Here is a 56,882-nt window from a genome sequence, read left to right on the forward strand (position 1 = left end):
CACCACCATCTTCGGCCGCAAGATCAACATCCCCGACATCGGCGGCAAGTCGGTGGCCCACCGGCAGTTCGCCGAGCGGGCGGCGATCAACGCGCCGATCCAGGGCGCGGCCGCCGACGTCATGCGCCGGGCCATGGTGCGCATGCCAGGCGCGCTGAAGGCGGCGGGGCTGTCCAGCAAGATGCTGCTGCAGGTGCACGACGAACTGGTCTTCGAGGCCCCGGAAGCCGAGGCCGAGGCCACCATCGCGGTGGCGCGCGAGATCATGCAGGGCGCGGCCGAACCGGCGGTGGCCATCTCGGTGCCGCTGACGGTCGAGGCCCGGGCCGCGGCCAACTGGGACGAGGCCCACTAGGAAAAGTCGCGCGTCCGGCGAGATTTTTCGTCGGACGCCCGTGCGCCACTTGAGGTGGTTTTCCGCCAAGGGCGGCTCCGCGTCCTTTGGCGGATACAATCTTGGATAAGAGTTATTTCGGTGAACGCAGTTATTATCGAGGAATAGAATATGTAGCTGCGACGTTGCGCCACAGTACAGTTAATGTCGTGGAAACCTTGGCGCTCCAGTGATGGGTCGAGTGACGCGTGCTTCAAGGCTGCTGCTAAATACCCGTGGTCCATGAAGTTTTGCGTCGCGACCTCAATGGAGCGTGGCTATGAACTTCGGCGACCTGAAAATTCCGCACAAGCTGCTGGCTGTGTTCGCCGTAATGCTCACCACGATCGTGGCGATGGGCGTCACGCTCTTCATCAACCAGATGGAATACGAGGGCTCGGTCGCGCGCACCGAACGGGCCTACGAGTCCCTGCGGGCCGCCGACACCGCCGCCTTCCGCCTGACCCGCCAGGAGAACTCGCTGCGCGGCTTCCTGCTGTCGGGCGACGAATACTACGTCAAGCGCCTGGAGGAGGCCCACAAGCCGAAGTTCCTGGCCGCCCTGGGCGACCTGCGCAAGCTGGCCGACGGCGACCAGGCCGACCTGACCCGCGTGGCCGCCGTCGAGGCCGCCTACGCCAACTACCGCACCCAGGCCATCGAGCCGGGCGAGAGCCTGGGCCGCGACCCGCTGACCCGTCCGCAGGCGGTCGAGCTGGTCAAGCACGACGGCGTCGCCGACAAGGCCGTCGAGCCGGTCGAGAACGCCATCGAGGACATCACCAAGGACGCCGAGGCCGTGCTGGCCACCGAGGCCGCCGCCCAGAAGAAGGCCTCGCTGGAGACCACCCTGGCCCTGGTCATCGGCATCGGCGTGACCATCGCCATGGCCGTGGCGGGCGGCCTGCTGCTGACCGGCGGCATCGCCGGACCGGTGGCGGCCATGACCGCCGCCATGCGCCGCCTGGCCTCGGGCGATAACAGCGTGGTCATCCCGGCCGCCGGCCGCAAGGACGAGATCGGCCAGATGGCCGCCGCCGTCGAGACCTTCAAGCAGGCCGCGCTGGAGAAGATCCGCCTGGAGGGCGCCGCCGCCGATCAGCGCGCCGCCACCGAGGCCGAGCGCGCCGCCGTGGCCGACGAGAAGGCCGAGGTCGAGCGCAGCGACGCGGTCAATATCGGCGCCCTGAACGAAGCCCTGGACCGCCTGGCCGGCGGCGACCTGACCCACCGGATCACCATTCCGTTCTCGCCCAAGGCCGAGAGCCTGAAGTCCAACTTCAACGCCGCCGCCCAGCGCATGCAGGAGGCGATGCAGGCCATCTCGGTCGCCACCGGCGGCGTCAACAGCGGCTCGGACGAGATCGCCTCGGCCTCGGACGACCTGTCGCGCCGCACCGAGCAGCAGGCCGCCTCGCTGGAAGAGACCGCCGCCGCCCTGGACGAGATCACCGCCACGGTCCGCAAGACCGCCGCCGGCGCCAAGGAGGCCTCGTCGGTGGTCGCCGTCGCCCGCGGCGACGCCGAGAAGTCCGGCCAGATCGTCAGCCAGGCGGTCAGCGCCATGACCGAGATCGAGGCCTCGTCCAACCAGGTCAGCCAGATCATCGGCGTCATCGACGAGATCGCCTTCCAGACCAACCTGCTGGCCCTGAACGCCGGCGTCGAGGCGGCCCGGGCCGGCGACGCGGGCAAGGGCTTCGCGGTGGTCGCCCAGGAAGTCCGGGCCCTGGCCCAGCGCTCGGCCGAGGCCGCCAAGGAGATCAAGACCCTGATCTCCACCTCGACCCAGCAGGTCGAGGCCGGCGTCAGCCTGGTCGGCCAGACCGGCGAGGCCCTGCAGCGCATCGTCGACCAGGTGGCCGCCATCGACACCCTGGTCACCGAGATCTCGGCCTCGGCCACCGAACAGGCCACGGGCCTGAACCAGGTCAACAGCGCCGTGAACCAGATGGACCAGGTCGTCCAGCAGAACGCCGCCATGGTCGAGGAAGCCACCGCCGCCACCCACTCGCTGAAGGGCGAGGCGGGCGAGCTCTCGGCCCTGGTCGGCCGCTTCAAGCTGGGCGCCGCGGCCATGGCCGCGCCCGCCCGTTCCAGCGCTCCGGCCCGTCCCGCCACCGCCGTCCGCCCGGGCCGCGCCTCGGCGCCGGTCTCGCGCGGGAACACCGCCCTCGCCACCAAGGTCGAGGACTGGGAAGAGTTCTGATCGAGGTCCCCTCGTCGATCGGATAGGAGAGGCTCCCTGGATTTGTCCCCCGGGGAGCCTTTTTCTTTTGGCCTAGTACCAGCCCGCCTTGCGCAGCATCCGCGCATACGCCCGGCTGACCGGGGCCTCGACGCCGCTGGTCAGGGTCAGGGTGGCGCGGCCGTCGCCGCGCCTGGCGTCGCGCACCGCCGCCTTGGCCACCCACCAGGAGCGGTGGGTCTGGGCGCCCTCGATCCCCTCCAGCTCGGCCACGGCGTCGCACAGCCGCAGTAGGATCAGGTCCTGGCCCTTGGAGGTGTGCAGGCGCAGATAGTGGTCCTCGGCCTCGACGGCGTAGATCTCGCTTCCGCGCAGGCGCGGCGGCAGGCGCTCGAGGAAGCGCGGCGGCGGGGCCTCGGGCGGGGCGGCGTGGGTCTGGATCGTCGGACGCGTGGCCAGGGTCATCAGGGCGGTCATGCCGGCGGTCATCACCAGGGTGATCCCGAAATAGGTCGCCGCGACCTGGAGCGTCAGCGGCGTCCGGCCGCCGGCCACCCAGACCAGGACCGTGAACAGCGGCGTCAGCACCGTCACGATCGCCAGGGCCCGCCACCAGGTGGAGTCCAGCCCCGGCCACAGCCGGTCGACCGTCAGGGCCACGGTGGTGCCCAGCACCGCGCCCAGGCTCGACAGGCCGATCCAGTAGACCAGGCGCGAGACCAGCGGGGAGTCGCCCGTGCCCAGGGCGCCGATCAGGGCCAGGAAGGCGCCGGCGATCACCGCCACCACCAGCGGCCGCAGATAGCTCTTCAGGACGGTGGTCGTTGGCGCTTCGCCAATGGCGGGCGCCCGCCGTTCACGAACTGCCGACGCTTTCTCACGCACCTTCGGATGACCCCTGCCGCCGTCGATCCTAAGCCGGACCCGACCCGATCGCCCCAGCTCCGGCGCGATCGCTTCGGGGAGAAACAAGATGTCCGACGCCAGCCTGTCAATCGGTCCACGCCGCTTTCTGCGCACCCTGCTCATCGGGGTGGCGGTCACCGTGGCCCTGATCCTGGCCGTGGGCGCCGCCCAGGGCCGCGGACCCGCCCCCGTGCTGGCGGGCTTCCTGCACCTGAAGGGCCACCTGCACGCGCCGGACCTGGGGCCGCTGGCGGCGGCGTCGGTCCAGATCAAGGTCCACGTGGCGGCGGTCTCCACCGCCCTGGCGATCGGGATCGTCCTGATGCTGGGCCTGAAGGGGACGACCGTCCACCGCACCCTGGGCTGGATCTGGGTGGTCGCCATGGCGACGGCGGCGATCTCGTCGCTGTTCATCCACCGCGCCAACGCCGGGAGCTTCAGCTTCCTGCACCTGTTCGCCGGCTGGACCCTGATCGCGCTGCCGATGGGCGTGTTCGCCGCCCGCAAGCACAATGTCCGCCTGCACGGCCGGACGATGACGGGCCTGTTCGTCGGCGGCCTGCTGATCGCCGGGGCCTTCGCCTTCATGCCCGGCCGGTTGATGTGGCAGGTGGTGTTCGGCTGACCCCGGGAACGCGTCGCGCTTGCCAGGGCCGCGCCGGGAGGCCTACGAACGGTCAAGCAACGCGCGGACCACGGAAGATGACGTCGCAAGTTCGAGCCCCTCGCGTCCAGCCGGCCGCCCCGAAGTCAGCGACGGGGGCCAAGCCGGCGGGGCGGGGACGTCCGTCCAAGGCCACGGGGCGGGACCTGAAGGAGACCATCCTCGACGCCGCCGAGGGCCTGTTCGCGCGCCACGGCTTCCACGGCGTGACCATCCGCCAGGTCGCCGCCGAGGCCGGCGTCGACACCGCCCTGATCCACTACTACTTCGGCGCCAAGCGCGAGCTGTTCGACTCGGTGTTCCTGCGCCGGGCCGAGATCCTCAACAGCGCCCGCGTCCTGTCGATGGACGCCTACGAGAAGAGCCACCCCGGGACCATGACCGTCGAAGGGGTGATCGAGGCCTTCATCGAACCCCTGCTGCGCATCTCCCAGGACGGCGGCCAGGGGTGGAAGAGCTACTTCGCCCTGGTGGCCCAGGTGAACAACACCCCGGCCTGGGGCGGCGAGACCATGGCGCGGTTCTTCGACCCCGTCGTCCACCGCCTGGTCGACACCCTGAAGGTGGTCCGTCCGGACGCCCAGGACCGCGACCTCTACTGGAGCTACCAGTTCCTGACCGGCTCGATGATGCTGGCCTTGTCCGAGACCGGACGCATCGACTCCCTGTCGGGCGGCGAGTGCCATTCCAGCGACCTGGGAGCGGTGCGCGCGCGCCTCTTCGCCTATTGCGCCGCCGGCTTCGAGGCGGTGATCGCCCGCGCTCCGCAGGGCTGATTCCCCAATCTTGTCAGTAGGCTGACCAGTCGTCAGACCTTCATTTCATCACTTGGTGAAAAAAGGCTGGCGCAAAGCTTCCGTCTGGGTGACAGTGTTATCCAATTCGCGGGCCGATGAATTCGCGAAAGCCGGGAAATGCGTCCGTTGAACGGGGCTGTCCGGCACGGGACGGAACGCATAAGGGGAGGGGAAACCCAATGAAGACGATGCTCAAGCTCGCCTTGATGGCGGGCGCCGCCTGGTCGGCGACGGCCGTGACCGCCATCGCCCAGGAGGCCGCGCCGGCGCCCGGCGCCAACGCCGCGCCGATGGTCGAGGAATTGATTGTCACCGCCCGCCGCCGCGAGGAGACCCTCAAGGACGTGCCGGTGGCCGTCTCGGCCTACGGCGCCGAGAAGCTGGAGCGCATCGGCGCCGGCGACATCACCACCCTGCAGCAGACCACCCCCAACCTGACCCTGCAGATCGCCCGCGGCTCGAACTCGACCGTGATCGCCTTCATCCGCGGCGTCGGCCAGCAGGACCCGCTGTGGGGCTTCGAGCCGGGCGTGGGCCTCTATGTCGACGACGTCTACATCGCCCGTCCGCAAGGCGCGGTGCTGGACGTCTACGACGTCGACCGCATCGAAGTGCTGCGCGGCCCGCAGGGCACGCTCTACGGCCGCAACACCATCGGCGGCGCCATCAAGTACGTGACCCGCAAGATCACCGGCGAGCCGGAGTTCAACATCAAGGGCACGATCGGCTCGTACAACGAACACAACGAGATCGCCTCGGTGAAGGGCAAGCTGAGCGACCAGCTGGGCCTGTCGCTGGCCTTCGCCAAGTACGATCACGACGGCTATGGCAAGAACCTCAACACCGGCGCCGAGCACTACGACAAAGACGTCCTGTCCAGCCGCGCGACCCTGGAGTTCACGCCGACCGACCAGCTGTTCTTCCGCCTGTCGGGCGACTACCTGAAGGACAACTCCAACCCCCGCCACGGCCACCGCGAAACGCCCGCCATCGCCTTCGGCGGCGCGCTGATCCCCGGCGGTAGCCCGCCGGCGGACGTCTATGACACCAACGCCGGTTCGGGCGACTACAACCAGGTCATCACCAAGGGCGTGTCGCTGCTGGGCGAATGGACCCTCAACGACGCCCTGACCTTCAAGTCGATCAGCGCCTATCGCAGCGGCTCGACCAACGGCACCATCGACTTCGACGAACTGCCCGGCGCCTATCTCGACGTGCCGGCGCACTACAACGACCATCAGTTCAGCCAGGAATTCCAGCTGGTCTATTCGTCGGACCGCATGCAGGGCGTGGCCGGCGTCTACTACATGAGCGCCACGGCGGCCGGGGCCTTCGACACCGTGGTCTCGCAGGCCAACACCACCACCGCGACCTCGGGCTGGGTCGACACCGAGAGCTGGGCGGCGTTCGCCGACGTCAGCTACGACCTGACCGAGAAGCTCTCGCTGTCGGTGGGCGGCCGCTACACCAAGGACGACAAGACCGGTCACGTCTACCGCCAGAACTTCACCGGCATCCGCAGCCCCCTGTTCGGCAACAGCGTCGCCGTGCCGGGCCTGCTGCGCTCGAACTTCACCAATTCCAAGGACTTCGAGAAGTTCACCCCGCGCGTCAGCCTGCGCTACAAGTTCGACGACGAGCGGACAGGCTATGTCTCCTACAGCCAGGGATTCAAGTCCGGCGGCTTCGACATGCGCGGCGACGTCGTCCTGACCCCCGACACCGTCAACGGCTACGAGCCCGAGACGGTCGACACCGTCGAAGGCGGCCTGAAGGGCACGTTCTTCGACCGTCGCCTCAGCCTGAACTCGGCGATCTTCTACTCCAAGTACAAGGACCAGCAGGTCACCCTGCAGACCCCGGTCGGCGCGTCGATCGCCAGCCAGGTGATGAACGTCGGCAGGTCGCACATGTACGGCCTGGAACTGGAAGGCGTTGCCGTCCTGACCCACGCCCTCAGCGCCAACTTCTCGCTGGGCTACGTCAAGGCGAAGTACGACGAATACCTGGCCCTGGACCTGACCCAGGTCCCGCCGGTCAAGCGTGACTTCGCCGACTCCCGCGTGTTCCAGAACACGCCGGAATGGGTGGGCAACGTCGGCCTGAACTGGACCACCGACCTGGGCGACCGCGGCAGCGTGACGGTGACGCCGATGGCTTCGTATCGCGGCGACTTCAGCATGTTCGAGGCGCCCAGCGTCCTGGATCAGAAGGCCTACTGGCTGTACGACGCCAACATCACCTGGGCCTCGCCGGACGGCGGGCTGAAGGTGATCCTGCAGGGCAAGAACCTGTCGGACGAACGCTACCGCGTCGGCGGCTACAACTTCCCCAACGGCGCGACGGGCGTCTTCGCCAACTCGGTCAGCGCCTTCTACGGCCCGCCGCGCACCTACAGCGTGACGGTGGCCGCCAAGTTCTAGGTCTCCCCCTCGACCTCGACTATCCGGCGGCGGCTTGCTGAAACGGGCCGCCGCCGTTTCTTTGTCCACCTCACGAATCGCGGCGGGATCAGATGAGCGACGCACAGAAGCAGACCACCGGCGGCTCGCGCTATCGCTACGTCGTGCTGGCCATGCTGATCCTGGTCTACACGCTCAACTTCCTGGACCGGCAGATCCTCGGGATCCTGGCCAAGCCCATCAAGGAGGAGTTCGGCCTGACCGACGGCCAGTTCGGCCTGATGAGCGGCCTGGCCTTCGCCCTGCTCTACACCACCCTGGCCATCCCGATCGCCTGGCTGGCCGACCGTTTCAGCCGGGTGTGGATCATGACCGCCGCCCTGACCCTGTGGAGCGGGTTCACCGCCCTTTGCGGGTTCGCCGGCGGCTTTTCCCAGCTGTTCCTGGCGCGGATGGGCGTGGGCATCGGCGAGGCGGGCGGGGTGGCGCCGGCCTATTCGATGATCGCCGACTACTTCCCCAAGTCGCAGCGGGCCCGGGCCCTGGCGGCCTACGCCTTCGGCATCCCGCTGGGCACGGCGGCCGGCGCCCTGGTGGGCGGCCTGCTGGCCGTGCACTTCGGCTGGCGCACCGCCTTCATCGTGGTCGGGATCATCGGCGTCGCCCTGGCGCCGGTCTTCCGCTTCGTCGTGCGCGATCCGCGTCGGGGCGGGGCCGACATGGCGGCCGGCGACACCACCACCGTCCAGGCCCCCGCCGCGCCGCTGGGCGAGGTGGTCGGGGTGCTGGCGAAGAAGCCCAGCTTCTGGCTCCTCTCGTTCGGCGCGGCCTCGTCGTCGGTCTGCGGCTACGGCGTGGCCCTGTGGCTGCCGTCGTTCTTCATGCGCAGCCTGGGCCTGACCCTGCGCGAGACGGCCTGGTACTATTCCGGCATCGCCTTCTTCGGCGGCCTGCTGGGCATCTGGCTGGGCGGCGCCGTGGCCGATCGACTGGGGGCCAAGTCCAAGGCCGGCTATCCGCTGACCCCGGCCGTGGCCTTCCTGATCTCTGTGCCCTGCTTCCTGCTGGCCATGAACAGCGGGTCGCTGGTCGGCGGGATGGGCGGGAGCGCGGCCCTGGCCCTGGCCTTCGCGATCTTCCTGATCCCGACCGGGCTGAACCTGGCCTGGCTGGGACCCATCACCGCCGCCGTCCAGCACCTGGCCCCGGCCCCGATGCGCACCACGGCCTCCGCCCTGTTCCTGCTGATCAACAACCTTTTGGGGATCGCGGTCGGCACCTACTATTTCGGCCTGGTCTCGGATCTGCTTAAGCCCACGTTCGGGGCTGAATCCCTGCGCTGGTCGATCTATACCGGCATGGGGTTCTACCTGGTCGCGGCCCTGCTGTTCTTCCTGGCCTCGCGACGGCTGGCCAAGGACTGGGTCGACTAGGCTGAGACGTTTGGGCGCAGCGGCGAAAACGCCACCGTTCCGACACGTTCAGGTTACAAGAGCCCGCTGACGAACGCGGGACCGCGACCATGGGCAGTGACGACCGGCATATCTTCCATGACCCCACCGGGCGGCGGGACCGGAGGATGCGGCTGATCCTGGGGATCGTGCTGTCGGCCCTGGCGGCGATCGTCGCCGCCTTCCTGGCCACCCTGGCCTTCGCCCCGCGCCTGCCCTCGGTGACGCTCAAGGACCCGCACGTCCTGTCGTCGCTGCACAAGGAATCGGCCCACCGGCTGAAGCCGAACCTGGACTGGCGCAAGGTGCCCCGGCCCACGGCCACCGCCACCCAAGGGGGAGAAGGGGGCTCGGCCCAGTCGCGGCCGATCAGCGTCGGCTTCTATGTCAGCTGGGACGAGGACTCCCGCGAGTCCCTGCGCCGCAACATCGACAAGCTGGACGTGGTCTCGCCGCAGTGGGTGGCGCTGAAGGGCCCCGGCGGCGACATCGCCGTGGACGACGACCCGCAGGGCGTGGCCCGGATCGCCGCCGCCCCGAACCATCCGGCCGTGCTGCCCCTGGTCCACAACTCGGCCAACGCCGCCTTCAACGGACCGCTGGGCGACGCCCTGCTGGCCAATCCCCAGGCGCGGGCCAAGCTGATCGCCGGCCTGGCCGACCTGGCCGTCCGGCGCGGCTACGGCGGCTATGTCTTCGACCTGGAGAACCTGTCGCCCAAGGGGCTGGCCAACTATCCCAAGCTGCTGGACGAGGCCCGGGCGGTGCTCAAGCCCCAGGGCCGCGAGGTCTGGGTCACCGCGCCGTTCGACGAGCAGGGCTGGCCGCTGAAGGCGCTGCAGGACTCGTCCGACACCCTGGTGCTGATGGCCTACGACCAGCACTACGCCGGCGGCGATCCCGGGCCGAACGCCGGCCAGGACTGGTACGAGAGCGAACTGGCCAAGCGGTTCGCCAAGCTGGACCCGGGCCGCACGATCCTGGCCCTGGGCGCCTACGGCTACGACTGGACGCTGAAGAAGGACGGGACCCCCGCCTCGGGCGCGCCGGCCACCTTCCACGAGGCCATCCGCAACGCCCAGGACGCCGACGCGACCATCGACATGGACGACGACGCCCTGAACCCGACCTACACCTACACCGACGACAACGGCGACGGCCACGTGGTCTGGTTCCTGGACGCCGCCACCCTGTTCAACGAGGTCAAGGTCACCGACGCCTGGAAGCCGCGCGGCTACGGTCTGTGGCGGATGGGCATGGAGGACCCGGGCGTCTGGAGCGTGCTGGGCAAGCCCTACGGCCAGGCCTCGGCCCAGGCCCTGACCAGCATCCCCGCCGGCCAGAGCGTGGACTTCGACGGCGGCGGCGAGGTCCTGCGTGTGACCAACCTGCCCACCCCCGGCAAGCGGTCGCTGGAGTTCGACCCCGACACCGGCCTGATCGCCGACCAGACCTACGACGTCCTGCCCAGCTCGTACGTGATCCAGCGCTACGGCCAGAAGCCCGGCCTGGTGGCCCTGACCTTCGACGACGGCCCCGACCCGCGCTGGACGCCCAAGATCCTCGACATCCTCAAGGAAAAGAACGCCCCGGCCACGTTCTTCGTGATCGGCGAGAACATGCAGAACCGGCCCGACCTGGTGAAGCGCGAGGTCGCCGAGGGCCATGACGTGGGCAGCCACACCTGGACCCACCCCAACATCGGCGAAATCCCCGTCGCCCAGACCGACGTCGAGCTGAACGCCACCCAGCGGCTGTTCGAGGTGATCACCGGCCGCTCGATGCGCCTGTTCCGCCCGCCGTTCTTCGGCGACGCCGAGCCGTCGACCCCGCACGAGGTCACGCCCCTGCTATCGGCCCAGACCCTGGGCTATCTGGCGGTCGGCCTGCGGATCGACACCGACGACTGGCAGAAGCCGCCGCCCCAGACGATCATCGACCGCACGCTGGAGCGCCTGGACCACCCCGGCGACCGGCCCGGCCAGGTGGTGCTGCTGCACGACGCCGGCGGCAACCGCGCCAACACCGTCAAGGCCCTGCCCGAGCTGATCGACCAGATCCGCGCGCGCGGCTACCGCCTGGTGACGGTCGGCGAGCTGGCGGGCATGACGCCCGAGCAGGCCATGCCCAAGAGCGACCGCGACCCCATCGCCCTGGCGCTGGACCGGCTGGGCTTCGGCCTGTTCCGGGGACTGAAGGTGCTGCTGACCACCCTGTTCCTGACCGCCATCGCCCTGGGCCTGGCGCGGCTGGTGTTCCTGGCCTGCCTGGCCCTGGTCCACCGCTGGACGCACGAGAGCCCCGAGAACCTGGACCCCGCGACCGGCCCGCTGGTCAGCGTGCTGATCCCCTGCTTCAACGAGGAGAAGGTGATCGCCGCCTCGGTGTCGCGGATCCTGGAGTCCGAATGGAAGAATATCGAGGTCCTGGTCCTCGACGACGGCTCCAAGGACAACACGGCCGAGGAGGTGCGCCGCGCCCACGGCGACAATCCGCGCGTGACGCTGCTGAGCTTCGAGAACGGCGGCAAGGCCCGGGCGGTCAACCGCGGCCTGGCCGTGGCCAAGGGCGACTATGTCGTGGCCCTGGACGCCGACACGCTCTTCCCGCCGAAGACCATTGGACGCCTCGTCCGCTGGTTCCAGGACCCCCGGATCGGGGCGGTGGCCGGCAACGCCATCGTCGGCAACCGCCTGAACATCGTCACCCGCTGGCAGGCCCTGGAATACGTCACCGCCCAGAACCTGGAGCGCCGCGCCCTGGCCGCCCTCGGCGCGGTGACCGTGGTGCCCGGCGCGGTCGGGGCCTGGCGCAAGAGCGTGCTGGACGACCTGGGCGGCTATCCGGCCGACACCCTGGCCGAGGACCAGGACCTGACCATCGCCTGCCAGCGCGCCGGCTGGAAGGTGGCCTTCGACCCCTCGGCCCAGGCCTTCACCGAGGCCCCCGACACCGTCAGCGGCCTGCTGAAGCAGCGCTTCCGCTGGTCGTTCGGCACCCTGCAGTGCGTCTGGAAGCACCGCGCGGCGCTGTTCAATCCCAAGACGCCCGCCCTGGGCTTCGTGGCCCTGCCGCAGATCTGGCTGTTCCAGATCCTGCTGGCCGTGGCCGCGCCCCTGGTCGACCTGGCGGTGGTCTGGAGCCTGATCTCGGGTCTCTACGGCGCGATCGCCCACCCCGTGGAGTGGTCGCCCGACGACACGATTCGGGGGCTGCTCTACTGGGCGGTGTTCATCCTGGTCGACCTGTCGGCCGGCGCCCTGGGCATGGCCCTGGAGAAGCGCGCGCCCTGGGCCGACCTGCCGTACCTGCCCGTCCAGCGCTTCGGCTACCGCCAGCTGATGTACTACGTGGTGGTCAAGTCGGTGCTGACGGCGGCGCGCGGCGGGCGTGTGGGCTGGGGAAAACTCGAGCGTCGGGCGACCGCGACGGTCAAGTGACCGGCAACCCAGGGGGTATGACAAGGCTGTCATTCGCTCCTGCGAGTGGTAGCGGTACCTTTTTTGTGGACAGGATGAGGGCGGCTTGACCCTTGGGAAGCCGATGTTCGGTGAAAAAGTCCAAGCGGTTCCGGGCTTGCGCGACAGAACCCCACTTTTTCAGATAGGCTGATTAATCGGTCCAAGCGCGGTTGCGCCTGCGAAATCACGCTCCTATAACCCGGCCACAATTTTCAGAAGCCGTCGTCGAGACCGGTCCCTCATGAACATCCACGAACACCAAGCCAAAGCCGTCCTCGCAGAGTTCGGCGCTCCCGTTCCGCGCGGCTATCCCGCCTTCACCGTCGAGGAGGCCGCGGCCGCCGCTGAAAAGCTGGGCGGTCCGGTGTTCGTCGTGAAGTCCCAGATCCACGCCGGTGGCCGTGGCAAGGGCAAGTTCGAGGGCCTGGGCCCCGACGCCAAGGGCGGCGTCCGCGTCGTCAAGTCGGTCGCCGACGTCAAGTCCAACGCCGAGGAAATGCTCGGCCGCGTGCTGGTGACCCACCAGACCGGCCCCAAGGGCAAGCAGGTCAACCGCCTCTACATCGAAGAAGGCGCGGCGATCGCCAAGGAATTCTACCTGTCGCTGCTGGTCGACCGCGAGACCTCGATGGTCTCGGTGGTCGCCTCGACCGAAGGCGGCATGGACATCGAGGACGTGGCCCACGCCACCCCCGAAAAGATCCATAGCTTCTCGATCGACCCGGCGACGGGCGTGTGGCCGACCCACCAGCGCGCCCTGGCCAAGGCCCTGGGCCTGACCGGCGGCCTCGCCAAGGAAGCCGCCACCCTGCTGACCCAGCTCTACACGGCGTTCCTGGCCAAGGACATGGCCATGCTGGAGATCAACCCGCTGATCGTCACCGCCGACGACCACCTGCGGGTCCTGGACGCCAAGCTGTCGTTCGACGGCAACTCGCTGTTCCGCCACCCGGACATCCGCGCCCTGCGCGACGAGAGCGAAGAAGACCCCAAGGAAATCGAAGCCTCGAAGTACGACCTGGCCTACATCGCCCTGGACGGCGAGATCGGCTGCATGGTCAACGGCGCCGGCCTGGCCATGGCCACCATGGACATCATCAAGCTGTACGGCGCCGAGCCGGCCAACTTCCTGGACGTCGGCGGCGGCGCCTCGAAGGAGAAGGTCACCGCGGCCTTCAAGATCATCACCGCCGACCCGGCCGTGAAGGGCATCCTGGTCAACATCTTCGGCGGCATCATGCGCTGCGACATCATCGCGGAAGGCGTCATCGCCGCCGTGAAGGAAGTCGGCCTGAAGGTTCCGCTGGTGGTCCGCCTGGAAGGCACCAACGTCGAACTCGGCAAGAAAATCATCTCGGAAAGCGGCCTGAACGTCATCGCCGCCAACGATCTGTCTGACGGCGCCGAGAAGATCGTCGCGGCCGTGAAGGGTGCTCGCTAATCATGTCGATCCTCATCGGTTCTGAAACCAAGGTCATCTGCCAGGGCATCACCGGCGCCCAGGGCACGTTCCACTCCGAACAGGCCATCGCCTACGGCACCAAGATGGTCGGCGGCGTCACCCCCGGCAAAGGCGGCCAGACGCACATCGGCCTGCCGGTGTTCGACACCGTCGGCGAAGCCAAGGAAGCCACCGGCGCCGACGCCTCGGTGATCTACGTCCCGCCGCCCTTCGCGGCCGACTCGATCCTGGAAGCCATCGACGCGGAAATCCCGCTGATCGTCTGCATCACCGAAGGCATCCCGGTGCTGGACATGGTGCGCGTGAAGAAGGCCCTGCAAGGCAGCAAGTCGCGCCTGATCGGCCCGAACTGCCCCGGCGTCCTGACGCCCAAGCAGTGCAAGATCGGCATCATGCCGGGCTCGATCTTCTCGGAAGGCTCGGTCGGCGTCGTGTCGCGTTCGGGCACCCTGACCTACGAAGCCGTGTTCCAGACCACCAATGCGGGCCTGGGCCAGACCACGGCCGTCGGCATCGGCGGCGACCCGGTCAAGGGCACCGAGTTCATCGACGTGCTGGAGCTGTTCCTGGCCGACGAAGCCACCAAGTCGATCGTCATGATCGGCGAGATCGGCGGCTCGGCCGAGGAAGAAGCGGCCCAGTTCCTGAAGGACGAAGCCAAGCGCGGCCGCAAGAAGCCCATGGTCGGCTTCATCGCCGGCCGCACGGCTCCTCCCGGCCGTCACATGGGCCACGCCGGCGCGATCATCTCGGGCGGCAAGGGCGGCGCCGAGGACAAGATCGCGGCGATGGAAGAGGCGGGCATCCGCGTCTCGCCGTCGCCGGCCAAGCTGGGCGAGACCCTGCTCGAGGTGCTCAAGGGCTAACAGACGACACCGAAACCCCGCCCCGCGCGGGGCCCAGGTTTTTTGCGACCGCCAGTCGACGATCCGAAAAAATCACCTGGGCCCCGTTCGTTATACGGGCGTCCGGTGATTGAGAGACTATATTTACGCAACGGCACTAAGCAGTGGCGTAAAAGGATCGTAAGGCAAAGACGATGGCGGACGACGCAGGCATCATCAATCAGGTCTTGACCGAGACCTCGTTCCTCTACGGAGCCAACGCGGCATTCGTGGAAGATCTCTACGCCCGGTGGGCGGAGAACCCCGGATCGGTCGAGCCCTCTTGGGCCGCCTTCTTCGCCACGCTCTCGGACCAGGCCGACCAGGTCAAGGCCGCCGCCAAGGATCCGGCCTGGACCCCGCGTCCGACCCCGGCCCTGCGTCCCGACTGGCTGTCGGCGATCGACGGCCAGTGGCCGACCGTCGCCCCGGCCGTCGAGGCCAAGGTCTCCAAGGCCATCGAGGCCAAGGCCCCCGGCTCGTCCGCCGAAGCCGTCCGCGCCGCCACGCTGGACAGCCTGCGCGCCATCATGATGATCCGGGCCTACCGGATGCGCGGCCACCTGGCCGCCAACCTCGACCCGCTGGGCCTGGAGCCCAAGCCCGCCGCCCCCGAGCTGGACCCGGCGACCTACGGCTTCGCCGAAGCCGACTACGACCGCCCGATCTTCCTGGACTTCGTGCTGGGTCTGGAGACCTCGTCGATCCGCGAGATCCTGACGATCCTGCGCCGCACCTACTGCGACGCCGTCGGCGTGCAGTACATGCACATCTCGGACCCGACCGAGAAGGCCTGGCTGCAGGAGCGCATCGAGGGCCGCGACAAGGAGATCGTGTTCTCCAAGGAAGGCAAGGTCGCCATCCTGAAGAAGCTGATCGAGGCCGAGGGCTTCGAGCGCTTCCTGCACAAGCGTTTCCCCGGCACCAAGCGCTTCGGCCTGGACGGCGGCGAGGCCATGGTCCCGGCCATGGAGCAGATCATCAAGCGGGGCGGCGCGCTGGGCGTGAAGGACATCGTCCTGGGCATGCCGCACCGCGGCCGCCTGAACGTGCTGGCCGCCGTGATGGGCAAGCCCTACCACGTGATCTTCCACGAATTCCAAGGCGGTTCGTCGGTGCCCTCGGACATCGAGGGTTCGGGCGACGTGAAGTACCACATGGGCGCCTCGTCGGACCGTGAGTTCGACGACAACAAGGTCCACCTGTCGCTGACCGCCAACCCGTCGCACCTGGAGATCGTCAACCCGGTGGTGATCGGCAAGGCCCGCGCCAAGCAGGCCTTCACCCTGCGCGAGCAGCCAGACGCCGGCCGCGGCCACGTGCTGCCGCTGCTGCTGCACGGCGACGCGGCCTTCGCGGGCCAGGGCGTGGTGGCCGAGTGCTTCACCCTGTCGGGCCTGAAGGGCTACCGCACGGGCGGCACCATCCACTTCATCGTCAACAACCAGATCGGCTTCACCACCAGCCCGCGCTATTCGCGCTCGTCCCCGTATCCGTCGGACGTGGCCTTGATGGTCGAGGCCCCGATCTTCCACGTGAACGGCGACGATCCCGAAGCCGTCGTCTTCGCCGCCAAGGTCTCGACCGAGTACCGGCAGAAGTTCGGCAAGGACGTGGTCATCGACATGTTCTGCTACCGTCGCTTCGGCCACAACGAAGGCGACGACCCGACCATGACGTCGCCGATCATGTACGCCAAGATCAAGGGGCACCCGCCGACCCGCGAGCTTTATGCCAACCGCCTGATCGGCGAGGGCGTGATCACCCAGGCCGAGTCCGACGCCTGGGTCAGCGAATTCGAGAGCTTCCTCGACACGGAATTCGAGGCCGGCAAGGGCTACAAGGCCAACAAGGCCGACTGGCTGGACGGCAAGTGGAAGGGCCTGGCCCTGCCGGGCGACGAAGACCGTCGCGGCAAGACCGCCTTCCCCAAGACCCGCCTGCTGGAGATCGGTCGCCAGATCACGACCGTCCCGGACCGCATCGACGCCCACAAGACCGTCAAGCGCGCCATCGAGAACCGCCGCGAGGCGATCGAGAAGGGCGAAGGCATCGATTGGGGCACCGCCGAGCACCTGGCCTTCGCCACCCTGCTGGACGAGGGCTTCCCGGTCCGCCTGTCGGGTCAGGACTCGGTCCGCGGCACCTTCACCCAGCGCCACTCCGACGTCATCGACCAGAAGACCGAAGAGCACTACACGCCGCTGAACAACATCCGCGCCGGCCAGGCCCACTACGAGGTCATCGACTCGGCCCTGTCGGAAGAGGCGGTGCTGGGCTTCGAATACGGCTTCTCGCTGGCCGACCCGAACACCCTGACCTTGTGGGAAGGCCAGTTCGGCGACTTCGTGAACGGCGCCCAGGTGGTGATCGACCAGTTCATCAGCTCGGGCGAGCGCAAGTGGCTGCGGATGAGCGGCCTGGTGATGCTGCTGCCGCACGGCTACGAAGGCCAGGGCCCCGAGCACAGCTCGGCGCGCCTCGAGCGCTTCCTGCAGTCGTGCGCGGAAGACAACATGCAGATCGTCAACTGCACGACGCCGGCCAACTACTTCCACGCCCTGCGTCGCCAGATGCACCGCGAGTTCCGCAAGCCGCTGGTCGTCATGACGCCCAAGAGCCTGCTGCGCCACAAGCGCGCCGTCTCGAACCTGTCGGACTTCACCGAGGGTTCGGGCTTCCACCGCGTGATGGTGGACGGCGCCGAGGCCGGCTGCGACGTCGGCGGCGTCACCCTGAAGAGCGACGATCAGATCAAGCGCGTCATCGCCTGCTCGGGCAAGGTCTACTTCGACCTGATCGACCAGCGCGCCAAGCTGGGCCGCGACGACGTCTACATCGTGCGCCTGGAGCAGTTCTATCCGTGGCCGATGAAGTCGCTGATGCAGTTGCTGGGCCGCTTCAAGAACGCCGACCTGGTCTGGTGCCAGGAAGAACCCAAGAACATGGGCGGCTGGACCTTCGTGGATCCGTGGATCGAGCTGACGCTCGACAAGCTGAACGTGAAGGCCAAGCGCGCCCGCTACGTCGGCCGTCCGGCCTCGGCCTCCACGGCCGCGGGTCTGATGAGCCGCCACATGAAAGAGCTCGAGACCTTCCTGAACGAAGCGTTCGCCTGATCGCTTCGTCCTGCCTGATCTGAACCCGCCCGACCTGAACACGAGACAATCGGAACCCCACATGGCCGACATCATGACCCCCGCCCTCGGCGAATCCGTCACCGAAGCGACGGTGGCGCGCTGGACCAAGAAGGCCGGGGAGGCGGTGAAGAAGGACGAGCTGCTCGTCGAACTGGAAACCGACAAGGTCAGCCTGGAAGTCGTGGCTCCGGCCGACGGCGTCCTGGCCTCGATCGCCGCCGAGGAAGGCGCGACCGTGGTGCCGGGCACGGTGCTGGGCGTGGTGACCGAAGGCGGCGCCGCGACCGCTGCTCCGGCCGCCGCCGCCCCCAAGGCCGCCGCTCCGGCCCCGGCCCCGGCTCCCGCCGCCGCTCCGGCCCCCGCGCCCGCTCCGGCCCCCGCCCCGGCTCCGGCCGCCGCCGCGCCGGTCAGCCCGGCCCCGGCCCGCATCGCCGCCGAGAACAACCTGGACCTGTCGAAGGTCGCGGGCACCGGCAAGGACGGCCGCGTGACCAAGGGCGACGCCCTGGCCGCCCTGGAAGCCCGCGCCAACGCCCCGGCCCCGGCCGCCGCTCCCGCCGCGCCGCGTCCGATCCACGAGCGCGAAGAGCGCGTGAAGATGACGCGCCTGCGTCAGACGATCGCCCGCCGCCTGAAGGAAGCCCAGAACACGGCCGCCATGCTGACGACCTTCAACGAGGTCGACATGACGGCGGTCATGGCCCTGCGCAATTCCTACAAGGACGTGTTCGAGAAGAAGCACGGCGTGAAGCTGGGCTTCATGTCCTTCTTCACCAAGGCGGTCGTCGCCGCCCTGAAGGCCGTGCCGGACGTCAACGCCGAGATCGACGGCCAGGACATCGTCTACAAGAACCACTACGACATCGGCGTGGCCGTCGGCACCGACAAGGGCCTGGTCGTCCCGGTGGTCCGCGACGCCGACGTGCTGAGCCTGGCCGAGATCGAGAAGGCCATCGGCGCCCTGGGCAAGAAGGCCCGCGACGGCGCCCTGGCCATCGAGGACATGCAGGGCGGCACCTTCACCATCACCAACGGCGGCATCTACGGCTCGCTGATGTCGACCCCGATCCTCAACGCCCCGCAGTCGGGCATCCTGGGCATGCACGCGATCAAGGAGCGGGCCATGGTGGTCGGCGGCAAGATCGAGGTCCGCCCGATGATGTACCTGGCGCTCAGCTACGACCACCGCGTGGTCGACGGCGCCGGCGCGGTGACCTTCCTGGTGAAGGTCAAGGAAGCCCTGGAAGACCCGCAGCGCCTGCTGCTGGAGCTCTAGTCGCTCTTCAGGAACGAACGGAAAGGGGTCGCGAAAGCGGCCCCTTTTTCGTTGTCGCGGGCCAGCATTGAGACGCGCGTGGATTTCATGTATCTATGACTTGTAGATACATCGAGGTCGCGATGACCAAGCTCGATATCCAGCCCCCCCGCGCCAAGCTCTTCACCCACGGCGGCAGCCAGGCCGTTCGCCTGCCCAAGGCCTTTCGGTTCGAAGGGACGGAGGTGACCGTCCGTCGCGAGGGCGACGCGGTGATCCTCGAACCGGTCGCCGCCAAGCCGCCTCGCACACAGGCCGATCTCGACGCGATGTGGGCCCGCATCGACGCGCGAGGCGGCGCCGACTTTCCGGACCGTGAACAGCCGCCCGAACAGGAACGGGAGTTCTGGTGAGCCTGGCGTTGGACACCAACGTCTTCGTAGATCTCATTCGAGGACGGAAGGCGATCATCCGCCAGCGCCGGGACAGGGCGATCCTGGCGGGGGAAACCCTGCTGACCTCGCTGATCGTCTATCACGAACTACGGTTCGGCGTGGCGCTCAGCCGCGATCCGATCGGCGAGGCCTTGAACGTGGCCGAGGTCCTGGACGGTGTCGTCATCGAGCCGTTGAACGAAGACGATGTGACGGCCGCCGCCACCGTCAGGGCCAAGCTCAGACCGCATGGAAGTCCCGTCGGGCCCTATGACGTGCTGATCGCCGGCCAGGCCCTGGCGCGCGGCTGGACGCTGGTCACCTCCAACGCCCGTGCGTTCTCCCGCGTCGAGGGCCTGGATATCCAGGACTGGAGCCAGCCATGACCGCCGCCCGCGACCGCCTCTTCCTCCTGCGCCCCGACTGGATCGACCAGGATCGGCCCTGGTTCTGCATGGCCTGCGCGGCGGTCGAGGGCTTCCTCGGCTACTATCCGGCGGTGCGCGAGGCGCTGGACGTGGCCTACCTGCCGTATCCGCGGCCGCGCCGTCCGGTGGCCGACCTGCTGGGCGAGGCGAACCAGAACCTCCCGATGCTGATCCTGGCCGAGCCGTTCGCGCATCCGGACCTGCGCGAGGGCGACCTGAACGAGGCCGGCGGCCTGTGGTTCGCCACCAACGAGGGGCCCATCACCCGCGTCCTGGCGGCGCGATACCGCGTCTCGCCGCCGCATCCCTGAGGTCGAGGCGGCGCAAACGCACAAGACGCCGCTGACCGAGGCTTTTAACGCACCTGTTGGGTTGATCCTTAAGGCAGAGGCGCTAGGAGTACCCCGCCCAGTCACCCTTGGGAAACCGGGGGACAGGCCCCATTTTCTGTCCGGCGCCGAACGCGGCGCGTCTCAAGGCGAAGATCCATGGCTCAATACGACGTCGTCATCATCGGGGGCGGCCCCGGCGGCTACAACGCGGCGACCCGCGCCGGTCAGCTGGGTCTGAAGACCGCCATCGTCGAAGGACGCGGCAAGCTTGGCGGCACCTGCCTGAACGTCGGCTGCATGCCGTCCAAGGCCCTGCTGCACGCCTCGGAGCTGTACGAAGCCGCCGTCGGCAGCGAGTTCGCCAAGCTGGGCATCGAGGTGAAGCCCAAGCTGAACCTGCCGCAGATGATGGCCCAGAAGGCCGAGAGCGTCGAAGCCCTGACCAAGGGCGTCGAGTTCATCATGAAGAAGAACAAGGTCGAGTACATCAAGGGCTGGGGCCGTATCGACGGGCCCGGCAAGGTGGTGGTGAAGGCCGAGGACGGTTCGGAAACCGTGCTCGAGACCAAGAACATCGTCATCGCCACGGGCTCGGAGCCCACCCCGCTGCCGGGCGTGACCATCGACAACAAGCGCATCGTCGACTCGACCGGCGCCCTGTCGCTGCCGGAAGTCCCCAAGAGCCTGATCGTGATCGGCGCCGGCGTCATCGGCCTGGAGCTGGGCTCGGTCTGGAAGCGCCTGGGCGCCGAGGTGACCGTGGTCGAGTTCCTGGACCGCATCCTGCCGGGCACCGACACCGAAGTGGCCAACGCCTTCCAGAAGATCCTCACCAAGCAGGGCTTCAAGTTCAAGCTGGCCTCCAAGGTCACCGGCGCGGCCGCGACCGACAAGCAGGTCAAGCTGACCGTCGAGCCCGTGGCCGGCGGCGAGGCCGAGACCCTGCAGGCCGACTACGTGCTGGTGGCCATCGGCCGCCGTCCCTACACCCAGGGCCTGGGCCTGGAGACGGTCGGCATCGAGACCGACAAGCGCGGCATGATCGCCAACGACCACTACAAGACCACCGCCCCGGGCGTCTGGGTGATCGGCGACGTCACCTCGGGTCCGATGCTGGCCCACAAGGCCGAGGACGAGGCCGTGGCCTGCATCGAGCTGATCGCGGGCAAGGCCGGCCACGTGAACTACGACATCATCCCGGGCGTCATCTACACCTCGCCGGAAGTCGCCACGGTCGGCAAGACCGAGGAGGACCTCAAGGCCGCGGGCGTCGCCTACAAGGTCGGCAAGTTCCCGTTCCTGGCCAACAGCCGCGCCAAGATCAACCACGAGACCGACGGCTTCGTGAAGGTGCTGGCCGACGCCAAGACCGACCGCATCCTGGGCTGCCACGCCGTGGGTCCCAATGTCGGCGACATGATCGCCGAGATCTGCGTGGCCATGGAGTTCGGCGGCTCGTCGGAAGACGTGGCCCGCACCTGCCACCCGCACCCCACCCGCGCCGAGGCTTTCCGCCAGGCGGCGATGGGCGTCGAAGGCTGGACGATGCAGGCCTAGCGCCCTGTCGCAAACTTAACGAGCGTTCGCGCTCGACTGGACGTAGAGTGGCGGGGTTTCGAGAGGAGCCCCGCCATGCTTTTGTCCGCCCTGCTGCTGGCTTCGGCCGTCCACGTCGCGCCGCCCGTGACGGGCGACAAGATCGTCTCCGACCTGCCGGCCAGCTATTACGCCTCGATGCAGGAGGCCCTCGACGCCGCCAAGGCGCGGGCGGCCTGCCGGAACAAGGGTCTCGAGTTCGCGGTCGACCCGGCGTCCCCGCCCCGGACCATGGTCCGGAAACTTGGCGACCTGCCGCCGGCCAATCACACCCTGACCGTCCTGCGCAGCGTCGATGGCTGCCCGGCGTCCTCGACCGTCCGCTTCAACGTGGACCTGCCGGCCGGGCGTTAGATCCGGCCCGATCGGCACGAAAAAGCCCCGCCGGGGGCAAATCCGGCGGGGCTGGTACGCTAAGCTACGAGGGGAGGAAAACGCCCTCCTACGCACGCGAGGGCGGTACGCTTACTGAACCTTAGAATTCTTCCCAGTCGTCGCTGCTCGGCTGCGCCGAACCCGCGAAGGCGGCCAGCTTGGCCTGGGCGGCCTTGACCGGGTTGGCGCCGGGACGGCTGGCCGACGTGGCCGGGGCGACAGCGGGGCGCGGGGCCGGACGCGACACCTGGGTCGGCGCCGGAGCGGCGCGACGGGTGGTGGAACCCACGGCGGCGCTGGCGCCGCCCACCTGGAACCTGCCGATCATCTGCATCAGGCCGTTGGCCTCGCCCTTCAGGGCGTGGCTGGCGGCGGTCGATTCCTCGACCATGGCGGCGTTCTGCTGGACGGTCTGGTCCATCTGGTTGACGGCGGCGTTGACCTGGTTGAGGCCGGTGGCCTGCTCCTGGCCCGAGGCGGCGATCTCGCTGACCAGGCCGTCGATCTCGCTGACCTTGCCGACGATGGCCTGCAGGGCGTCGCCCGTCTGGCCGACCATCGACACGCCCTGACTGACCTGCTGCGAGGAGGTCGAGATCAGGGTCTTGATCTCCTTGGCGGCGTCGGCCGAGCGCTGGGCCAGGGCCCGCACTTCCTGGGCGACGACGGCGAAGCCGCGGCCGGCGTCGCCGGCGCGAGCCGCCTCGACGCCCGCGTTCAGGGCCAGCAGGTTGGTCTGGAAGGCGATCTCGTCGATCACGCCGATGATCTGGCTGATCTCCTGCGACGACTTCTCGATCTCGTTCATGGCGTCGACGGCGCCGCGCACCACCACGGCCGAGCGTTCGGCGTCCGAACGGGTCGAGGTGACGACGCGCGAGGCTTCGACGGCGCCGGCCGACGAGCGCTTCACCGTGGCGGTGATCTCGTCCAGGGCGGCGGCGGTCTCTTCCAGGCTGGCGGCCTGCTGCTCGCTGCGGCGCGACAGGTCGTCGGCGGCCGAGGCGATCTCGTCCGAGCCGGCGCCGATGCCGTTGGCGGCGTGGACGATGGTGCGCATCGCCTCTTCCATCTGGGCGATGGCGCCGTTGAAGTCGTTCTGCAGGCGCTGGTAGGCCGGCGGGAACTGGGCGTCGACGCGATAGGTCAGGTCGCCGTCGGCCAGGCGGGTCAGGCCCGTGGCGATGTTCTCCATGACGAAGGCCTGCTCGCGGGCGGCGGCCTCGGCGGCCTCCTGGTTGCGGCGGCGCTCGGCCTCGGTCTCGGCGCTGGCGCGCTGCTGGGCGGCCTCGGCGGTGCGCAGGGCCAGGGCGTTGTCCTTGAACACCTGGACCGAGCGGGCCATGCCGCCGACCTCGTCCTTGCGCTGGGCGCCGACGACCTCGACGTCCACCGAACCCTGGGCCAGGACTTCCATGGTCTTGGACAGGCCCGACAGCGGGGCCGAGATCTTCGAGCGGCCGATCCACAGGGCGAAGACCAGGGCGGCGGCCGAGGCGACCAGGCCGAAGACGATCGACATCAGGGTGCCGGTCTGGGCGGCCTTGTCGGCCTTGGCCACCATGGCCCGGGTCTCGTCGCTGTGGGTGTTGGTGTAGTGCGAGACGTCCTTGCTCAGGCTGGCGATGTCCGGGTCGATCACGCCCATGACCATCTTGGCCGCGTCGTTGGCGTTCTGCAGGCCCAGGTCCGCGCCCTGGCGGGCGCTGGAATAGACGCGGTCCAGACGGGTCTGGTAGTCGGCGACTCGCTTGGCCTCGTCGGCGTCGGCGGCCTTGATCTTGCCCAGCGAGACCTTGGCTTCCTTGTAGGCGGAGTCGATCTCGTCGCTGGCGGCCTTGGCCTCGGGCGAGGCGGCGTCGTTGGCGATGGTGCGATAGGCGGCGTAGCCGATCGTCGCCACGCGGCGATTGAAGCGCGAAGCCTCCAGCTCGGCCGGGGCGCGCTGTTCGACGAGCACCTTGGTGGCGGCTTCCGACACCTTGGCCTGCCAGGCGGCCACGCCGGTGATCGACAGGGCGACCACGGTCAGGATGACGGCCGGCAGGGCCACCTTGGTGGAAATCTTCAGATCGTCGAACTTCATCGCAAACCTCATGTCCGGGTGTCCCCGTCGAGAAAGGGCGGGGGGCCGGTCTTGAGGCCAAGAGCCGCGAACGCCGTAAAAACGCGGTTAACTGCCAGGCTTGGGCCGGTGTTGAGCGACGGAATGTCACAGGTCGGAGCAAATCGGCCGGCCTGAATCTGCCTCCATAGATCGTCGCGACATCGATCTTTCAACCTAATCGTGTATAGCTGAGCCGCACCGAAAAACGCGCGCGCCGCACGATCCTGGGGAGATGCACATGAGCGAGTCGAGCCGGCCCAACATCCTGCTGATCACCTGCGACCAGTACCGCTTCCCGCGGTTCTCCTACGGGCCCGAGGCGGGCTTCGCCGAGCCGCTGAAGCGAATCCTCGGCTTCCAGCGCGAGGACGACCGCCACAATCCGTACGCCAAGTACTTCCCCGGCCTGCTGGCCCTGCGCCAGAACGCGGCCCTGCTGCGCAACCACACCATCGCCGCCAGCGCCTGCACGCCCAGCCGCGCGACGATCTACACCGGCCAGTATGGGACCAAGACGGGCGTCACCCAGACCGACGGCCTGTTCAAGAGCGGCGACTCCTACAACTTCCCCTGGCTGGCGGCCGACGGCATCCCCACCCTGGGGACCTGGATGCGCGCGGCGGGCTACTCGACCCACTATTTCGGCAAGTGGCACGTCAGCAATCCGCCCGAGCACTCGCTGGACCGCTACGGCTTCGACGACTGGGAGGAGTCGTATCCCGAGCCCCACGGGGCGGCGATCAACAATCTGGGCGTCTATCGCGACGCGGGCTTCACCGACCAGGCCTGCGCCTTCATCCGCCGCAAAGCCCTGGCCCTGAACTACAACCGCGTCCAGGCCGTCGAGCAGGCCCAGGACCCCTACGCCAACGGTCCCGACCCGGCGGACATCCCGCCCTGGTTCGCGGTGGCCTCGTTCACCAACCCGCACGACATCGCCACCTATCCGGCGGTGATCGCCCAGGCCCTTCCGACCCCGGACAATTCGGGGACCCAGTCGATCTTCGGCCCGCTGACGATCCCGCTGGAGGGCCAGAAGACCCCGCCGCCGACCGCCGGCACCCTCCAGATCGCTCTGAACCCGCTGGACTTCCCCCAGGACTGCGCCCTGGCCTCGCCCACCCAGAACGAATCCCTGGCCGACAAGCCCGGCTGCCAGCGCGACTACGCCTACAAGGTGGGCCTGGCCCTGAACGCCAAGACCGGGTTCAACATCATCAACGGCGTGCAGTCGCAGCTGCACGACACGTTCCCCAACGCGCCCACCCTGCCGGGCCAGGACGAGCGGTCGTTCGAGAACGCCGTGAAGGCCTCGCTGAAGGGCACGATCCCGTTCCAGCTGAGCGCCGATCCGGACGGCTACGCCGTGCAGTTCCTGCAGCTGTACGCCTGGCTGCACACGGTGGTCGACACCCACATCGCCGCCGTCCTGAAGACGCTGGAGGAAACCGGCCAGGCGGGGAACACCATCGTCATCTTCTTGGCCGACCACGGCGAGTACGGCGCGGCGCACGGCATGATGATCGAGAAGTGGCACACGGCCTATCAGGAGGCCCTGCACGTGCCGGTGATCGTGCGGTTCCCGCCCTCGACCGGGATCGTCGAGGACGAGCCGGGGACGGGGGAGGGGCCGTTGGGCTGCACCCCGCGCCAGATCGACGCCCTGACCAGCCACATCGACATCCTGCCCACCGTGCTGGGCCTGGCGGGGGTCACGGCGCAGCAGCGCGAGACGATCGCCAAGGCCCTGGGCCGCCAACGCCCCGTGCCGCCCCTGCCGGGCGTGGACCTGTCGGGCCTGCTGAAGGGCGACACCGACACGGTGGTCGAGCCGGACGGGCGCGAGCGCCAGGGCGTGCTGTTCATCACCGACGACGAGATCACCGCGCCCCTGGCCTCGAACGACGACCCGGCCAATCTCAAGTGCGACAAGGAGTTCGAGGTCTACAAGGCCGTGGTCGCCGCCGTGAACGCCCAGAACCCGTCGCTGGACCTGGCCCCGGGCCCGGTGCGGCAGCCCAACCACGTGCGCTGCGTGCGGACCAAGGCCTACAAGCTGAACCGCTATTTCGACCCGTCCGGCCAGGCGCCCCAGGAGTGGGAGATGTACGACCTGACGCGCGATCCGAACGAGGTGGTGAACCTGGTGGAGGTCGGGCGCTCGCCGCCCACCGCCCGCGCCGACCTGCCGTCGCCGTTCGTACGGGCGGCGGTGCAGACCGAGGCGGACCGGCTGGCGGCGCTGCTGGCGGAACTGGAGGCGCGGGATCTGTAGCGGTCCGCCTCCTTAACCGTTGTCATCCCGGAAAGCGCGCAGCGCTTGTCCGGGACCCAGGTGAACCGCACCGCGCCAGCCCAGTCCCCTGGGTCCCGGACAGCCTCTGCGAGGCTTCCGGGATGACAACGAAAATGGATTGTGGTTCTGCCGCTAGGCCCGCGGATGCGCCTTGCCGTACGCGGCCAGCAGCCCCGCCGCGTCGACCTGGGTGTACCGCTGCGTCGTCGACAGCGAGGCGTGGCCCAGCAGGTCCTGGATCGAGCGCAGGTCGGCACCGGCGCCCAGCAGGTGGGTGGCGAACGAATGGCGCAGGGCGTGGGGCGTGGCGCGGTCGCTCAGGCCCAGGCGGCCGCGGAGGTTCTGCATGGTCGCCTGGACGTGGCGCGGCGACAGCGGCCCGCCGCGCTTGGCCCGGAACAGCGGATCGTCGGGCCCCAGGGCGAAGGGCAGGGCGGCCAGATAGGCGTCGACCCGTTGGCGGACGACGTCCAGCACCGGCACGATCCGGGTCTTGCCGCCCTTGCCGGTGATGCGCAGGCTGTCGGCCAGGGGCGCGTCGCGACGGGTCAGGGACAGGCCCTCGGAGATCCGCAGGCCGCAGCCCCACAGCAGGGTCAGCACCGCCTCGTCGCGGGCGGCCTCCCAGTCCTCGCGGTCGGGGTCGAGGGAGAGCTCGGCGATCAGGCCGTGGACCTGGTCCTCGGAGACCGGACGCGGAGCGCCGACCTTGATGCGCGGGCCGCGCACCAGGCCGACGGCGGCGTTGGGCGTGTCGAGGCGATGATCGAGGAAGCGGTGGAAGGCGCGGATCGACGACAGGCTCTGCGACAGCGAGCGGGGCGACAGCCCGTCCCTGTCTTGAGAAGAGGGGCCGCGCTCGCCGGGTTCGCGGCGGAAGGCCAGGTAGGCGCGCAGCTCGGCGGCGGCGATCGTGCCCATGTCGGCGACCGACAGGGCCTCGCCGCGATGGCGTTCCAGGAAGTTCAGATAGGCCAGGACGTTGTCGCCATAGGCCCGCACGGTGCGCGGCGAGGCGCGCTTCTCGTGGGCCAGATGGTCCAGCCAGGCGGTCAGGGCGGTGCGGGCGGTTGAGGTGTGGGCGCTCATCCTTGCCGCCCCCCGACCGTCATCCTCGGACTTGTTCCGAGGACCCCTGCTTCAGCGGAGTTGTCGTCGCAGGGCGCGCGCGGCGTCGGCGGCGTCTCGTTCGGAAACGGCAACAAGGCGGACACAGGGGTCCTCGGAACAAGTCCGAGGATGACGGGTCTCACAGGATCGGCCAGCGCTCGGCCGTGCGCTCCACGACGCGGGCCAGGAAGGCGACCAGCTCCGAGCCCATGTCGGCCGTGAAGCCCTCGGGGTCGGACGAGCCGAAGGCCAGCAGGCCCTGGCGCGAGGGCTCCCACAGGGCCATGCGGACGATGGCCATGCTCTTGATCTGTTCGATGCGGTCGCCGAACAGGCCCAGGGCCGGGGCGTGGAAGCCCATGCGGGCCACGCCGTGGTCGCCCATGGTCATGTCGATCTGGCCGGCGATCAGGCCGTGCCAGCCGGCGGGCACGCGGCCGGGGCCTTCCAGCACCACGACGCCGGCGGTCAGGCCGAAGCGCAAGGTCGCCATGTCGTCGACCCGGCGGGCCAGGTCGGAATGGTTGCGGGCGTCCAGCAGGTCGATGACCGCGGCATGGGTCTGGGCCTGGGCCGAGAAGTTGGCGCGGGCGGTGGCCTCGATCTGGCGGCGGAACGTGGCCTCGCGCTCGTGGGCGGCCGAGACCCGGGCCAGGGCGGCGGGGCCGAAGTCGACGATATTGCTGGCGTCCGGACGCAGGCCCAGGTCGCTGAGCAGGTCGGGATCGCCGTGCAGGAAATCGGGCTCGGCGCGCAGGAAGTCGCGGATCAGCGCCGGGTCGACCGCCGGGAACAGCTTGGCTTGCGTCGCGTCGCTCATGGGGTCGGCCCTACTCCGTTCACACTTCGTCCCCATATCGTTCACAACAGGAGACAGGGTCGATGAAGCCCCAAGTCGGTTAACAGCGGCTTGATGGGACGGCGACGGGTCCTCTCGACCTGGGGACGTTTCCGAGGCAGAACCCAAGCTTCCCCGATGTCTGGTCCCATGCCCCGCATAGCCTCCGTCCTGTTGCCCATGCCGCTGCCCGAGGCGTTCGACTACGCCGAGCCGGAAGGCCTGGGGCTGGAGGTCGGCGACCACGTGACGGTGCCCCTGGGGCCGCGCGTGATTCGCGGCGTGGTCACCGCCCTGCGCGACGGGACCGGCGGCAACCGGCCGCTGAAACCCGTCCTGGAACGGGTGGACGACCCGCCCCTGCCGCCCGGCGTGCTCAGCTTCATCGAGTGGGCGGCGCGCTATTCGGTCGACATCCCCGGCTGGCCCCTGGCCATGGCCCTGCGCGGCCTGCGCCATCCGCCGGCCAAGCCCGACAAGGCCCTGGCCCTGACCGGGACCCAGCCGGCCCGCATGACGCCCGCGCGGCTGAAGGTGCTGGCCGCCGCCGAGCAAGGTCCGATGGCCTCGGGCGCCCTGGCGACCGCCGCCGGCGTCTCGGCGGGCGTCGTGAAGGGGCTGGTCGACGAAGGGGCGCTGGCCGTCACCTGGATCGAGCCCGACACCAGCTTCCCCCAGCCCGACCTGTCGCGGCCGCCCCAGACCCTCAATCCCAGCCAGCAGGCCTCGGCCGACGTCCTGGCCGAGATGCTGGCGGCCGGCGGCTTCCAGGCGGCCCTGCTGGACGGGGTGACCGGCTCGGGCAAGACCGAGGTCTATCTGGAGGCCGTGGCCGCCGCCCTGGCCGCCGATCCCGAAAGCCAGGTGCTGATCCTGCTGCCCGAGATCGCCCTGACCCAGGCGGTGCTGGCCCGCTTCGAGGCGCGGTTCGGCGCCGCCCCCGTCGAGTGGCACTCGGCCGTCTCACCGCCCAGGCGCCGCCGGGCCTGGGAGGGCGTCGCCACCGGCAAGGCGCGGATCGTGGTCGGGGCCCGCTCGGCCCTGTTCCTGCCGTTCCGCAAGCTGCGGCTGGTGGTGGTGGACGAGGAGCACGACGGCAGCTTCAAGCAGGAGGAGGGCTTCATCTACCAGGCCCGCGACCTGGCCGTGGCCCGCGCCAAGATCGAAGGGGCGCTGGTGGTGCTGGCCTCGGCCACGCCGTCGCTGGAAAGCCTGTGGAACGCCCAGCAGGGCCGCTATCGCTGGCTGCGCCTGTCGGCCCGCCACGGCGCGGCCCAACTGCCCGACATCGGCCTGATCGACATGCGCGAGACCCCGCCCGAGCCGGGCCGCTGGCTGTCGCCGCCGCTGGTCAAGGCGGTGTCGGTGGCCCTGTCGCGCGGCGAGCAGAGCCTGCTGTTCCTGAACCGCCGGGGCTATGCGCCCCTGGTGCTGTGCCGGGCCTGCGGCGAGAAGATGAAGTCGCCCGACACCGACAGCTGGCTGGTCGAGCACCGCTACACCGGCCGCCTGGTCTGCCACCTGACGGGCTTCTCGATGAAGAAGCCCGAGGCCTGCCCGCACTGCGGGGCCAAGGACAGCCTGACCTCGATCGGCCCCGGCGTGGAGCGGGTCGAGGAGGAGGCGCGCCACCTGTTCCCCGACGCGCGGATCGCGGTGTTCTCGTCCGACACGGTGTTCGACGCGGCCGGGGCGCGGGCCCTGGTCGACAGCATGGCGGCGGGCGAGATCGACATCCTGGTGGCCACCCAGGCCGCCGCCAAGGGCCACAACTTCCCCAACCTGACCCTGGTGGGCGTGGTGGACGCCGACCTTTCCTTACGCGGCGGCGACCTGCGGGCCGGGGAGCGGACGTTCCAGCTGCTGGCCCAGGCGGCGGGCCGGGCAGGAAGGCACGAGAAGCCGGGCCGGGCGCTGCTCCAGACCTATTCGCCCGAGCACGGCGTGCTCCAGGCCCTGAAGGCCCAGGACCGCGACGCCTTCGTCGAGGCTGAGATGATGATGCGCCAGGAGGCTGGCCTGCCGCCGTTCGGCCGCTTGGCGGCGGTGATCGCCACCGGCCCCGATCCCGTGGCCCTGGAGGACTACTGCAACGCCCTGGCGGCCGCGACGCCCAACGCCGAGGGCGTCGAGGTCTTCGGCCCCGCCGACGCGCCGCTGGCCCTGGTGCGCGGGCGGCGGCGCAAGCGCTTCCTGGTGCGGGCCGAGCGATCGGTCGACCTGCAGGGCTTCCTGGCCGCCTGGCGCGCGCGGGCCAAGGTCCCGAACTCGGTGCGCGTGGTGTTCGACGTGGACCCGTACAGTTTCTTGTAGGGCCGCGCCCGGAACAGGGGACACACACTCACGGCCAAACGCGATGCGAACCTGGCGCGGCCTTGGGGTGAGTGTGTGTCCCCACCTTCGGTCGCGTCCTAAACCGGCTCCTTCTCCAGCACCGGCTCCGGCCCAGGCTGCCGCCCACGCAGGGGCAGCTCCGGGATCAGGAAGATCACCACCAGGCCCAGGGCGATCACGATCAGCCCCGCGGCGAACACGCCGGTGATGGCGTGGGTCAGGGCCTGGGCCAGGGCGGGGTCGGCGTGGCGCGCGGCGCCCCCAGCGCCATTGGGGGCCGTGGCCTTCAGGGTCATGCCCTGCAGCTGGCCCAGGTCCAGCCCCTGGCCCTCGCTGGCCAGGCGGTGGGTCAAGAGGGCGCCGAACACCGCCACCCCGATCGTCGAGCCGATCTGGCGGAAGAACTGGTTGGAGCTGGTGGCCACGCCGATGTCGCGCACCTCGACGGCGTTCTGGGTGGCCAGGTTGAACATGCTCTGGCCGGGGCCCAGGCCCAGGCCGACGATGGCCATCCGCCAGCACAGGTCCATCAGGGTGGTGTGGGCGGTCACCCGGGTCAGCAGGCCGATGCCGACCAGCAGCAGCACCGCCCCGGCGATCATCAGCGGCTTGTAGCGGCCGGTCTTGCTGGCGATCTGGCCGGCGGCGGTGGAGGCCACGATCAGCCCGCCCATCAGCGGCAGGATGGCCAGGCCCGAGGTGGTGGCGTCCACCCCCAGGCCCAGCTGCATGTAGAGCGGCAGGAAGGTCACCACGCCCAGGAAGGCCACCGAGATCAGGAAGCCGGCCAGGTTGGAGGTGGCGAACACCCGGTTGCGGAACAGGCGCAGCGGCACCAACGGGTTGCTGACCTTGGTCTCGATGAACAGGAACGCGCCCAGGGCCACGGCCGCGAAGGCGAACAGGCCCAGGCTCTGGGGCGAGCTCCAGGCGAAGTCGTGGCCGCCCAGGCTCAGCGCCAGCAGCAGCGGCACGAAGGCGGCGACCAGCAGGATCGCGCCCGCCACGTCGACCGCGCCGGAGCTGCGGTGATGCAGCGGCGGCATCTTCACCAGGATCATGAACAGGGACAGCAGGCTGAGCGGCAGGTTGACGTAGAACACCCAGCGCCAGCCGGCGATCACGTGCGAGCCCAGATGCACCGTGCCGTGGTCGGTGAAATAGCCGCCGATCAGCGGGCCCAGCACGCTGGCCAGGCCGAACACCGAGCCGAAGATGCCGGCGAACTTGCCCCGCTCGCGCGGCGGATAGAGGTCGGCGATGATCGCGAAGGCGGTGGTGAACAGCGCCCCGCCGCCGATCCCCTGCAGGGCGCGGAAGACGATCAGCTGGACCATGCCGCTCATGCCCAGCACGTTGCCGAACTCGCCCGACAGGCCCGACAGCCACGAGCCGGCCAGGAAGATGGCGATGCCCGACAGCAGCACCGGCTTGCGCCCGTAGATGTCGCCCAGCTTGCCCCAGATCGGCACCATCACCGTCGAGCTCAGCAGGTAGGCGGTGGTCACCCAGGCGTAGAGGGTCAGGCCGTTCAGCTCGGCGATGATCCGCGGCATGGCCGTGGAGACCACGGTCTGGTCCAAGGCGCTGAGCAGGAACACGATCATCAGCCCGGCCAGGGTGGTCCGGCGCTCGGTGTCGGTGAAGGTCTGGGCGGTCGTCATCGCATCCCCCTGCGGTGTCGCGCCGCTACATGCGGTCGCGTGGGGCGGTCCGCAAGTCGGAACGTGGGGGAAAGAAGGGGGCTCCCGCGAGAGCCCCCTCAGTCGCTACGCGACAGCTCCCCCCCGAGGGGGAGCATCCGCACGGCCTAGATCCTCCCCCTCAGGGGGAGGTGGCCCGGAGGGCCGGAGGGGGCTACTTCCCCCGTCCCCGCCGCCGCGACAGCATGTTCAGCCCCTCGACCCCGGCCGAGAAGGCCATGGCGGCGTAGATGTAGCCCTTGGGCACATGCACCCCGAAGCCCTCGGCGATCAGCACCGCCCCGATCATCAGCAGGAAGCCCAGGGCCAGCATGACGACGGTGGGGTTGTCGTTGATGAAGTTGGCCAGCGGGTCGGCGGCCAGCAGCATCACGGTCACGGCCACGATCACGGCGATGATCATCACCGGCAGGTGGTCGGTCATGCCCACGGCGGTCAGGATCGAGTCGATCGAGAACACCAGGTCCAGCAGAATGATCTGGAAGATCGCCCCGCCGATGTTGGAGATCGCCGCCGTCTTGACGTCGGGCGCGGCCTCCCCGGCGTCCGGATCGACGTTGTGGTGGATTTCCTTGGTGGCCTTCCAGATCAGGAACAGGCCGCCGGCGATCAGGATCAGGTCGCGCCACGAGAAGGCCGTCTCGAAACTCGGTTCCCCGTGGGAGAGCGGCCCGGTCAGGCCCAGGTCGAACACCGGGGCGGTCAGGCCCACGATGAAGGCGATGGTCGAGAGCAGGACCAGCCGCATGATCAGGGCCAGGGAGATGCCGATCCGACGCACCCTCTGTCGATGTTCGGGCGGCAGCTTGTTGGAGAGGATGGAGATGAACACCAGGTTGTCGATGCCAAGCACGACTTCCATGACGATCAGCGTGACCAGGGCGGCCCAGACGGCTGGGTCCGCGGCGAGGTGAAGGAGTTCGTTCATCGTACCGATCTAGGTTCCGGTTCGGAAAACGCGCCATCGCCTCCCCCTCAAGAGGCGCCGTTCATGCAAGGAACGCGACGGAAGCCCCCAGGCTTCGCCGAACCGAGAATCGAGATGATGCCCGACGCCGCCAATATCAAGCCCCTGACGGCCCTTCGGTTCTTCGCCGCCTTCTGGGTGGTGATGTACCACTATTGGCCGAACCTCTCGGCGGCGGTCCCGCCGGCGGTGATCGGCAAGGGCTATCTGGGCGTCGAGGCGTTCTTCACCCTGTCGGGCTTCATCCTCTGCCACGTCTATCTGCAGGGCGTGGGGAGGGGGACCTTCCGCTACGGTGACTTCCTGTGGAACCGGCTGGCGCGGGTCTATCCGCTGCACCTGGCCACCCTGGCGGGCGTGGGTCTGATGGCCTTCGCCGCCGGCCTGGCCGGGATCGCCGTCGACCCGAACATGCTGGCCTGGAACGCCCTGCCGGCCAACCTGCTGCTGGTCCAGGCCTGGGGCTTCGCGCCGGTGTCGGGCTGGAACCATCCGTCGTGGTCGATCTCGGCCGAGTGGTTCGCCTATCTCTGCTTCCCGGCCTTCGCCTGGGCCGCCTGGCGGCTGCGCGACCGGCCGCGCCTGGCGGTCGGCCTGGCCCTGGCCCTGATCGCCGGCCTCTATCCGCTGTTCCAGACCCTGGCGGGCTTCCCGCTGACCGAGGCGACCATCCGCTGGGGCTTCCTGCGCATCGTGCCGTGCTTCGCCTACGGCTGCGCCCTGCACGCCCTGTGGCGCTCGGGCGCGGTCACCGGCCGATTCTCGGGGATCGGCGCCTGCCTGGCGGGCGCCGCGGCGCTGCTGGCGGTGCACTTCCAGGCGCCCGATCAAGTGATTGTCATGACGCTGGGCGCCCTGATCGTCACCCTGGCCGGCCTGGCCGCCACGGGCTCGTCCTTCGCGACCCAGGCCCCGCTCGTGTACTTGGGTGAGATCAGCTACTCGACCTACATGATCTGCATCCCGTGGAAGATCCTGGCGGTCAACGCCGCGGAGAAGCTTCTCAAGATCGATGGAGATCAGCTGCCGCTCTATGCTTGGCTGTTAATCGTCGCCGCACTGGTCCCGCTGTCGGCGCTGTCGTATCACATCATCGAAAAGCCGATGCGTGAGCGCATGAAAGCTTGGGCGAACGGCTGGCGGGAGCGACGACCTGCCACGGCAAAAGCCGGATAAACGGTCTTTTCATCTTTCCCTGCGAGGGTTATCCCTTAACCCTAGTGACGCGGGGAGTACCCACAGCATGACGAAACGGACGAGAACCCTCCTGGGTTCCCTGGCCGCTGCCGCCATGATCAGCCTCGTGCCGATGTCCGGCGCGGTCGCTGACGGGTATTGGCAGTGCGTTCCGTTCGCGCGTCTGATGTCGGGTATCCAGATCTTCGGCGACGCCCGGACGTGGTGGTCGCAAGCCGTCGGCAAGTACGACACCGGCTTCGTGCCCCGCGCCGGCGCGGTGCTCTGCTTCAAGCCGACCGCCCGCATGAACCTCGGCCACGTCGCCTTCGTCAGCCAGGTGCTGACCGACCGCGTGATCCAGGTGACCCACGCCAACTGGTCGGTGATCGACGGCGGCCGCGGCCAGATCGAAAAGGACGTCACCGTGGTCGACGTGTCGCCGGCCGGCGACTGGAGCCAGGTCAAGGTCTGGTACGATCCGATCCGCGACCTGGGCACCACGGTCTATCCGACCCACGGCTTCATCTACCAGAACAACCAGGCGGTCACGATCGCCGCCGCCACCAGCAAGCTGGCCCTGGCCCAGAACGCCGCCGTCTCGCTGGCCAAGTCCGCCGCCAACCAGGTCGCCGCCTCGGTGCGGGTCTCCTCGCCGCTGGACATGATCAACCAGGCCGCCGACTCGACCGACCGCATCGCCGCCCTGATCGCCCAATCCCAGGGCTCGGGTCCGCCGCAAGACGCCGACAAGCCGCAAGCCACGCGTTGACGTGGTGCGCGCTCTGGGCCATGCCCGGCGCGTGAACAAGGTTCCACATCCATGCTGAGGGTGCTGCGCCACGGCGCGCCGGGCTTCGAGCCCGGCGGCTTGACGCCCGACTGGGCGCTGCCCGCCGACGCGGTGTGGATCGAGCTGGTCAGCCCCACCCGCGCCGAGGAAGTGGCCGTCGAGAAGTCGATCGGCCTGCTGCTGCCCACCCGCGAGGAGATGGCCGAGATCGAGGCCTCCTCGCGCCTCTACCAGGAGGACGGCGGCACGTTCATGACCGCCACGGTGCTGGTCAACGCCGACGGCGACCTGCCCACCGCCGCCCCGGTGACCTTCGTTCTGACCGGCGACCGGCTGGTGACCATCCGCTATGTCGAGCCCAAGTCGTTCGCGGTGTTCGCCGCCCAGGCCGAGCGCCAGCCCAGCCTTTGCCCCAGCGGGGCCCAGACGTTCCTGGGCCTGCTGGACGCGGTGATCGACCGCACCGCCGACATCCTCGAGCGCACCTCGTCCGACGTCGAGGCCCAGTCGCGGGCCATCTTCGGCCGCCCGCGCGGCGCGGCGTTCGAGGCGATCCTCAACCGCCTGGGCCGGGCCCAGATCGTCAATTCCAAGGCCCGCGACAGCCTGGTCAGCCTGGCCCGCCTGCTCAGCTTCGCCTCGCTGGCCGCCCAGTTCGAGGGCGACAAGGAGCTGCGTGATCACCTGAAGTCGCTGCAGCGCGACGTCCAGTCGATCACCGACCACGCCGGCTACCTGTCGGGCAACATCACCTTCCTGCTCGACGCGGCCCTGGGCCTGATCAACATCGAGCAGAACGCCATCTTCAAGATCTTCTCGGTGTTCTCGATCGTGTTCCTGCCGCCGACCCTGATCGCCGGCATCTACGGCATGAACTTCACGCACATGCCCGAACTGGCCTGGCTGCACGGCTATCCGTTCGCCCTGGTGCTGATGGTCATGGCCGCGGCCGGGCCGCTGCTGTGGTTCAAGCGGCGCGGATGGCTTTGAGTTTTCTCGACAAACTGAACGTTTCCTTAAAGATGGCGTGACACGGTTCGGCGAAAAGAGCCGTGACATGCCCGCCGCCCCCTCCAGCCGTCAGACCCCCCAGCAGACCCTGATCCGCACGCTCGCGCCCAAGGCGCTGAAGGCCGCGATCGAGGCGCACGCGCGCTATCTGAAGGGGCTGCCGGCCGGGACCCGCGCCAACCTGTCCTATGTCGATCTCGACAATGTCAGCCTGGAGGGCGTCGACCTTTCCGAGGCCGACCTGACCGGCGCGCGCCTGTCCGGCGCCCTGCTGGCGCGGGCGGTGCTGACCCGGGCCACGCTGTACGGGGCCGACCTGCGCGACGCCGACCTGCGCGACGCCAACCTCGCGCGCTGCGACCTGCGCGGCGTGTGCCTGCGCGGGGCCAACCTCGCCGGCGCCGACCTGTCGGGCTGCGACCTGCGCGAGGGCGTCACCGCCACCCAGGACAGCATCGACGGCTTCAAGATCCTGCGGCACCGCGAACGGCGGGGCGAGCTGGACCGCGCCGTGACGCGCGGGGCGCGGCTGGACGGCGCCCAGCTGGGCGACGCCTTCACCCGGGTGGCCGACCTGACCGACGCCGACCTGGCCGGGGTCAGCCTGCAGGGGGCGCGGCTGAACCGCGCCACCCTGAACGGCGCCGATCTCTCGCGGGCCAATCTCTACAACGCCGACCTCAGCGGCGCCTCGCTGCGCCGGGCCGTGCTGTCGGGCGCCGACCTGGCCGGGACCACCTTCGACGGGGCCGACCTAACCGAAGTGCTGCGCGCCCCGCCGCCGATCATCTATGTGGACGACGCGCCCCTGCACGAGGTGCTGGAGGCGCACGAGCTGTTCGTGACCAGCGACGGTCGCGACGGCGCCCCGGCCAAGGCGCCCTCGACCGACTTCCGGCCGCTGCGCCGGCTGCGCGGACGGCGCCTGGCCGGCCTCTCGGCGCCGGGCGCGATCTTCTTCGGCATGGACCTGGAGAACGTCCAGCTGCAGGGCGCCAACCTGGCCGACGCCGACCTGCGCGGGGTCAATCTGCGCGGGGCCGACCTGCGCGGCGCGCGCCTGGTCGGGGCCCAGCTGTCGCGGGCCGACCTTTCCGGCGCCAAGCTGGGGCCGCTGGACATCGCCCAGGGCCGCGTCCTGCGCGCCGACCTCAGCCGCGCCGTGCTGCGTGGCGCCGACCTGACCGGGGCCAGCGCCCGCCGGGTGCGCCTGATCGAGGCCGACCTGACCCGCTGCAAGCTGGACGGCTGCGACCTGACCAGCGCGGAGCTGCCCGAGGGGTTCGCGCTCTAGCGCCCCGGCCCCAAAAGGTTGTCATCCCGGAAAGCGCGCAGCGCTTGTTCGGGACCCAGGTGGGCCGCACCGCCTTCGCCCAGTCTCCTGGGTCCCGGACAGCCTCTGCGAGGCTTCCGGGATGACAACGATTGGGTGGCGGATGGATCATTCCACCATCCGGCGCTATCCCTTCCCTCCAGGCTCCATCCCAACGCAAAACGGAGGGTTCGCATGGATCGTATCGAGGCGATGCGGGTGTTCGTGGCGGCTCTGGACGAGGGCAGCCTGGCTGGCGCCGGACGCAAGCTGGGCCGCTCGCCGGCGGCGGTCAGCCGGGCCATCGCCTTCCTGGAGAACCATGTCGGGGCCGAGCTGCTGCATCGCACGACGCGGTCGCTGCGGCTCAGCGAGGCCGGCGAGCGCTACGCCGCCGCCTGCCGCCGGGTGCTGGTCGACCTGGAGGAGGCCGACCTGATCGCCCTGGGCGAACGCTCGGCCCCGCGCGGCACCCTGACCCTCACCGCCCCGCCGATCAGCGGCGAGGAGATCCTGCACCCGATCATCGACGCCTTCCTGGACGCCTATCCGGCCGTGGCGGTGAACCTGCTGCTGCTGGACCGCCACGCCAACCTGGTGGAGGAGGGGATCGACGTCGCCCTGCGCGTGGGCCAGCTGCCGGACTCCGCGATGGTGGCCGTGCGGGTGGGCGGCGACGTCAAGCGGGTGATCGTCGCCGCACCGCGCTACCTGGACCGGCATCCGCGCATTCTCGAACCCGGCGACCTGACCCAGCACCGGATCGTCACCACCACCCATTTCGGCCACGACACCTGGGTGTTCCCGCCCGCGCCCGGCGGGGCGATCGCCCGGTCGGTGCACTTCAAGCCCCGGCTGGTGGTCAACAGCGTGCGGGCCGCCCTGGCCTCGGCGGTCGACGGCCAGGGCGTGACGCGGCTCTACACCTACCACGTGGCCGAGCAGGTGCGGGACGGGTCCTTGCGCATCCTGCTGCGCGACGCCGAGCCGCCGCCCTTGCCGGTGCACCTTCTGACGCCCCAGGGCCGCACCGCCGTGCCGAAGGTCCGCGCCTTCCTGGACTTCGCCGCCCCGAGGCTGCGGGCGGCCTTCGCGCGGCTGTCGGCCGAGGCGGGGGCGCTGGGGGCGGCGTAGCTCTTTCCGTTGTCATCCCGGAAAGCGCGCAGCGCTTGTCCGGGACCCAGGCGAGCCGCAAGGCGTCAGCCCAGTCCCCTGGGTCCCGGACAGCCTCTGCGAGGCTTCCGGGGTGACAACGATTGGGGTGTTTCGATTATATCGATCTACGGAAGAGTGTCCGCCTTTCACTGATCATTCCGCCGATCCATGAACGGGACCACCTTGACGACATCGCCGGACGCGATCCCCGCGGCGGCAGTCATCGAGGCAAGATCATGAGCAACGAACGCAAGGTCGCCATCGTCACGGGCGCGTCGCAAGGCATCGGCGCGGCCCTGGTGAAGGCCTATCGCGACCGCGACTATCGGGTGGTGGCCACGTCCCGCTCGATCCAGCAGGGGAGCGACCCCGATGTCCTGGCCGTGGCCGGCGACATCGGCGACCCCGCCACCGCCGAGCGCGTGGTGGCCGAGGCCATCGCCCGCTTCGGCCGGATCGACACCCTGGTCAACAACGCGGGCATCTTCACCGCCAAGCCGTTCACCGCCTTCACCCAGGAGGACTTCGAGGCCAACCTCTCGACCAACGTGGTCGGCTTCTTCCACGTCACCCAGCGCGCCGTCGCCCAGATGCTGAAGCAGGGCTCGGGCCACGTCGTCAGCATCACCACCAGCCTGACCGACAACGCCAACTCGCAGGTGCCCTCGGTGCTGGCCAGCCTGACCAAGGGCGGCCTCAACGCGGCGACCAAGTCCCTGGCCATCGAGCTGGCCGACAAGGGCGTGCGGGTCAACGCCGTCTCGCCCGGGGTGATCAAGACCCCGATGCACGCGCCCGAGACCCACGCCTTCCTGGCCGGCCTGCACCCGGTGGGCCGCCTGGGCGACATCCGCGACGTGGTCGAGGCCGTGCTCTATCTTGAGACCGCCGGCTTCGTGACGGGCGAGATCCTGCACGTCGACGGCGGCCAGAGCGCCGGTCACTAGGTCAGGAGGTCGTCATGCCCATCGTCACCATCCAGGTCACCCGCGAAGGCTCCGGCCCCGGCCGCGACGCCGTCACCGCCGAGGAGAAGGCCCGGCTGATCGCCGGCGCCAGCCAGCTGCTGCTGGACGTGCTGGGCAAGCCGCTGGACTCGACCTTCGTCGTCATCGACGAGGTCCCGCTCGAGAACTGGGGCTGGGGCGGCCTGCCCGCCCTGGAGTTCCGCCAGCGACGGGCGGCCGGCCAGGCCTGATCCCGCCGCACCCGAAGGGCCGCCCGTCGCGGCGGCCCGCCCCCTTCAAGAACAGGACGTCAGCCATGGGTTCCGAAACCCCCAACCGCCTGCTGGACCTCCTCGGCGTCGAGCTGCCGATCATCCAGGCGCCGATGGCCAACTTCACCACGCCGCAGATGGTGGTCGCCGTCGCCAAGGCCGGCGGCCTGGGCTCGCTGCCCAGCGCCGTCTATTCGGAAAGCCTACTGCGCGAGGCGCTGGACACGGTGCGGGCCGGCACGACGGCGCCGATCAACCTCAACTTCTTCACCCACACGCCGCCCGCCGAGGACCCCGCCCGCCAGGCCGCCTGGCGGGCGCGGCTGAAGCCCTACTATGTCGAGGCCGGGCTCGATCCCGACATGCCCCTGCCGGCCGGCGGCCGCGCGCCCTTCGACGACGCCTTCTGCAAGGTGGTCGAGGACTATCGCCCCGAGGTGGTCAGCTTCCACTTCGGCCTGCCCGCGCCCGACCTGCTGGACCGGGTCAGGCGCACAGGCGCCAAGGTGCTCTCGTCCGCCACCACCGTGGCCGAGGCCCTGTGGCTGGAGGAACGCGGCGTCGATGCGGTCATCGCCATGGGCTACGAGGCCGGCGGCCATCGCGGCAACTTCCTGACCGACGACATGGCGACCCAGGTGGGGACCTTCGCCCTGGTCCCGCGCATCGCCGACGCCGTCTCGGTCCCGGTGATCGCGGCGGGCGGGATCGCCGACCGGCGCGGCGTGCTGGCCGCCTTCGCCCTGGGCGCCCAGGCGGCCCAGGTCGGCACCGCCTATCTGCTGACGCCCGAGGCCGGGATCTCGCAGGTCCATCGCGACCTGCTGTCCAGCGCCGAGGACACCGCGGTCACCAACCTGTTCACCGGCCGTCCGGCGCGGGGGATCGTCAACCGGCTGATGACCGAGCTGGGCCCGCTGTCGGACCTGGCCCCGGCCTTCCCGACGGCGGGCGCGGCGGTGGGGCCGCTGCGCAAGGCGGCCGAGGCGGCGGGGCGCGGCGACTTCACCCCGCTGTGGGCGGGACAAGCCTTCCGCGTGGCCCGGCCGATGTCGTCGGCCGACCTGACCCGGGCGCTGGCGGGCGTCTAGGCGATCTTCTAAGCGGGCGCGCGCGACGCCAGGATCGCGTCGGCCACGTGGCCCATGATCAGGTGGATCGAGGTCCGCTCCTCGACCGTCGGGCCCCGGGGCAGGTGGTGGTAGATGGCGAAGGTGCCGATCACCCGGCCCGGGGCGGCGTCGATCGGCGTCGACCAGCAGGCGCGCAGGCCGTGCTCCAGGGCCAGCTCGCGGAAGTCGGCCCACAGCGGATTGGTGGCGATGTCGGTGACATAGACCGCGTGTCCCAGATAGGCCGCCGTGCCGCACGACCCTCGTCCCGGGCCGATCTCCTGGCCGTGGATGGCGTCGCAGAAGGCCTTGGGCATGCTGGGCGCCGCGCCGTGCAGCAGGTGACGCCCCTCGTCGTCCAGCAGCAGCACCGAGGTCAGCAGGTCGTCCGCCGTCGCCTCGACGGCCAGCAGGTGGCGGTCCAGGATCGCTTCGAGACTGTCGCCGGCGGCGCGTTCGGCCTGCGCCTCGCGGTCGCGCTGGGCGAGGGCCATGTCGAGCAGATGCGAAAAGGGCATGAGCGCACGCGCCTCCGCGAAGAGGGCGTCGGACGCCCCTTTCGTAACCCTGTCGCGGAGCGCTTCGTTGCAGGTCGGCCGGGCGGCCTACATCCGCTTCTTCAGCGGGACCAGGTCGGGATAGACCGGCTCGCGGCCCTGGGCCTTGGCCTGGAAGGCCTCCAGCATGTGCGGCGGCGAGAACATGCCCGTCTGCCAGGTGGCGATGTAGTCCAGCCCGTCCTTGATCGTGTGGTCGCGGGCGTAGTTGATCATCACCTTGCTGCCGGCCACGGCCAGCGGAGACTTGGACGCGATCTCGCGGGCCGTCTCCAGGGCGTGGGCGACCACCTCCTCGTGGGTGGCGAACACCTCGTTGACCAGGCCGATCTCGCGGGCCCGGGCGGCGGGCAGGCGACGGCCGGTGTAGGCCAGCTCGCGCACCCAGCCCTCGGGGATCAGCTTGCACAGGCGCGGGAAGGTGCCGACGTCGGCGGTCATGCCGATGTTGATCTCGTGGATCGTGAAGAAGGCGTCGGCGCTGGCGTAGCGGATGTCGCAGGCGCTGGTGAAGTCCACCGCCCCGCCGATGCAGCCGCCCTGGATGGCGGCGATCACCGGCATGCGCGCCTCGTCCAGGCAGTTGAAGGTGTCCTGCAGGTGGTGCACGTGGCGGCGGAAGCTCTCGGCGGCCACGAAGCGGTCGGCCGGCTCGCCGCCGGTCACGCCCTCGCCGTCGGTGAACACCGACAGGTCCATGCCGGCGCAGAAATGCTTGCCCGTCGAGGAGATGACGATGCAGCGGGCGCGGGCGTTGTGGTCGATGTCGCGGACGATCTGCGGCAGCTCGTTCCAGAACGCCCGGGTCATGGTGTTCAGCGCCTCGGGGCGCTTGAGGCGGATATGGGCGACGCCTGTCTCGATCTCGACATCGAAGCAGCTATAGTCTGGCTTGTTACCCACGTGCGTCTCTCCCTGTCGTCGGCTCTCTATCTCGTCGGACAATCTGCAACACGCGCGCGGGGGACGCCAACCAGCCCCTACGGAAGCCTGTGAAGGAAAGAACAGCCATGGCCAAACACTCGATCGCCCCCAAGATCGGCATGACCCTGTCGGTCGCCGCCGCCCTCGGCTCGATGATCGTCGCGCCCCTGCCGGCCGCGGCCCAGTCCAAGGGCATCGGCGGACTGTTCGCCTGCGAAGGCTCGGGCAAGAAGCAGGAAGGCGGCGCCCTGATCGGCGCGGCGGCCGGCGCCCTGCTGGGCCGCGCGGTGGCCAAGAACGAAAAGACCCTCGGCACGGTGGTCGGGGCCGCCGCCGGGGCCGCCGCGGGCGCCTATATCGGCTGCCGCATGCAGTCGACCGACCAGGCCCTGGCCCAGCAGGCCACCAAGCGCGCCCTGGACAGCGGCCGCTCGGAGACTTGGAGCAATTCGCGCACCGGCGCCTCGGGCCGCATCGACGTGGTGTCCTCGTCCTACGGTCCGCCGATCGACGGCCAGAACCTGCGCTTCGAGCGCGGCGTCCTGCAACTGCGCAGCTACGACGCCGCCGGCGGCGACTACACCGCGCGCGCCGCGGCCAACCTGCGCTCCAGCCCCTCCACCACCGGCAAGGTGGTCGGCAAGCTGGCGGCCGGCGAGCGGGTCGAGGTGCTGGGCGGCGCGCCGAACAGCAACTGGCTGCTGGTGGGCCGCAACGGCTACGGCGTGGGCTACGTCTCGGCCTCGCTGCTGGACCAGGGCGGCTACGTCCAGGCCAGCTGCCGGATCATCAACGCCTCGATCAGCACCAAGGGCGCGGCCCCCAGCAGCGAACGCTACAGCGCCTGCAAGGACGGCAAGGGCGAGTGGCAGCTGACGACGGTCTAGGTCGCCCATCTCCAACAGTTGTCATCCCGGAAGCGCGTAGCGCTGTCCGGGACCCAGGTGAACCGCAAAGCCTTCGCCCAGTCCCCTGGGTCCCGGACAGCCCCTGCGGGGCTTCCGGGATGACAACGTTTTGGATTGCCCGTCCTCACAGATCCACCACCTCGCACTTCAGCCGGGTCCGGATCTCGTCGGCCACGATGGCCCGGTGGCAGCACCGGGCCTCGTGCTCGTAGCAGAGCAGGGCGATGCGCTTCTCGCCGGCCAGGGCGGTGGCCTGGCCCAGGGCCAGCTGGGCCTCCGGCTCGGCCAGGTGGGCGTGGAAGATCGCGCGCATCTCGTCGGTGCGGCCCGCCCGCGCCGCCTCGCGCCCGGCCTTGGGCGTGCCCAGCGGCCGCAGATGGACATAGTCGATCCCCTCGGCCTTGAGGCTGTTCCCCAGCATCGTCTTGGAGAAGCCTGGCCGGCGCGAGGCGGCGACGGCGCGGACGTCGACGACCGTGTCGACCCCCGCGGCCTTCAGCCGGCCGATCATGCCGTCCAGGGTGTCCTGCTCGTATCCGATGGTGCCGACGGGCGGTTTCATGGGTCTGTCCATGGACGAGGTAACGCCGGGAGCCTACCTTAGGGGCCAGCAGCCGCTACAGGAGCTTTCCGCCATGGACGCGGCCGTCTTCCGTGACCCTCGCCGACGCTTCATCCCCATCGCCAGCCGCGCCGGGGCCGGCGAGATGGCGGTGCTGGAGTTCGGACCTGTCGACCGGCCCGTCGACGTGATCTTCGTCCACGCCAACGGCTTCAACGGCCAGACCTACCGCGCCCTGCTGGCCCCGCTGTCGGCCGGGCTGCGCATCCTGGCGGTGGACCAGCGCGGCCACGGCGCCAGCCGCCTGGCGGCCGACCCCGACCATCGCCGGAACTGGCTGGACCTGCGCGACGACCTGCTGGCCCTGCTGACCGCCCTGGACCAGGCCCAGCCCGTGGTGCTGGCCGGCCATTCGATGGGCGGCACCGTCAGCCTGCTGGCCGCCGCCGCCGCGCCGGAGACGGTGCGCGGCCTGGTGCTGCTGGACCCGGTGATCATGCCCCGGATCATGGCCTTCTACGCCCACATGCCCTGGACCTCCGGGGCGCTGTGGAAGCACCTGCCGCTGGTGCAGGCGGCGCTGCGCCGCCGGGCCGTGTTCGACAACCGCGAGGCCGCCTTCGCCGCCTATCGCGGACGCGGGGCCTTCAAGACCTGGCCCGAGACCATGCTGGCCGACTATGTGGGCGGCGGCTTCAAGGACCGCGACGACGGCAAGGTCGAGCTGGCCTGCGCCCCGGCCTGGGAGGCGTCGAACTACAGCGCCCAGGCCCACGACCCCTGGCGGGCCATGGGCCGCATCCGCTGCCCCGCGCGCCTGCTGAAGGCCGAGAAGGGCTCGACCAGCCATGTCGGCGACGGCGCGGGCGTGATGCGCCGCCACCCGTCGATCCGTGTCGAGACGGTTCCCGGGACCAGCCACTTCCTGCCGATGGAGCGGCCGGACCTGGCGCGCGAGGCGATCTTCGAGATGGCGGCGGGCTGAGGCCCCGGGGGACATGCCCTTGCGGCGTGTCCCCACTTTCAAGCTCAGCGTCCGCCGTTTGGGGACACGCCCAAGGGCATGTCCCCGGCCGTTAGAGCGCCAGCCCCGCCACCGCCGACTTCGCCAGCGCGGCCCGCGCCGCGTCGCTGATCGGCACCACCTTGCGGGCGTCGAGGTCGAAGGTGATGGCCACGGCTTCCGACGTGCCCCAGGCCTTGCCGGTGGTCGGGTCCAGCATCCAGTGGACCACGCGCATGGCCTGGCCTTCCGTTCCCACCAGGCCGGACCGCAGCTCGACCCGGTCGCCGGCCCGCGGCCAGGCCAGGTGGGCCAGGCGATACTCCAGCACCGCCCCGCCGACCCGCGCCGGCTTGTGGTCGGCGTGGGCGACCACGGTGTCGCGGAACGGGCCGATGAAGGCCCCGATGCCGTCCGAGACCCGGCCGATGAACTGCTCGGCGCGCATTCGTCCGAACACGTCGCAATCGGTCGGCGACAGGGCGCCCAGGCCGATCCGCTTCAGGCCCAGGTCGTCGGCGCGGTCGAGGCCCGCGGTGGTCTCGAACGGCGACAGGTCCAGGCTCCGGGCCCGGGCCTGGGGCGGGACCTCGACCTTCAGGGCCTGGGCGCGTTCGTGCACGACGCGCGGCCAGGGGAAGGCCTCGCCCTCGCGCGGGGTGACGTGGGCGATGGTGGTCTGGAAGGTCGCCGCCAGCTGGCCGCTGGCGGTGTGGACCAGGAGCTGCAGCACCTTGGCCTCGGTCTCGGAGACCTCGACCACCCCGCCCAGCATGTGCAGGGTCGCCCCGGCATGGGCCTCGCGCAGGAAGCGGATGTGCTGCTCGCGGACCACCACGGTGGCGTTGGCGTAGGGCGAGAAGGCGTGCGGCAGGCCCAGCTCGGCCGCCAGCCCCGCCAGGCCCTCCATGGCCCGCACGACGTAGAAGCGCACGTTCATGTGCCCCATCTCGTCGCAGTCCCAGGTGTTCACGCCCCCACGCCAGATCTCGACGCCGGGGAGGGGCTCGGTGGGCGTCATGGGGCGTCTCGGTGCGGGGTGAACGGTCGTTCGAGTCTAGCGGGGTTTCCGCGCGGTCCGCAATCGCAGTCGGGGACATGCCCTTGCGGCGTGTCCCCAAGTCCTGGCGCCGTGAATGCCGATGGGGACACGCCGCAAGGGCATGTCCCCGACTGGATCACCCCTTGCAATCCGCGCACAGCCCGTGCGCCTCGATGGTCACGCCCGTCAGGGCGTAGCCGGCCGCGGCGCCGGCGGCGATGATCTCGGCGCTGGCCTTGGGCTCGATCTCGCGGGTGGCGCCGCAGCAGTCGCAGATCAGGAAGGCGGCGGCGTGGCCGTCGGCCTCCTTGCGGCAGGCGACATAGGCGTTGAGGCTCTCGATCCGGTGGGCGAAACCCTGCTTCTCCAGGAAGTCGAGCGCGCGATAGACGGTGGGCGGCTTGGCCGGCGGGCCGTCGACGGCGAAGCTGGCGATCAGGTCGTAGGCCTTCACCGGCTGGCCGGCCTCCAGCAGCAGCTCCAGCACCCGGCGGCGCGGGGCGGTCAGGCGCTGGTCGGACGCCTCGCAGCGCGCCTCGGCGGCGGCCAGTTCGGCCGCCAGGGCGGTTCCGGCGACGCCGTGATGGTGATGATCGTGATCGCAAGCGGCGTGATGGGCCATGACCCAGAGGTAGAGGGCGCCGCTCCTCGGCGCAAGTTCCCGCTCCCACACCCTTTCGTTGTCATCCTGGACAGCCCCTACGGGGCTTCCGGGATGACACCCTCTGTTCGGTTCCGAATTGACCTAGTGCCCCCGCAGATAGGGTCGCGCCTGCACCACGTAGAGCCTGTCGCCGATCGTCAGCCACTCGATGTCCTGGGCCGCGCCGCCCAGCCAGGCGTCGATGGCCAGGCCCGCCTTGGCCAGCCGCAGGGCCAGGGCGTCGGTCAGCACGAACCGGCCCTCCTCGATCCGGACCTCCCGGACCCCGCCCTTCTCGTCGAACGACAGCATGGTGTCGTCGGTCGAGCTGGTCAGCACCTGCAGCGAGCCCTGGGTCTCGCCGTGATAGATCAGCTGCTCGGCCACGCGCTTGCCCTCGACCACCCGCATGCCCAGGCCGCGCTTGGCGTTGATGAACACCGCGTCCGGCTCCTGCGGATCGAAGGGGTTCTCGGTGATCATCACGCCCGAGGCCTCGGCGTTCATGCCCTGCTGGATCAGGACGGCGGCGTGGACGGCGCGGTGGTCGATGCGGGCGGCCTCGCGGGCCTCGTAGGCGGCGTCGTTCCAGACCGAGCCCCAGACCGTGCGGATCGCGTCGGCCAGCTGGGCGTCGGTGACCACGTTGGGCACGCTGGTGTACAGCCCCGCGCCGTTGAAGCCGGGCAGGTCCTCGGCGTTGGTCGAGCTGCGGGCGAAGACGCCGCCTTCGCCGATCACCGCGCGCCGGCGGGCTTTGACGGCCTCCATCAGCCGCGGGTCGATGGTCCCGGCGGCGAAGGCGGCGCGCAGGCGGGCCAGGGCGGCGTGGCGGGCGGCGCGGTCGGTCTTCAGGGCCGGATCGGCCAGCAGGGCGTCGATCACCTTGTCCAAGCCGTTGGCCCGCACGAAGCGGTCATAGGCCGAGAACGGGAGGGCGAAGCCGGGCGGCACGGCGAAGTCGGTCGTACCCGACCTGGCCATGTGATGGCGCACCTCGCCGAGATTGGCCGACTTGGCGCCCACCCGGACGCTGTCGGTCCGCCGTTGCTCGTCCAGGCTGGGCAGGCCGGCATAGGCCAGGTCGGCCTTGGGGACCTTGACCGCGCCCTTGGCCCGGCGGGCCGCGGCCCTGGCCTCGGCCGGGGTAGCCCCGCGGAGGGTGACCATGTCGTCCTTGGCGGTCATCACCACCACCTGGCCGTCCAGGGCGGCGTAGGCCGCCCGGGCGTCGCGGCGATAGGCGTTGGGCACGCCCCAGCTCTTGGCCAACAGGTTGACGTGGCTGAGCGGGGTGGAGAAGGCCGTGGTGATCACCCCGGCCACCGGCTCCAGCTGGATCGGCGGGACGTCCAGCATGACGATGTCGTCCCGCCGCAGATCGGTCTGGGGCGTGATCTCGCCCACCACCCGCAGGCGGCCGACCGCCTTGCCGGGATTGAGCACCAGCACCTCGCGCGAGCCGTAGGCGGCCGCGCCGTCGATGATCTCGATCCCGCCGACGCCGGAGGCCAGCTCGTACTGCTGGTGGGAGTTGGGCTTGAGGGCCAGGGGCGCGAAGAAGTGGGCCTTCAGGGCGGTCATGGTCTCGCCCAGCACGGCCGCGTCCAGGGCGTCGCCCTCGAAGAACTCCACGCCGTAGCGCTGCAGGCCCGGATAGAACACCACCGAGCCGAAGATGAAGCGGCGGTTGGGCTGGGAGTAGTTGGCCGCGACCAGGGCCTCGGCCGGGCGGCTGGACAGATAGGTCTGCTGCACGAAGGTGACATGGAAGTCGTAGCGCCGCGAATTGATGAAGTAGAGCCGGCCGGCCGGGTCCGCCTTGCGGTCGGCGCGGTCGATCACGAACATCAGCTGCGGAGTGTTGAAATAGCGCCCGGTCGTGGTGGTGCGGGCCAGGGCGTCGTACTGGGCGCGGTCGGCGATGGCGGACGCCGAGCGGTCGTCGGCCAGGGCCGGCTGGACGGCGAGCAGGGCCAGCAGCGTCAGGACCGTGGCCAGCAGGCCCGCGAGGCGTCGTGTCATGAGGGCTCCCCAGCTTCGGCCGAAGCTTAGCCTAGCGGGGGAGGGAGTCGAGGCGGGCGGAGGCTACGGTTCAAGCTCAGGGCTGTCCGAAGCTGTGGCGGACGCTGAAGGTCACCTTGTTGTCGCGGGAATTGCCGCCGGCCAGGTCGGTCGCGCCGGCGCCGCCGCGGACGACGAGCCAGTAGTTCTTGGCGACCTGGTAGTCCAGGCTGGCGGCGTAGAAGCTGGAGCCGCCGTCCTTGAGGGGGCCGACGCCCTTGTAGTCGAGCTGTTCGTAGCCGGCCTGCAGGGCGAACTTGCCGGCGCCGGTTCCCGACTTGGGATCGGAGCCCCGCCATTCGTAGCCGACCACCAGGGCCAGGGAGAGCTTGTCGAACGTCTGCAGGCTGTCGGCCGGGTCGACCTTGCGATCGAAGTCGTAGCGGCCGAAGACCGTGAAGTAGTTCGGCGGCGCGCCCGTGCTGGCGAGAATGCCGATCGGGCGTCGGTAGGACAGCCAGGCCGAACCGCCGTCGCCGGCGTCCTCGCCCGCCTTGGGGTTGACCTTGAAGGCCATGCCGCCCGCGACCATCAGGCTGGCGCGTCGTGCGTAGCGCTCCGCGGCCTCGTTGCGGCAAACCTGCACGGCCTCCGGCATCCCGGTGGCGGCGAGATCGGCGGCGATCTTGACCTTCAACGCGTTGATGGCCTTGTGAAGAAGCTCTTCGGTGCGCTCTTTCACCCAAGCCCTTCGGGCCAGCTCCTTCGGGTCTCCTCGACCGCCTTCTCCATGCGCCAGGTCCGTGGGCAGGGGGGTGTCGAGCTGGATCAGCCTGGGATCGTCCCCCCAGGTCGCGCCCGAGTTCTCCCATTCCTGCTCGGCGGTCGGACGAAACATGCCGCTCGTCGGAACTTGCTTTTCGATCGTCGCCTCGAACGCATCGCCGATGCAGTCCGACAGCTTGGTGTCCAGCCGAGGGTCGGCGTAGACGATCTCGTCATTGATCTTCTGGGCGCCGAGCAGTTCGGTGGCGAAGCCCAGGCCGACGCGGTCGGCCTTGCCTTCGTCGGTCTGGGCGTAGCCCAGGCTCAGGCTGGTCCGGGCCCAGGCGCCGAGCGCCCAGTTGTCCTTCACCGCCTCACGGTACTCCGAGAGCTTCTGATGGTTGAACCAGAAGTACGGCGCGCCCGCGATCGCCAGGCCGGGCTTCAGGTCGCCGTTCTCGTCGATATAGCTGGCCAGGTCGATGCTCTTGGCCCGAAGGGCGGAGGGGTCGATGACGGTCGTGGGCGTGAGGTCGATGACGGCGAAGCCGGGCGTCTCCGGGATCGAGGTGTCGATCTCCTCCGTCGCGGGACGGTCGGTGACCTTCTCCTTCTCGGCGTCGACCGCCGCCTTGACGGCCGTGTCGGAAAGGGCCTGAGCCCGGGCGCCGACCGGAGCCAGGAGCGCCACGCTCGCGGCGCAGACGAAGATCATGCGCATTGTCTGTCTCCTGCGGGTTGGATCAGCCGATGAACACGCCCTGGTGTCCGAAGTCGGTGGGGTTGCCCGCCGGACCGATCTGGCCTTTCACGTGGGTCGGATTCGCGGAGCCTTTCCGCGGCCGGAGCAGATTGCCGGCGGCGTCGGTCACCGTGACGGTCGCGACGTAGGGGCGGCCGGGGGTGGCGTTGTGGACGACCACCCAGCTCACATCCAGGCTGATGACGTCGTCGTGCGAAACGAGCCCGGTCCAGGTCGCCGTGTCCTCGGTCTTGGCGCTCAAGGGGACCAGGCGGGTGTGTGCGCCGATCTCCTCGCCGAGCGTGGCCTTGTGGAGGAAGACCTGGGAATCCACGCTCAGCGTGACGGTCACGGGCTCGTCGCCCGGAAACAGGAACATCGTGGACATGGTGTTCTCCCGCGGCGTCGATCACGCCGAACGGGGGCAGGTTGGCGCCGTCACCCAAGCTTGGCTGTGGGATAAGCCACCTTCACCAGGGGTGTTTTCGCACCTTCGCCGTGGCGGCGAAGCCGTTTGGGATCAGTGGGTCGGCGCCGCCAGCACCGCCGCCTGCAGGTCGCATCGCGCCGCGTCCGGCGCCGGACCGGCCGCCCGGGCGGCGTCGAGTTCGGCGCGGACGGCGGCCAGGTCGGACTGGAAGCCGGGCGAGGCCTCCAGCGCCTGGACCAGGGCCTGGGCGTTGATCCGCCCGGCATCCACCGACGAGGCGTTGTGCACCCCGCAGATCACCCGGCTCTGGCCGTAGGCCTCGGCGCGGTTGAGCAGGGCGTCGGCGCGGTCCGGCTGGGCCTTGGCCAGGATCAGGCCGACCGTCCAGCCCCAGGTGGTGTGGCCCGACGGATAGTCCGAGGTCAGGCCCACGATCCAGCCGCTGCGGGCGCAGATCGCGCCGCGATCGACCTGGTAGGGACGCTTGCGCTTGTAGAGCTTCTTGGGGGCCGAGATCGCCGGCCGCACGTCATGGCTGACCCGGCGTAGCATGGCCGCCAGCTTCGGCGTGGTCTTGCGGCTGGGGGTGAAGCCCAGGGCGCAGCTGTAGCTGTCCATGATCCGGGCCTCGCGCGCGTCCTGCTGGGCCAGCGACCAGCGCGGACTGTCCTTGAGCCGGCGCGTGGCCAGGAAGACGGCGCGGTCCTGCTGGTCGACCGCCGATCCCGCGGCGGGCGGCGGCGGCACGGCCTGACGGGCGTCGTAGGCGCCCTTGGCCAGGTAGGGCGGGGCCGGCGTGGCGCATCCCGCCAGGACCAGGGCCGCCATTCCGATTGTCCATCTGGCGCGCATGAAAAAGGGTCCCCGAAGCAACTTCGGGGACCCTGCATTCTCACATCGTCAGGAGCAAGACGGCTTACTTGCCGAACAGCTTGTTCCAGCGCGGCTTCTCGCGGCCCTTCCAGTGCTCGCGGTGGAAGGCGTCCGAGGCGATCAGCGGCACCACGGTGGTGGCTTCGGCGAACACCATCTGCTCGTAGGTGGTCGAGACCTTGCCCCACGAGGCGGCTTCCTTGAGGGTCGAGGAGCTGCAGGCGCCGTCGCGCACGTCGGCCACGGTGATCTGGACCGCGTACTTGTGCATGTCGGCCTCGACGCCCAGGATCTCGGCGCAGACCACGGTGTCCTGGGCGAAGTTCTTGGGAACGCCGCCGCCGACCATGAACAGGCCGGTGGTGCCGGCCGCGATCTTGATGTCCGTCAGTTCACGGAAGTCGGCGACCGCGTCGATCATCAGATAGGGCTGCTTGGCCGCGATCCGCTCCTTCTGGTGCTTGACCAGGCCGAAGCCGGCCGAGCTGTCGACGAAGGCCGGGCAGAAGATCGGCACGCCTTCCTCGTAGGCGGTCTGGATCAGCGAGCCGGGCTTCTTGGCGTTGCCTTCCGACAGCCACTTGCCCATCTCCCAGATGAACTCGCGCGAGGAATAGGCGCGCGGCTCCAGGCGGTTGCAGATCTCCAGGATCGTGTGATCGCAATTCTGGAGCTCTTCTTCGTCGATATAGGTGTCGTAGATGCGGTCGATGTAGTTGTCGCGCAGGACGTTGTCGTCGACCGGGCCCGCGGCCTGGTAGTGCTTGAAGCCCAGGGCCTCGAAGAAGTCCATGTCGACGATGCTGGCGCCGGTGGCGACCACGGCGTCGATCATGCCGTTCTTCACCATGTCGCGGTAGACGTGCATGCAGCCGCCGGCCGAGGTGGAACCGGCCAGGATCAGCCACGGCGAGCAGCCCTTGTCGGCCAGGGCCATGTTGAAGATGTCGGCGGCGCGGGCGGTGTCGCGCGAGCTGAACGACATCTTGCGCATGGAGTCGATGATCGGACGGGCGTCGAACGCGGTGATGTCGATGTGCTCGACGACGTTCTGCAGCAGCTCGGCCTTGGTGTTGTTCGGAACGGGAGCGTTCATCGCTTCGGTTTCCCTGACTTTGGACGCCCGTCGTTGAAACAAGAACCCTTCGCCGGGACGGAGCGACCGACGGGGGAATAGGGGAATGCGGCTACGCCCGACGTTCACAACGTCGGGCGGCGCGCGCGGTTTAACTCAGAAACGATTTAGAGGCGAACCAAGACGACTTAGCGACGACGCCGTTTCTTGCCGGCCGCGCCCTTGGGACGCGAGAAGCGGACGATCTTGCGCTCCTCGGTCTCGGGCCGCGGGGTCGGGATCGAGCGCTTGGCCAGGCCGTACATCGAGGCCATCGGGGCGTCCTGCACCTGGGCGATGTCGGTTTCCCCGAAGCCGTTGAAGCGGGTCGACATGGCCACGCCGTAGGCGCCCAGCATGCCGATCTCGATGTAGTCGCCCTCGTCGACGCTTTCCGGCAGGTAGAACGGGCCGGGCATGTGGTCGACGCTGTCGCAGGTGGGGCCGTAGAAGCGGAAGGGGCGCAGGCCGTCCTCCACCACTTCGCCGTTCTTGCGATAGGCCTTCACCGGGAACGGCCACTTCATGTGGGCCGCGTCGAACAGCGAGCCGTAGCTGCCGTCGTTCAGATAGAGCGCGTCGCCCTTCTTCAGCTCGACCTTGACCAGCAGCGACGAGGCCTCGGCCACCAGGGCCCGGCCAGGTTCGCACCACAGCTCGGTGGTCTCGTGCACCATCATGTCGGCGAAGCCGCGGTCGATGGCCGCCAGGTACTCGGAGAGTTCCGGCGGGGCCATGCCCGGATAGATCGACGGGAAGCCGCCGCCCACGTCCACGACGTCGGCCAGCACGCCGGCGCGGACCAGCGCCCGCGAGGCCTGGGCCATCGCCGCCTGGTAGGCGGTGGGGCGCATGCACTGGCTGCCGACGTGGAAGCTGACGCCCATCAGGTCCTGGGTGGCGCGGCGGGCGGCCAGCAGCAGGGCCGGGGCGTTGTGCGGCTCGACGCCGAACTTGCCCGACAGGCTGTAGGCGGCGCCGTCGGCCTGCACGCCCATGCGGACGATCAGGTTCAGGTCCTTGGCCTGGCCGGTGGCGTCCAGGATCTTGGCCAGTTCCTCATGGGTGTCGAACGAGAACGTCCGCACGCCGTGATCGAAATAGGCGGCCGAGATCGCCACGCGGCTTTTCACCGGGTGCATGAAGGCCATGCGCGAACCGGGAGCGTGCTGGGCGACCAGCTCGACCTCGTTCAGCGACGCCACGTCGAAGGACCGCACGCCGGCGTCCGCGAGCTCGCGGATCACCCACGGCGAAGGGTTGGCCTTCACCGCGTAAAAGACGTCGCCTTTGAATTCAGCCTGGAACCAGCGCGCCGCTACGGAAACCGCGTCGGGCCGCACGAGTGCGACGGGACGTTCCGGTGACCGCTCACGGACCAGGTCCAGGGGAGTATGGTACGTGTGCAATTCACGTAGACCCCTGCAGAAGTTAAACCCAGGCCGGCGTTAGCAGCGCTTATGAGGACTTCGGGTCCGCCGGAGCGAGCGAAATAGGGTCATACCCCGAGGATGTAAAGAGTCTTTTGGAGGCGGGGTCCCCCTGGGGGCGGCGAGGGGCGCGAACCCTGGCCCGGTCAGGCTTGCGGCGCAGTTTGCGTTCCGCGTCCGCCGGGAAGGACGGGGGAATTGATCCACTGTCCGTCACAAATCCGTTGCGTCCGTGCCCCAAACCGACCAACGCATTCCCCAGCGCTCGAAACCACGTTAAGGATTCGCCCCGACCATGACGTCGGACCCTGTTCTCTCGATCCGCGCCGCCTCCAAGACCTTCGGGTCGCGACGGGCGCTGGACGCCGTCTCGCTCGACGTGAAGCGCGGCGAGATGATCGCGCTCATCGGTCCGTCGGGCTCGGGCAAATCCACCCTGCTGCGGTCGATCGACGGCCTGCAGACCATCGACGCTCCCGCTTCCGGCAAGGACGGGGAGGGCGTGATCACCGCCTTCGCCGGTCCGGTCCAGGCCCGGGGCAAGGTTAGCGACCAGGTCCGCAAGGCGCGGGTGCGCATCGGCTTCATCGCCCAGCAGTTCAACCTGGTCGGCCGCCTGACCCTGTTCACCAACGTGGCCCTGGGGTCGCTGGGCCGGATCGGCACGGTGCGCGGCCTGTTCGGCGCCTGGCCGTCCGAGACCCGCACCGCCGCCATGGCGGCCCTGCACCGGGTGGGCGTGGCCGACTACGCCGCCCAGCGCGCCAACACCCTGTCGGGCGGCCAGCAGCAGCGCGGCGCCATCGCCCGCGCCCTGGTCCAGAAGGCCAAGATCATCCTCGCCGACGAGCCGGTCGCCTCGCTCGACCCCGTCTCGGCGCGCAAGGTCATGGAGATCCTCCGTGATCTGAACAAGACCGACGGCCTGACCGTGGTCGTCACCCTGCACCAGGTCGACTACGCCCTGCGCTATTGCGACCGGGTGGTGGCGCTGAAGGCCGGCAAGAAGGTCTATGACGGCCCGACCAAGGGCCTGGACCGCGACAAACTCATCGACATCTACGGCCCGGAATTCGAGGACGTGTTCTGGGAAGGAGCCCCGCAATGATCCGCCGTCACTTCACCGTCGGTCTCGGCCTCGCCGCCGCCCTGGCTCTGGCCGGATGCGCGGAGAAGAAGGCCGCCGCCCCGGCGCCCAAGGACACGATCGTGTTCTCGATCCTGTCGACCGAGTCGGCCCAGAACATGGAGAGCTACTGGAAGCCCATCCTGGCCGACATGGAGAAGTCGACCGGCATGAAGGTGAAGCCGTTCTTCTCGTCCAACTATTCGTCGCTGATCGTGGCCATGGGCGCCAAGCAGACCGACGTGGGCTGGTTCTCGAACGCCTCGGGCCTGGAGGCCGTGCGCCGTTCGGGCGGCGAGGTCTTCGCCCGCACCTTCGACCCGTCGGGCGTCGACGGCTACAAGTCGGTGATCATCGTCCCGGCCGACAGCAAGCTGACGGTCGAGGGCCTGCTCAAGTGCGACAAGACCCTGGACTTCGGCATCGGCGACAAGAAGTCGACCTCGGGCACCCTGGCCCCGATGACCTATCTGTTCATCCCGGCCAACAAGAAGCCGGAGGGCTGCTTCAAGACCGTGCTCAGCGCCAGCCATGACGCCAACCTGTTCGCGGTGGCCAACCACAAGCTGGACGCGGCCACCAACAACACCACGGCCCTGCGCCTGAACGAGTACGCCAAGGGCGGCGCCCAGTCCAAGAAGGTCAAGGTGATCTGGGAATCGCCGACCCTGCCGGAGGACCCGATCGTCTGGCGCAAGGACCTGGATCCGGTCGTGAAGGAGAAGGTCCGCCAGTTCTTCCTGACCTACGGCCAGGGCGACACGCCCGTCGCCGCCCAGCAGCGCAAGAACCTGGAGCGCCTGTCGATGGGCGGCTTCAAGGCCGCCGACGACACCCACCTGCTGGTGGTGCGCGAGATGGAAGCCCTGGAGAACGTGGGCCTGGCCCGCGACGCCGGCGACCAGGCCAAGCTGGCCGCGGCCGAGAAGGCCCTGGCCGACATCAAGGCCCAGCGCGTGGTCGCCGAGGGCAAGGCCGGCGTCGCCGCGCCGGCCAACTGAGCCAGGACCCCCGAGCCCACCCGATGAGCGACGCCGTCCCGCCTCCGCCCAGCAAGCCGCTCTCGGCGCGCGCCTTCGACCTGCTGCTGTGGGGCGGGGTGATCGCCCTGCTGGTGATCAGCTTCAAGCCGGCCGAGATCGACAAGTTCCCGCAGCTGTTCACCGACGCCAGCAAGATGCAGGGCTTCGCCAGCGGCTTCTTCTCGCCGTTCGGCGATCCGAAGGCGTTCATGGCCGCGGACTGGGAGCTGTACATCGGCAAGATGTGGCAGACGATCCAGATGGCCCTGTGGGGCACGGCCCTGGCCATCGTCGTGGCCATCCCCCTGGGCCTGCTGGGCGCGCGCAACATCAGCCCGTGGTGGATCCAGCAGCCGGTCCGCCGCCTGCTGGACCTGATCCGCTCGATCCCCGACCTGGTGGTGGCCCTGATCTTCATCACCGCCGTGGGCCTGGGCCCGTTCGCCGGGGTGATGG

The 56,882-nt window shown here is 69.5% G+C and carries 48 protein-coding genes (2 of these 48 running past the window's edge); 31 read left to right on the forward strand and 17 right to left on the reverse strand.

The features are described from left to right. Window positions 1–355 carry the end of a DNA polymerase I gene (gene polA, locus BR39_RS0110560; RefSeq protein WP_029911061.1) on the forward strand. It extends 2,552 nt beyond the left edge of the window, so 355 of the gene's 2,907 nt are visible here — the last part of the coding sequence; the start codon falls outside the window, past its left edge; its stop codon occupies window positions 353–355. Between the two features lie 298 nt (window positions 356–653). Beyond that, window positions 654–2,582: a methyl-accepting chemotaxis protein gene (locus tag BR39_RS0110565; protein WP_029911064.1), complete on the forward strand. Its 1,929-nt coding sequence runs from the start codon at window positions 654–656 to the stop codon at window positions 2,580–2,582. 72 nt (window positions 2,583–2,654) lie between these two features. On the opposite strand, the gene BR39_RS0110570 is transcribed toward BR39_RS0110565, so the two are convergent. Beyond that, window positions 2,655–3,446, reverse strand: coding sequence for a LytTR family DNA-binding domain-containing protein (locus BR39_RS0110570; RefSeq protein WP_081916670.1), 792 nt, complete (start codon window positions 3,444–3,446; stop codon window positions 2,655–2,657). A gap of 88 nt (window positions 3,447–3,534) precedes the next feature. Between BR39_RS0110570 and BR39_RS0110575 the strand changes: the two genes are divergently transcribed. The 14 genes from BR39_RS0110575 to BR39_RS0110645 all read left to right on the forward strand — a co-directional run bounded on the left by BR39_RS0110575 (window position 3,535) and on the right by BR39_RS0110645 (window position 22,127). After that, the gene (locus tag BR39_RS0110575; protein WP_029911070.1) at window positions 3,535–4,092 is read left to right on the forward strand and encodes a DUF2306 domain-containing protein; all 558 of its coding nucleotides are present in this window, start codon (window positions 3,535–3,537) and stop codon (window positions 4,090–4,092) included. Window positions 4,093–4,169: 77 nt separating this feature from the next. Next, complete coding sequence (locus BR39_RS0110580; protein ID WP_029911073.1) at window positions 4,170–4,907, forward strand: TetR/AcrR family transcriptional regulator; 738 nt, start codon at window positions 4,170–4,172, stop codon at window positions 4,905–4,907. A gap of 200 nt (window positions 4,908–5,107) precedes the next feature. After that, on the forward strand, window positions 5,108–7,351 hold the full coding sequence (locus BR39_RS0110585) for a TonB-dependent receptor (protein ID WP_029911076.1): 2,244 nt from the start codon (window positions 5,108–5,110) through the stop codon (window positions 7,349–7,351). A gap of 92 nt (window positions 7,352–7,443) precedes the next feature. Next, entirely contained in the window at window positions 7,444–8,763 is a 1,320-nt protein-coding gene (locus BR39_RS0110590) for an MFS transporter (RefSeq protein WP_029911078.1), read from the forward strand. Between the two features lie 146 nt (window positions 8,764–8,909). After that, window positions 8,910–12,221, forward strand: a complete 3,312-nt coding sequence (locus tag BR39_RS0110595) for a glycosyltransferase (RefSeq protein WP_231499436.1) — start codon at window positions 8,910–8,912, stop codon at window positions 12,219–12,221. 262 nt (window positions 12,222–12,483) lie between these two features. Then, window positions 12,484–13,683 carry an ADP-forming succinate--CoA ligase subunit beta gene (sucC, locus tag BR39_RS0110600; protein WP_029911082.1) on the forward strand — a complete coding sequence of 400 codons (1,200 nt, stop codon included), beginning with the start codon at window positions 12,484–12,486 and terminating at the stop codon, window positions 13,681–13,683. Between the two features lie 2 nt (window positions 13,684–13,685). Beyond that, the gene (gene sucD, locus BR39_RS0110605) at window positions 13,686–14,570 is read left to right on the forward strand and encodes a succinate--CoA ligase subunit alpha (protein WP_029911084.1); all 885 of its coding nucleotides are present in this window, start codon (window positions 13,686–13,688) and stop codon (window positions 14,568–14,570) included. A gap of 173 nt (window positions 14,571–14,743) precedes the next feature. Continuing rightward, the gene (locus BR39_RS0110610; protein WP_029911087.1) at window positions 14,744–17,707 is read left to right on the forward strand and encodes a 2-oxoglutarate dehydrogenase E1 component; all 2,964 of its coding nucleotides are present in this window, start codon (window positions 14,744–14,746) and stop codon (window positions 17,705–17,707) included. Between the two features lie 61 nt (window positions 17,708–17,768). Further along, window positions 17,769–19,004, forward strand: coding sequence for a 2-oxoglutarate dehydrogenase complex dihydrolipoyllysine-residue succinyltransferase (odhB, locus tag BR39_RS0110615; protein WP_029911088.1), 1,236 nt, complete (start codon window positions 17,769–17,771; stop codon window positions 19,002–19,004). A 122-nt stretch (window positions 19,005–19,126) separates the two neighbouring features. Continuing rightward, window positions 19,127–19,396 carry an antitoxin gene (locus BR39_RS0110625; protein ID WP_029911091.1) on the forward strand — a complete coding sequence of 90 codons (270 nt, stop codon included), beginning with the start codon at window positions 19,127–19,129 and terminating at the stop codon, window positions 19,394–19,396. Continuing rightward, window positions 19,393–19,803: a PIN domain-containing protein gene (locus BR39_RS0110630; RefSeq protein ID WP_051695425.1), complete on the forward strand. Its 411-nt coding sequence runs from the start codon at window positions 19,393–19,395 to the stop codon at window positions 19,801–19,803. Before BR39_RS0110625 ends, BR39_RS0110630 begins: the two co-directional genes overlap by 4 nt. Beyond that, window positions 19,800–20,156 carry a DUF3088 family protein gene (locus BR39_RS0110635; RefSeq protein WP_029911097.1) on the forward strand — a complete coding sequence of 119 codons (357 nt, stop codon included), beginning with the start codon at window positions 19,800–19,802 and terminating at the stop codon, window positions 20,154–20,156. Before BR39_RS0110630 ends, BR39_RS0110635 begins: the two co-directional genes overlap by 4 nt. 177 nt (window positions 20,157–20,333) lie before the next feature. Continuing rightward, window positions 20,334–21,734, forward strand: coding sequence for a dihydrolipoyl dehydrogenase (gene lpdA / locus BR39_RS0110640; RefSeq protein ID WP_029911100.1), 1,401 nt, complete (start codon window positions 20,334–20,336; stop codon window positions 21,732–21,734). Window positions 21,735–21,809: 75 nt separating this feature from the next. Beyond that, a complete protein-coding gene (locus BR39_RS0110645; protein WP_029911103.1) occupies window positions 21,810–22,127 on the forward strand; it encodes a hypothetical protein in 318 nt (105 codons plus the stop codon). 121 nt (window positions 22,128–22,248) lie between these two features. On the opposite strand, the gene BR39_RS0110650 is transcribed toward BR39_RS0110645, so the two are convergent. Then, window positions 22,249–24,234 carry a methyl-accepting chemotaxis protein gene (locus tag BR39_RS0110650; RefSeq protein WP_029911107.1) on the reverse strand — a complete coding sequence of 662 codons (1,986 nt, stop codon included), beginning with the start codon at window positions 24,232–24,234 and terminating at the stop codon, window positions 22,249–22,251. 259 nt (window positions 24,235–24,493) lie between these two features. Between BR39_RS0110650 and BR39_RS0110655 the strand changes: the two genes are divergently transcribed. Beyond that, on the forward strand, window positions 24,494–26,530 hold the full coding sequence (locus BR39_RS0110655) for a sulfatase-like hydrolase/transferase (RefSeq protein WP_029911109.1): 2,037 nt from the start codon (window positions 24,494–24,496) through the stop codon (window positions 26,528–26,530). Between the two features lie 153 nt (window positions 26,531–26,683). Here the strand turns inward: BR39_RS0110655 and BR39_RS0110660 are convergent, their stop codons facing one another. Both BR39_RS0110660 and BR39_RS0110665 read right to left on the reverse strand, forming a co-directional pair. Next, window positions 26,684–27,640, reverse strand: a complete 957-nt coding sequence (locus BR39_RS0110660) for a tyrosine recombinase XerC (RefSeq protein WP_029911113.1) — start codon at window positions 27,638–27,640, stop codon at window positions 26,684–26,686. Window positions 27,641–27,800: 160 nt separating this feature from the next. Continuing rightward, the gene (locus BR39_RS0110665; protein ID WP_029911115.1) at window positions 27,801–28,481 is read right to left on the reverse strand and encodes a DUF484 family protein; all 681 of its coding nucleotides are present in this window, start codon (window positions 28,479–28,481) and stop codon (window positions 27,801–27,803) included. 168 nt (window positions 28,482–28,649) lie between these two features. Between BR39_RS0110665 and BR39_RS0110670 the strand changes: the two genes are divergently transcribed. After that, on the forward strand, window positions 28,650–30,812 hold the full coding sequence (locus tag BR39_RS0110670) for a primosomal protein N' (protein ID WP_029911118.1): 2,163 nt from the start codon (window positions 28,650–28,652) through the stop codon (window positions 30,810–30,812). 98 nt (window positions 30,813–30,910) lie between these two features. On the opposite strand, the gene BR39_RS0110675 is transcribed toward BR39_RS0110670, so the two are convergent. Next, window positions 30,911–32,497 (reverse strand): MDR family MFS transporter, encoded by a 1,587-nt coding sequence (locus tag BR39_RS0110675; protein WP_029911121.1) that lies wholly within the window; start codon window positions 32,495–32,497, stop codon window positions 30,911–30,913. 193 nt (window positions 32,498–32,690) lie between these two features. Further along, a complete protein-coding gene (locus BR39_RS0110680; RefSeq protein WP_029911124.1) occupies window positions 32,691–33,464 on the reverse strand; it encodes a TerC family protein in 774 nt (257 codons plus the stop codon). Between the two features lie 117 nt (window positions 33,465–33,581). On the opposite strand from BR39_RS0110680, the gene BR39_RS0110685 reads away from it, so the two are divergent. From BR39_RS0110685 to BR39_RS0110720, 8 genes are all read left to right on the forward strand, one after another. Continuing rightward, on the forward strand, window positions 33,582–34,679 hold the full coding sequence (locus BR39_RS0110685) for an acyltransferase (RefSeq protein WP_029911127.1): 1,098 nt from the start codon (window positions 33,582–33,584) through the stop codon (window positions 34,677–34,679). Between the two features lie 67 nt (window positions 34,680–34,746). Next, entirely contained in the window at window positions 34,747–35,451 is a 705-nt protein-coding gene (locus BR39_RS0110690) for a CHAP domain-containing protein (RefSeq protein ID WP_029911130.1), read from the forward strand. 51 nt (window positions 35,452–35,502) lie between these two features. Then, the gene (locus BR39_RS0110695; protein WP_029911133.1) at window positions 35,503–36,462 is read left to right on the forward strand and encodes a magnesium transporter CorA family protein; all 960 of its coding nucleotides are present in this window, start codon (window positions 35,503–35,505) and stop codon (window positions 36,460–36,462) included. Window positions 36,463–36,529: 67 nt separating this feature from the next. Beyond that, window positions 36,530–37,777, forward strand: a complete 1,248-nt coding sequence (locus tag BR39_RS0110700; protein WP_029911140.1) for a pentapeptide repeat-containing protein — start codon at window positions 36,530–36,532, stop codon at window positions 37,775–37,777. Window positions 37,778–37,990: 213 nt separating this feature from the next. Next, window positions 37,991–38,929 carry a LysR family transcriptional regulator gene (locus BR39_RS0110705; protein WP_029911143.1) on the forward strand — a complete coding sequence of 313 codons (939 nt, stop codon included), beginning with the start codon at window positions 37,991–37,993 and terminating at the stop codon, window positions 38,927–38,929. Window positions 38,930–39,186: 257 nt separating this feature from the next. Continuing rightward, complete coding sequence (locus tag BR39_RS0110710) at window positions 39,187–39,897, forward strand: SDR family NAD(P)-dependent oxidoreductase (RefSeq protein WP_029911146.1); 711 nt, start codon at window positions 39,187–39,189, stop codon at window positions 39,895–39,897. Window positions 39,898–39,911: 14 nt separating this feature from the next. Further along, window positions 39,912–40,148 carry a 4-oxalocrotonate tautomerase family protein gene (locus BR39_RS0110715; protein WP_029911149.1) on the forward strand — a complete coding sequence of 79 codons (237 nt, stop codon included), beginning with the start codon at window positions 39,912–39,914 and terminating at the stop codon, window positions 40,146–40,148. Window positions 40,149–40,213: 65 nt separating this feature from the next. After that, entirely contained in the window at window positions 40,214–41,260 is a 1,047-nt protein-coding gene (locus BR39_RS0110720; protein ID WP_029911152.1) for a nitronate monooxygenase family protein, read from the forward strand. Between the two features lie 8 nt (window positions 41,261–41,268). Here BR39_RS0110720 and BR39_RS0110725 read toward each other — a convergent pair whose 3' ends face one another. Further along, on the reverse strand, window positions 41,269–41,799 hold the full coding sequence (locus BR39_RS0110725) for a GAF domain-containing protein (RefSeq protein ID WP_029911155.1): 531 nt from the start codon (window positions 41,797–41,799) through the stop codon (window positions 41,269–41,271). Between the two features lie 87 nt (window positions 41,800–41,886). Continuing rightward, the gene (locus tag BR39_RS0110730) at window positions 41,887–42,741 is read right to left on the reverse strand and encodes a crotonase/enoyl-CoA hydratase family protein (protein ID WP_029911157.1); all 855 of its coding nucleotides are present in this window, start codon (window positions 42,739–42,741) and stop codon (window positions 41,887–41,889) included. A gap of 107 nt (window positions 42,742–42,848) precedes the next feature. Between BR39_RS0110730 and BR39_RS0110735 the strand changes: the two genes are divergently transcribed. After that, window positions 42,849–43,649, forward strand: coding sequence for an SH3 domain-containing protein (locus tag BR39_RS0110735; protein WP_029911159.1), 801 nt, complete (start codon window positions 42,849–42,851; stop codon window positions 43,647–43,649). Between the two features lie 145 nt (window positions 43,650–43,794). Here BR39_RS0110735 and BR39_RS0110740 read toward each other — a convergent pair whose 3' ends face one another. After that, window positions 43,795–44,232 carry a DUF488 family protein gene (locus tag BR39_RS0110740; RefSeq protein ID WP_035018299.1) on the reverse strand — a complete coding sequence of 146 codons (438 nt, stop codon included), beginning with the start codon at window positions 44,230–44,232 and terminating at the stop codon, window positions 43,795–43,797. A 73-nt stretch (window positions 44,233–44,305) separates the two neighbouring features. On the opposite strand from BR39_RS0110740, the gene BR39_RS0110745 reads away from it, so the two are divergent. Further along, a complete protein-coding gene (locus tag BR39_RS0110745) occupies window positions 44,306–45,217 on the forward strand; it encodes an alpha/beta fold hydrolase (protein WP_029911162.1) in 912 nt (303 codons plus the stop codon). 91 nt (window positions 45,218–45,308) lie between these two features. On the opposite strand, the gene BR39_RS0110750 is transcribed toward BR39_RS0110745, so the two are convergent. From BR39_RS0110750 to BR39_RS0110785, 8 genes are all read right to left on the reverse strand, one after another. Then, entirely contained in the window at window positions 45,309–46,256 is a 948-nt protein-coding gene (locus tag BR39_RS0110750) for a thioesterase family protein (RefSeq protein ID WP_029911165.1), read from the reverse strand. A gap of 157 nt (window positions 46,257–46,413) precedes the next feature. Beyond that, complete coding sequence (locus BR39_RS0110755) at window positions 46,414–46,899, reverse strand: Fur family transcriptional regulator (RefSeq protein ID WP_029911167.1); 486 nt, start codon at window positions 46,897–46,899, stop codon at window positions 46,414–46,416. 123 nt (window positions 46,900–47,022) lie between these two features. After that, window positions 47,023–48,945, reverse strand: coding sequence for a PEP/pyruvate-binding domain-containing protein (locus tag BR39_RS0110760; RefSeq protein ID WP_051695427.1), 1,923 nt, complete (start codon window positions 48,943–48,945; stop codon window positions 47,023–47,025). 76 nt (window positions 48,946–49,021) lie between these two features. Beyond that, window positions 49,022–50,410: a hypothetical protein gene (locus BR39_RS0110765; RefSeq protein ID WP_029911173.1), complete on the reverse strand. Its 1,389-nt coding sequence runs from the start codon at window positions 50,408–50,410 to the stop codon at window positions 49,022–49,024. 22 nt (window positions 50,411–50,432) lie between these two features. Further along, window positions 50,433–50,819, reverse strand: a complete 387-nt coding sequence (locus BR39_RS0110770) for a hypothetical protein (RefSeq protein ID WP_029911176.1) — start codon at window positions 50,817–50,819, stop codon at window positions 50,433–50,435. A 132-nt stretch (window positions 50,820–50,951) separates the two neighbouring features. After that, complete coding sequence (locus BR39_RS0110775) at window positions 50,952–51,713, reverse strand: phosphatase PAP2 family protein (protein ID WP_029911178.1); 762 nt, start codon at window positions 51,711–51,713, stop codon at window positions 50,952–50,954. 64 nt (window positions 51,714–51,777) lie between these two features. Beyond that, the gene (locus BR39_RS0110780; RefSeq protein WP_156035692.1) at window positions 51,778–52,872 is read right to left on the reverse strand and encodes a deoxyhypusine synthase; all 1,095 of its coding nucleotides are present in this window, start codon (window positions 52,870–52,872) and stop codon (window positions 51,778–51,780) included. Between the two features lie 125 nt (window positions 52,873–52,997). Beyond that, window positions 52,998–54,257: a type III PLP-dependent enzyme gene (locus BR39_RS0110785; RefSeq protein ID WP_029911184.1), complete on the reverse strand. Its 1,260-nt coding sequence runs from the start codon at window positions 54,255–54,257 to the stop codon at window positions 52,998–53,000. Between the two features lie 316 nt (window positions 54,258–54,573). On the opposite strand from BR39_RS0110785, the gene phnC reads away from it, so the two are divergent. The 3 genes in view from phnC to phnE are tightly spaced (at most 23 nt apart) and all read left to right on the forward strand, a layout consistent with a single transcriptional unit that may run on beyond the window. After that, complete coding sequence (phnC, locus tag BR39_RS0110790) at window positions 54,574–55,386, forward strand: phosphonate ABC transporter ATP-binding protein (protein WP_029911186.1); 813 nt, start codon at window positions 54,574–54,576, stop codon at window positions 55,384–55,386. After that, entirely contained in the window at window positions 55,383–56,405 is a 1,023-nt protein-coding gene (phnD, locus tag BR39_RS0110795) for a phosphate/phosphite/phosphonate ABC transporter substrate-binding protein (protein ID WP_029911189.1), read from the forward strand. The genes phnC and phnD overlap by 4 nt, the downstream gene beginning before the upstream one ends. Window positions 56,406–56,428: 23 nt before the next feature. Beyond that, window positions 56,429–56,882, forward strand: partial view of a phosphonate ABC transporter, permease protein PhnE gene (gene phnE, locus BR39_RS0110800; protein ID WP_029911192.1) — the 5' portion only. The gene runs 362 nt beyond the window's last position; only the first 454 of its 816 coding nucleotides appear in the window; its start codon is at window positions 56,429–56,431; its stop codon lies beyond the right edge, outside the window.

The sequence above is a fragment of the Caulobacter sp. UNC358MFTsu5.1 genome, from assembly GCF_000712075.1.
In the GTDB taxonomy this organism is placed as follows: Bacteria; Pseudomonadota; Alphaproteobacteria; order Caulobacterales; family Caulobacteraceae; genus Caulobacter.

What these genes read in the sequence shown, in the direction of transcription:
- BR39_RS0110565 (WP_029911064.1), top strand. Translation starts at nt 654, where the DNA reads ATGAACTTCGGCGACCTGAAAATTCCGCACAAGCTGCTGGCTGTGTTC.
- BR39_RS0110575 (WP_029911070.1), top strand. Translation starts at nt 3,535, where the DNA reads ATGTCCGACGCCAGCCTGTCAATCGGTCCACGCCGCTTTCTGCGCACC.
- BR39_RS0110580 (WP_029911073.1), top strand. Translation starts at nt 4,170, where the DNA reads ATGACGTCGCAAGTTCGAGCCCCTCGCGTCCAGCCGGCCGCCCCGAAG.
- BR39_RS0110585 (WP_029911076.1), top strand. Translation starts at nt 5,108, where the DNA reads ATGAAGACGATGCTCAAGCTCGCCTTGATGGCGGGCGCCGCCTGGTCG.
- BR39_RS0110590 (WP_029911078.1), top strand. Translation starts at nt 7,444, where the DNA reads ATGAGCGACGCACAGAAGCAGACCACCGGCGGCTCGCGCTATCGCTAC.
- BR39_RS0110595 (WP_231499436.1), top strand. Translation starts at nt 8,910, where the DNA reads ATGCGGCTGATCCTGGGGATCGTGCTGTCGGCCCTGGCGGCGATCGTC.
- sucC (WP_029911082.1), top strand. Translation starts at nt 12,484, where the DNA reads ATGAACATCCACGAACACCAAGCCAAAGCCGTCCTCGCAGAGTTCGGC.
- sucD (WP_029911084.1), top strand. Translation starts at nt 13,686, where the DNA reads ATGTCGATCCTCATCGGTTCTGAAACCAAGGTCATCTGCCAGGGCATC.
- BR39_RS0110610 (WP_029911087.1), top strand. Translation starts at nt 14,744, where the DNA reads ATGGCGGACGACGCAGGCATCATCAATCAGGTCTTGACCGAGACCTCG.
- odhB (WP_029911088.1), top strand. Translation starts at nt 17,769, where the DNA reads ATGGCCGACATCATGACCCCCGCCCTCGGCGAATCCGTCACCGAAGCG.
- BR39_RS0110625 (WP_029911091.1), top strand. Translation starts at nt 19,127, where the DNA reads ATGACCAAGCTCGATATCCAGCCCCCCCGCGCCAAGCTCTTCACCCAC.
- BR39_RS0110635 (WP_029911097.1), top strand. Translation starts at nt 19,800, where the DNA reads ATGACCGCCGCCCGCGACCGCCTCTTCCTCCTGCGCCCCGACTGGATC.
- lpdA (WP_029911100.1), top strand. Translation starts at nt 20,334, where the DNA reads ATGGCTCAATACGACGTCGTCATCATCGGGGGCGGCCCCGGCGGCTAC.
- BR39_RS0110645 (WP_029911103.1), top strand. Translation starts at nt 21,810, where the DNA reads ATGCTTTTGTCCGCCCTGCTGCTGGCTTCGGCCGTCCACGTCGCGCCG.
- BR39_RS0110650 (WP_029911107.1), bottom strand. Translation starts at nt 24,234, where the DNA reads ATGAAGTTCGACGATCTGAAGATTTCCACCAAGGTGGCCCTGCCGGCC.
- BR39_RS0110655 (WP_029911109.1), top strand. Translation starts at nt 24,494, where the DNA reads ATGAGCGAGTCGAGCCGGCCCAACATCCTGCTGATCACCTGCGACCAG.
- BR39_RS0110660 (WP_029911113.1), bottom strand. Translation starts at nt 27,640, where the DNA reads ATGAGCGCCCACACCTCAACCGCCCGCACCGCCCTGACCGCCTGGCTG.
- BR39_RS0110665 (WP_029911115.1), bottom strand. Translation starts at nt 28,481, where the DNA reads ATGAGCGACGCGACGCAAGCCAAGCTGTTCCCGGCGGTCGACCCGGCG.
- BR39_RS0110670 (WP_029911118.1), top strand. Translation starts at nt 28,650, where the DNA reads ATGCCCCGCATAGCCTCCGTCCTGTTGCCCATGCCGCTGCCCGAGGCG.
- BR39_RS0110675 (WP_029911121.1), bottom strand. Translation starts at nt 32,497, where the DNA reads ATGACGACCGCCCAGACCTTCACCGACACCGAGCGCCGGACCACCCTG.
- BR39_RS0110680 (WP_029911124.1), bottom strand. Translation starts at nt 33,464, where the DNA reads ATGAACGAACTCCTTCACCTCGCCGCGGACCCAGCCGTCTGGGCCGCC.
- BR39_RS0110685 (WP_029911127.1), top strand. Translation starts at nt 33,582, where the DNA reads ATGCCCGACGCCGCCAATATCAAGCCCCTGACGGCCCTTCGGTTCTTC.
- BR39_RS0110690 (WP_029911130.1), top strand. Translation starts at nt 34,747, where the DNA reads ATGACGAAACGGACGAGAACCCTCCTGGGTTCCCTGGCCGCTGCCGCC.
- BR39_RS0110695 (WP_029911133.1), top strand. Translation starts at nt 35,503, where the DNA reads ATGCTGAGGGTGCTGCGCCACGGCGCGCCGGGCTTCGAGCCCGGCGGC.
- BR39_RS0110700 (WP_029911140.1), top strand. Translation starts at nt 36,530, where the DNA reads ATGCCCGCCGCCCCCTCCAGCCGTCAGACCCCCCAGCAGACCCTGATC.
- BR39_RS0110705 (WP_029911143.1), top strand. Translation starts at nt 37,991, where the DNA reads ATGGATCGTATCGAGGCGATGCGGGTGTTCGTGGCGGCTCTGGACGAG.
- BR39_RS0110710 (WP_029911146.1), top strand. Translation starts at nt 39,187, where the DNA reads ATGAGCAACGAACGCAAGGTCGCCATCGTCACGGGCGCGTCGCAAGGC.
- BR39_RS0110715 (WP_029911149.1), top strand. Translation starts at nt 39,912, where the DNA reads ATGCCCATCGTCACCATCCAGGTCACCCGCGAAGGCTCCGGCCCCGGC.
- BR39_RS0110720 (WP_029911152.1), top strand. Translation starts at nt 40,214, where the DNA reads ATGGGTTCCGAAACCCCCAACCGCCTGCTGGACCTCCTCGGCGTCGAG.
- BR39_RS0110725 (WP_029911155.1), bottom strand. Translation starts at nt 41,799, where the DNA reads ATGCCCTTTTCGCATCTGCTCGACATGGCCCTCGCCCAGCGCGACCGC.
- BR39_RS0110735 (WP_029911159.1), top strand. Translation starts at nt 42,849, where the DNA reads ATGGCCAAACACTCGATCGCCCCCAAGATCGGCATGACCCTGTCGGTC.
- BR39_RS0110740 (WP_035018299.1), bottom strand. Translation starts at nt 44,232, where the DNA reads ATGAAACCGCCCGTCGGCACCATCGGATACGAGCAGGACACCCTGGAC.
- BR39_RS0110745 (WP_029911162.1), top strand. Translation starts at nt 44,306, where the DNA reads ATGGACGCGGCCGTCTTCCGTGACCCTCGCCGACGCTTCATCCCCATC.
- BR39_RS0110750 (WP_029911165.1), bottom strand. Translation starts at nt 46,256, where the DNA reads ATGACGCCCACCGAGCCCCTCCCCGGCGTCGAGATCTGGCGTGGGGGC.
- BR39_RS0110755 (WP_029911167.1), bottom strand. Translation starts at nt 46,899, where the DNA reads ATGGCCCATCACGCCGCTTGCGATCACGATCATCACCATCACGGCGTC.
- BR39_RS0110760 (WP_051695427.1), bottom strand. Translation starts at nt 48,945, where the DNA reads ATGACACGACGCCTCGCGGGCCTGCTGGCCACGGTCCTGACGCTGCTG.
- BR39_RS0110765 (WP_029911173.1), bottom strand. Translation starts at nt 50,410, where the DNA reads ATGCGCATGATCTTCGTCTGCGCCGCGAGCGTGGCGCTCCTGGCTCCG.
- BR39_RS0110770 (WP_029911176.1), bottom strand. Translation starts at nt 50,819, where the DNA reads ATGTCCACGATGTTCCTGTTTCCGGGCGACGAGCCCGTGACCGTCACG.
- BR39_RS0110775 (WP_029911178.1), bottom strand. Translation starts at nt 51,713, where the DNA reads ATGCGCGCCAGATGGACAATCGGAATGGCGGCCCTGGTCCTGGCGGGA.
- phnC (WP_029911186.1), top strand. Translation starts at nt 54,574, where the DNA reads ATGACGTCGGACCCTGTTCTCTCGATCCGCGCCGCCTCCAAGACCTTC.
- phnD (WP_029911189.1), top strand. Translation starts at nt 55,383, where the DNA reads ATGATCCGCCGTCACTTCACCGTCGGTCTCGGCCTCGCCGCCGCCCTG.